54 protein-coding genes and 1 pseudogene (1 of these 55 only partly in view) are annotated in these 56,733 nt (G+C 59.3%); 35 read left to right on the forward strand and 20 right to left on the reverse strand.

What is annotated here, in order from left to right; all coding sequences use genetic code 11:
* The first annotated feature begins 120 nt into the window (after nt 1-120).
* The 4 genes from MHK04_RS09995 (at nt 121) to MHK04_RS10010 (ending at nt 4,686) form a co-directional block, all read left to right on the forward strand.
* Nucleotides 121-804: a hypothetical protein gene (locus tag MHK04_RS09995; protein ID WP_239208647.1), complete on the forward strand. Its 684-nt coding sequence runs from the start codon at nt 121-123 to the stop codon at nt 802-804.
* A gap of 75 nt (nt 805-879) precedes the next feature.
* Nucleotides 880-2,430 (forward strand): alkaline phosphatase D family protein, encoded by a 1,551-nt coding sequence (locus tag MHK04_RS10000; RefSeq protein ID WP_239208645.1) that lies wholly within the window; start codon nt 880-882, stop codon nt 2,428-2,430.
* A gap of 21 nt (nt 2,431-2,451) precedes the next feature.
* Nucleotides 2,452-3,357, forward strand: coding sequence for a polysaccharide lyase family protein (locus tag MHK04_RS10005; RefSeq protein ID WP_023020738.1), 906 nt, complete (start codon nt 2,452-2,454; stop codon nt 3,355-3,357).
* A gap of 135 nt (nt 3,358-3,492) precedes the next feature.
* Nucleotides 3,493-4,686, forward strand: coding sequence for an amidase (locus tag MHK04_RS10010; protein WP_239208643.1), 1,194 nt, complete (start codon nt 3,493-3,495; stop codon nt 4,684-4,686).
* On the opposite strand, the gene MHK04_RS10015 is transcribed toward MHK04_RS10010, so the two are convergent.
* The gene (locus tag MHK04_RS10015; RefSeq protein ID WP_239208641.1) at nt 4,683-5,192 is read right to left on the reverse strand and encodes a 2'-5' RNA ligase family protein; all 510 of its coding nucleotides are present in this window, start codon (nt 5,190-5,192) and stop codon (nt 4,683-4,685) included. The genes MHK04_RS10010 and MHK04_RS10015 overlap by 4 nt on opposite strands.
* Before the next feature lie 103 nt (nt 5,193-5,295).
* Here MHK04_RS10015 and MHK04_RS10020 point away from each other — a divergent pair, with 103 nt between their 5' ends.
* From MHK04_RS10020 to MHK04_RS10045, 6 genes are all read left to right on the forward strand, one after another.
* Nucleotides 5,296-7,194, forward strand: a complete 1,899-nt coding sequence (locus MHK04_RS10020; RefSeq protein WP_239208639.1) for a fructose-specific PTS transporter subunit EIIC — start codon at nt 5,296-5,298, stop codon at nt 7,192-7,194.
* A gap of 560 nt (nt 7,195-7,754) precedes the next feature.
* Nucleotides 7,755-8,318: a CAP domain-containing protein gene (locus MHK04_RS10025; RefSeq protein WP_239208637.1), complete on the forward strand. Its 564-nt coding sequence runs from the start codon at nt 7,755-7,757 to the stop codon at nt 8,316-8,318.
* Between the two features lie 211 nt (nt 8,319-8,529).
* Nucleotides 8,530-9,291 carry a LamB/YcsF family protein gene (locus tag MHK04_RS10030; protein ID WP_239208635.1) on the forward strand — a complete coding sequence of 254 codons (762 nt, stop codon included), beginning with the start codon at nt 8,530-8,532 and terminating at the stop codon, nt 9,289-9,291.
* Nucleotides 9,291-10,865, forward strand: coding sequence for a 5-oxoprolinase subunit B/C family protein (locus MHK04_RS10035; RefSeq protein ID WP_239208633.1), 1,575 nt, complete (start codon nt 9,291-9,293; stop codon nt 10,863-10,865). The genes MHK04_RS10030 and MHK04_RS10035 overlap by 1 nt, the downstream gene beginning before the upstream one ends.
* Nucleotides 10,855-12,636 carry an acetyl/propionyl/methylcrotonyl-CoA carboxylase subunit alpha gene (locus tag MHK04_RS10040; RefSeq protein ID WP_239208631.1) on the forward strand — a complete coding sequence of 594 codons (1,782 nt, stop codon included), beginning with the start codon at nt 10,855-10,857 and terminating at the stop codon, nt 12,634-12,636. The genes MHK04_RS10035 and MHK04_RS10040 overlap by 11 nt, the downstream gene beginning before the upstream one ends.
* A gap of 67 nt (nt 12,637-12,703) precedes the next feature.
* Complete coding sequence (locus MHK04_RS10045; RefSeq protein WP_200288135.1) at nt 12,704-13,324, forward strand: GntR family transcriptional regulator; 621 nt, start codon at nt 12,704-12,706, stop codon at nt 13,322-13,324.
* On the opposite strand, the gene MHK04_RS10050 is transcribed toward MHK04_RS10045, so the two are convergent.
* The 3 genes from MHK04_RS10050 to MHK04_RS10060 all read right to left on the reverse strand — a co-directional run bounded on the left by MHK04_RS10050 (nt 13,321) and on the right by MHK04_RS10060 (nt 16,345).
* Nucleotides 13,321-14,100, reverse strand: a complete 780-nt coding sequence (locus MHK04_RS10050) for a putative hydro-lyase (RefSeq protein WP_198010446.1) — start codon at nt 14,098-14,100, stop codon at nt 13,321-13,323. The genes MHK04_RS10045 and MHK04_RS10050 overlap by 4 nt on opposite strands.
* A complete protein-coding gene (locus MHK04_RS10055) occupies nt 14,091-15,254 on the reverse strand; it encodes an NRAMP family divalent metal transporter (RefSeq protein ID WP_034656254.1) in 1,164 nt (387 codons plus the stop codon). The genes MHK04_RS10050 and MHK04_RS10055 overlap by 10 nt, the downstream gene beginning before the upstream one ends.
* 188 nt (nt 15,255-15,442) lie before the next feature.
* Nucleotides 15,443-16,345, reverse strand: a complete 903-nt coding sequence (locus MHK04_RS10060; protein WP_239208629.1) for an endonuclease domain-containing protein — start codon at nt 16,343-16,345, stop codon at nt 15,443-15,445.
* Nucleotides 16,346-16,597: 252 nt separating this feature from the next.
* Here MHK04_RS10060 and MHK04_RS10065 point away from each other — a divergent pair, with 252 nt between their 5' ends.
* Nucleotides 16,598-17,641, forward strand: coding sequence for an RNase H family protein (locus MHK04_RS10065; RefSeq protein ID WP_239227057.1), 1,044 nt, complete (start codon nt 16,598-16,600; stop codon nt 17,639-17,641).
* A gap of 160 nt (nt 17,642-17,801) precedes the next feature.
* Here the strand turns inward: MHK04_RS10065 and galK are convergent, their stop codons facing one another.
* From galK to MHK04_RS10095, 6 genes are all read right to left on the reverse strand, one after another.
* A complete protein-coding gene (gene galK, locus MHK04_RS10070) occupies nt 17,802-19,001 on the reverse strand; it encodes a galactokinase (RefSeq protein ID WP_239208627.1) in 1,200 nt (399 codons plus the stop codon).
* On the reverse strand, nt 18,994-20,088 hold the full coding sequence (galT, locus tag MHK04_RS10075) for a galactose-1-phosphate uridylyltransferase (RefSeq protein ID WP_200288140.1): 1,095 nt from the start codon (nt 20,086-20,088) through the stop codon (nt 18,994-18,996). Before galT ends, galK begins: the two co-directional genes overlap by 8 nt.
* Nucleotides 20,088-20,330: a hypothetical protein gene (locus MHK04_RS10080; protein ID WP_023020723.1), complete on the reverse strand. Its 243-nt coding sequence runs from the start codon at nt 20,328-20,330 to the stop codon at nt 20,088-20,090. Before MHK04_RS10080 ends, galT begins: the two co-directional genes overlap by 1 nt.
* 10 nt (nt 20,331-20,340) lie before the next feature.
* Nucleotides 20,341-21,990 carry a sodium:solute symporter family protein gene (locus MHK04_RS10085; RefSeq protein WP_200288142.1) on the reverse strand — a complete coding sequence of 550 codons (1,650 nt, stop codon included), beginning with the start codon at nt 21,988-21,990 and terminating at the stop codon, nt 20,341-20,343.
* Between the two features lie 11 nt (nt 21,991-22,001).
* The gene (locus tag MHK04_RS10090; RefSeq protein WP_239208625.1) at nt 22,002-22,901 is read right to left on the reverse strand and encodes an aldose epimerase family protein; all 900 of its coding nucleotides are present in this window, start codon (nt 22,899-22,901) and stop codon (nt 22,002-22,004) included.
* A gap of 201 nt (nt 22,902-23,102) precedes the next feature.
* The gene (locus tag MHK04_RS10095) at nt 23,103-23,546 is read right to left on the reverse strand and encodes a YdcF family protein (RefSeq protein WP_239208623.1); all 444 of its coding nucleotides are present in this window, start codon (nt 23,544-23,546) and stop codon (nt 23,103-23,105) included.
* Between the two features lie 133 nt (nt 23,547-23,679).
* Between MHK04_RS10095 and MHK04_RS10100 the strand changes: the two genes are divergently transcribed.
* From MHK04_RS10100 to rbsD, 6 genes are read left to right on the forward strand one after another with little or no spacing between them, the layout of a single operon-like run.
* A complete protein-coding gene (locus MHK04_RS10100) occupies nt 23,680-24,669 on the forward strand; it encodes a LacI family DNA-binding transcriptional regulator (protein WP_239206253.1) in 990 nt (329 codons plus the stop codon).
* The gene (locus MHK04_RS10105; protein ID WP_239208621.1) at nt 24,666-26,210 is read left to right on the forward strand and encodes a sugar ABC transporter ATP-binding protein; all 1,545 of its coding nucleotides are present in this window, start codon (nt 24,666-24,668) and stop codon (nt 26,208-26,210) included. Before MHK04_RS10100 ends, MHK04_RS10105 begins: the two co-directional genes overlap by 4 nt.
* Nucleotides 26,207-27,148, forward strand: a complete 942-nt coding sequence (locus MHK04_RS10110) for an ABC transporter permease (protein ID WP_023027820.1) — start codon at nt 26,207-26,209, stop codon at nt 27,146-27,148. Before MHK04_RS10105 ends, MHK04_RS10110 begins: the two co-directional genes overlap by 4 nt.
* Nucleotides 27,149-27,160: 12 nt before the next feature.
* Nucleotides 27,161-28,075: a substrate-binding domain-containing protein gene (locus tag MHK04_RS10115; protein ID WP_239208619.1), complete on the forward strand. Its 915-nt coding sequence runs from the start codon at nt 27,161-27,163 to the stop codon at nt 28,073-28,075.
* Entirely contained in the window at nt 28,072-28,980 is a 909-nt protein-coding gene (locus MHK04_RS10120) for a ribokinase (protein ID WP_239208617.1), read from the forward strand. The genes MHK04_RS10115 and MHK04_RS10120 overlap by 4 nt, the downstream gene beginning before the upstream one ends.
* Nucleotides 28,973-29,347 carry a D-ribose pyranase gene (gene rbsD / locus MHK04_RS10125; protein ID WP_239206245.1) on the forward strand — a complete coding sequence of 125 codons (375 nt, stop codon included), beginning with the start codon at nt 28,973-28,975 and terminating at the stop codon, nt 29,345-29,347. Before MHK04_RS10120 ends, rbsD begins: the two co-directional genes overlap by 8 nt.
* Nucleotides 29,348-29,446: 99 nt before the next feature.
* On the opposite strand, the gene purE is transcribed toward rbsD, so the two are convergent.
* Both purE and MHK04_RS10135 read right to left on the reverse strand, forming a co-directional pair.
* Nucleotides 29,447-29,947: a 5-(carboxyamino)imidazole ribonucleotide mutase gene (purE, locus tag MHK04_RS10130; RefSeq protein ID WP_200288152.1), complete on the reverse strand. Its 501-nt coding sequence runs from the start codon at nt 29,945-29,947 to the stop codon at nt 29,447-29,449.
* A gap of 24 nt (nt 29,948-29,971) precedes the next feature.
* Entirely contained in the window at nt 29,972-31,087 is a 1,116-nt protein-coding gene (locus MHK04_RS10135; RefSeq protein WP_239208649.1) for a 5-(carboxyamino)imidazole ribonucleotide synthase, read from the reverse strand.
* Nucleotides 31,088-31,166: 79 nt separating this feature from the next.
* Between MHK04_RS10135 and budA the strand changes: the two genes are divergently transcribed.
* Nucleotides 31,167-31,898 carry an acetolactate decarboxylase gene (gene budA, locus MHK04_RS10140; RefSeq protein WP_239208615.1) on the forward strand — a complete coding sequence of 244 codons (732 nt, stop codon included), beginning with the start codon at nt 31,167-31,169 and terminating at the stop codon, nt 31,896-31,898.
* On the opposite strand, the gene MHK04_RS10145 is transcribed toward budA, so the two are convergent.
* Nucleotides 31,876-32,316 carry a hypothetical protein gene (locus MHK04_RS10145; RefSeq protein WP_023020710.1) on the reverse strand — a complete coding sequence of 147 codons (441 nt, stop codon included), beginning with the start codon at nt 32,314-32,316 and terminating at the stop codon, nt 31,876-31,878. The two genes, budA and MHK04_RS10145, sit on opposite strands and share 23 nt — an antisense overlap.
* Before the next feature lie 36 nt (nt 32,317-32,352).
* Complete coding sequence (locus MHK04_RS10150; RefSeq protein ID WP_023020709.1) at nt 32,353-33,237, reverse strand: biotin--[acetyl-CoA-carboxylase] ligase; 885 nt, start codon at nt 33,235-33,237, stop codon at nt 32,353-32,355.
* Between the two features lie 44 nt (nt 33,238-33,281).
* Here MHK04_RS10150 and MHK04_RS10155 point away from each other — a divergent pair, with 44 nt between their 5' ends.
* The 5 genes from MHK04_RS10155 (at nt 33,282) to MHK04_RS10175 (ending at nt 39,306) form a co-directional block, all read left to right on the forward strand.
* On the forward strand, nt 33,282-34,274 hold the full coding sequence (locus tag MHK04_RS10155; protein ID WP_023020708.1) for an ABC transporter ATP-binding protein: 993 nt from the start codon (nt 33,282-33,284) through the stop codon (nt 34,272-34,274).
* Nucleotides 34,275-34,435: 161 nt separating this feature from the next.
* A complete protein-coding gene (locus MHK04_RS10160; RefSeq protein ID WP_023020707.1) occupies nt 34,436-35,686 on the forward strand; it encodes an ABC transporter substrate-binding protein in 1,251 nt (416 codons plus the stop codon).
* A gap of 122 nt (nt 35,687-35,808) precedes the next feature.
* The gene (locus MHK04_RS10165) at nt 35,809-36,813 is read left to right on the forward strand and encodes a carbohydrate ABC transporter permease (protein WP_375545479.1); all 1,005 of its coding nucleotides are present in this window, start codon (nt 35,809-35,811) and stop codon (nt 36,811-36,813) included.
* On the forward strand, nt 36,813-37,634 hold the full coding sequence (locus MHK04_RS10170) for a carbohydrate ABC transporter permease (RefSeq protein ID WP_023020705.1): 822 nt from the start codon (nt 36,813-36,815) through the stop codon (nt 37,632-37,634). The genes MHK04_RS10165 and MHK04_RS10170 overlap by 1 nt, the downstream gene beginning before the upstream one ends.
* 181 nt (nt 37,635-37,815) lie before the next feature.
* Nucleotides 37,816-39,306: an alpha-amylase family protein gene (locus tag MHK04_RS10175; RefSeq protein ID WP_049383653.1), complete on the forward strand. Its 1,491-nt coding sequence runs from the start codon at nt 37,816-37,818 to the stop codon at nt 39,304-39,306.
* Between the two features lie 98 nt (nt 39,307-39,404).
* Here MHK04_RS10175 and MHK04_RS10180 read toward each other — a convergent pair whose 3' ends face one another.
* Genes MHK04_RS10180 through MHK04_RS10190 form a run of 3 tightly spaced genes read right to left on the reverse strand, consistent with a single transcriptional unit; the run spans nt 39,405 to nt 41,859 of the window.
* A complete protein-coding gene (locus MHK04_RS10180; protein WP_049383652.1) occupies nt 39,405-39,983 on the reverse strand; it encodes a hypothetical protein in 579 nt (192 codons plus the stop codon).
* Between the two features lie 2 nt (nt 39,984-39,985).
* Nucleotides 39,986-40,558, reverse strand: a complete 573-nt coding sequence (locus tag MHK04_RS10185) for a hypothetical protein (protein ID WP_049383651.1) — start codon at nt 40,556-40,558, stop codon at nt 39,986-39,988.
* Nucleotides 40,559-40,590: 32 nt separating this feature from the next.
* Nucleotides 40,591-41,859, reverse strand: coding sequence for a hypothetical protein (locus MHK04_RS10190; protein WP_239206243.1), 1,269 nt, complete (start codon nt 41,857-41,859; stop codon nt 40,591-40,593).
* A gap of 350 nt (nt 41,860-42,209) precedes the next feature.
* On the opposite strand from MHK04_RS10190, the gene MHK04_RS10195 reads away from it, so the two are divergent.
* The 5 genes from MHK04_RS10195 to MHK04_RS10215 are packed head-to-tail and all read left to right on the forward strand — an operon-like array spanning nt 42,210 to nt 45,679.
* Nucleotides 42,210-43,670: an acyl-CoA carboxylase subunit beta gene (locus tag MHK04_RS10195; protein ID WP_023020699.1), complete on the forward strand. Its 1,461-nt coding sequence runs from the start codon at nt 42,210-42,212 to the stop codon at nt 43,668-43,670.
* A gap of 8 nt (nt 43,671-43,678) precedes the next feature.
* Complete coding sequence (locus tag MHK04_RS10200; RefSeq protein ID WP_239208613.1) at nt 43,679-43,888, forward strand: acyl-CoA carboxylase subunit epsilon; 210 nt, start codon at nt 43,679-43,681, stop codon at nt 43,886-43,888.
* Nucleotides 43,888-44,475: a Maf family protein gene (locus MHK04_RS10205; protein ID WP_023020697.1), complete on the forward strand. Its 588-nt coding sequence runs from the start codon at nt 43,888-43,890 to the stop codon at nt 44,473-44,475. Before MHK04_RS10200 ends, MHK04_RS10205 begins: the two co-directional genes overlap by 1 nt.
* 31 nt (nt 44,476-44,506) lie before the next feature.
* A complete protein-coding gene (locus MHK04_RS10210; protein ID WP_034655777.1) occupies nt 44,507-44,923 on the forward strand; it encodes a DUF3151 domain-containing protein in 417 nt (138 codons plus the stop codon).
* Nucleotides 44,924-44,938: 15 nt separating this feature from the next.
* A complete protein-coding gene (locus MHK04_RS10215; protein ID WP_239208611.1) occupies nt 44,939-45,679 on the forward strand; it encodes a hypothetical protein in 741 nt (246 codons plus the stop codon).
* 123 nt (nt 45,680-45,802) lie between these two features.
* On the opposite strand, the gene MHK04_RS10220 is transcribed toward MHK04_RS10215, so the two are convergent.
* Nucleotides 45,803-46,726, reverse strand: a complete 924-nt coding sequence (locus tag MHK04_RS10220; RefSeq protein ID WP_239208609.1) for a DUF4282 domain-containing protein — start codon at nt 46,724-46,726, stop codon at nt 45,803-45,805.
* Nucleotides 46,727-46,810: 84 nt separating this feature from the next.
* On the reverse strand, nt 46,811-47,872 hold the full coding sequence (locus MHK04_RS10225; RefSeq protein ID WP_023020693.1) for a Cj0069 family protein: 1,062 nt from the start codon (nt 47,870-47,872) through the stop codon (nt 46,811-46,813).
* Between the two features lie 248 nt (nt 47,873-48,120).
* Between MHK04_RS10225 and MHK04_RS10230 the strand changes: the two genes are divergently transcribed.
* The 7 genes and pseudogenes from MHK04_RS10230 to MHK04_RS12365 all read left to right on the forward strand — a co-directional run.
* Nucleotides 48,121-48,984: a sulfurtransferase gene (locus MHK04_RS10230; RefSeq protein WP_239208607.1), complete on the forward strand. Its 864-nt coding sequence runs from the start codon at nt 48,121-48,123 to the stop codon at nt 48,982-48,984.
* Between the two features lie 154 nt (nt 48,985-49,138).
* Nucleotides 49,139-50,902 (forward strand): acetyl/propionyl/methylcrotonyl-CoA carboxylase subunit alpha, encoded by a 1,764-nt coding sequence (locus MHK04_RS10235; RefSeq protein WP_239208605.1) that lies wholly within the window; start codon nt 49,139-49,141, stop codon nt 50,900-50,902.
* A gap of 23 nt (nt 50,903-50,925) precedes the next feature.
* On the forward strand, nt 50,926-51,369 hold the full coding sequence (locus MHK04_RS10240) for a hypothetical protein (protein WP_239208603.1): 444 nt from the start codon (nt 50,926-50,928) through the stop codon (nt 51,367-51,369).
* 42 nt (nt 51,370-51,411) lie between these two features.
* Nucleotides 51,412-51,993 (forward strand): ABC transporter ATP-binding protein, encoded by a 582-nt coding sequence (locus tag MHK04_RS10245; RefSeq protein ID WP_239208601.1) that lies wholly within the window; start codon nt 51,412-51,414, stop codon nt 51,991-51,993.
* Nucleotides 51,990-53,012 carry an ABC transporter permease gene (locus tag MHK04_RS10250; RefSeq protein ID WP_239208599.1) on the forward strand — a complete coding sequence of 341 codons (1,023 nt, stop codon included), beginning with the start codon at nt 51,990-51,992 and terminating at the stop codon, nt 53,010-53,012. The genes MHK04_RS10245 and MHK04_RS10250 overlap by 4 nt, the downstream gene beginning before the upstream one ends.
* A 142-nt stretch (nt 53,013-53,154) precedes the next feature.
* Nucleotides 53,155-53,532 carry a GntR family transcriptional regulator gene (locus MHK04_RS10255; protein WP_200288174.1) on the forward strand — a complete coding sequence of 126 codons (378 nt, stop codon included), beginning with the start codon at nt 53,155-53,157 and terminating at the stop codon, nt 53,530-53,532.
* A 422-nt stretch (nt 53,533-53,954) separates the two neighbouring features.
* Nucleotides 53,955-54,575, forward strand: a pseudogene (locus tag MHK04_RS12365) (DUF1648 domain-containing protein); the annotation flags it as partial.
* A 253-nt stretch (nt 54,576-54,828) separates the two neighbouring features.
* On the opposite strand, the gene MHK04_RS10265 reads toward MHK04_RS12365, so the two are convergent.
* Nucleotides 54,829-56,733, reverse strand: partial view of a pyruvate carboxylase gene (locus MHK04_RS10265; RefSeq protein WP_200288178.1) — the 3' portion only. The gene runs 1,527 nt beyond the window's last position; the window shows 1,905 of its 3,432 coding nt (coding positions 1,528-3,432); its start codon lies beyond the right edge, outside the window — the gene reads right to left on this strand; the stop codon is at nt 54,829-54,831.

The raw sequence follows: 56,733 nt of genomic DNA on the forward strand, positions 1-56,733 counted from the left end.
GGCTAACTGCCTCGCCTGCCACCACGCGCTCAACAGCAGCATCCTTAACATCCTTCGGAGTCCAACGCGTCACAACTACCTCCCGGTCGAAGTGGCGCATTCACCCCTTGACAGCACGATGTGACTGCTTACCTGTTTGGCTTTTTGTCTATTTATTTCATTTTGCTGTTCAATTTTATTTTAGCGGCTAAACTCGTTTCCTTCTTGCCCTTGATCATATCCCCCATTTTCGCCGTAGGGTATGCGTACTGGTGGCACCGCTCCACCAGAAAAGTTCTTAATAAAACTAGTAAACCGACTCGAAAAGACCCCTATAAAACCTGCGCCGAAACCCCCTCACTAAGCATTACCGGAATTCAAGAGGTTCTGGATCACCAAGAAGGGGACTATTTTCAAAAGTTCCTTTCTTCATTTTCATTAGCAAGCGAATTCTACGATCGTATATACTTTTCAACGGATACTTGGTACCTTCTTCCTGACTACGCAACTACGCTGCCTGAGACAGCAAAAACGTCAGAAGGCGCATCCTCGCATATGCCCAAGTCGTCAATAGGCAGACAGCTCAGCAAGTACAGTTGTAGAACAATTATCTCTACAGATTTAGCGATAAAGTCTTTTGAATCCGGCGTACGCTTGATTCGACTTATCGAAGGTGGCCTCAAGTTACGCTCCAATCAGAAAGACTATGATGTAGCCACCCAAGGGGAACTTGTAGCTATTGATAAGACAATAGTCCCTTCCATTAACACTAGGTCGTATTCAACATCCAAGACTCTATTCAATTTCAACGACCACTGCAGTTAAGTCTGATTTAACCAGCGATTCACTGCCGCTATTTAGGCTGGAAAAGTTCCTTTTAAACCTTTTGTGGAGCTTTGTATGCCTTATTCAAATAGTCGTTCTTCTTTTAATCGTCGTAACTTCCTGCAGATTGCAGGCGTGTCGGCCGCGGCGGTGGCTGCGGGTATTAGTGCACCGGCAAAGGCGGGTGCGCAGTCGAGTCTGAGCTCATGGGGATCGTCACGAGGTGGGGATCTGCCGCAGGATTCGGAGCTTTTTGGCATGGGAGTAGCGGCGGGTACGCCGCGGCATGATTCCATGATCCTGTGGACCCGCTTGGCCCCGGAACCGCTGGCTGAGGATGGTCACGGCGGCATGACCGGCGGCGATGTCCGCGTGGGTTGGGAAGTTGCGAAGGATGAGGGGTTTGGGGACGTCGTCAAGCAGGGCGAGGCCTTAGCCCAACGCGAGCTGGCACACTCGGTACATCCGCAGGTCACTGGACTGGAGCCGGCAACTGAGTATTTTTATCGCTTCCGCGTGGATGGCAAGGTAAGCCCAGTAGGTCGGTTTAAAACTCTGCCCGCACCCGGCGCGAAGGTGGATGATTTCACCTTCACCGTAGCTTCGTGTCAAGCGTGGTATCACGGCTATTTCACCCCGTGGAAGCATATTGCGCAGGAACCAGACCTGGATATGACCATTTTCGTGGGCGACTATATCTACGAATACGGCATTGTGGAAGGAGATAATTTGTGGCGCCAGGGCGCAAGCGTGCCCGATGTTTTCAAGGCAAAGGTGGAGACTCTGGAGCAATATCGCCTGCGCTACTCGCTCTTCAAATCTGATGAGCACCTGCAGGCCGCGCATGCGCGCGCCGCGATGGCGATTGTGTGGGATGACCATGAAGTAGAAAATAACTACGCCGGCAATTGGTCCGAGATTGGCACCAAGGCCGAGCACTTCCTCTACCAGCGCGCAGCTGCCTACCGTGCCTTTTATGAGAATCTTCCGGTCGCCCCGCCCGCGCTTCCCGAAGGCCCCAATAACCGCATTTATGATTCCTTCGACGTGGGCACGCTAATGCGTTTCAACCTGGTCGATACCCGCCAATACCGCGAGGAATCCGCGGAGGATGCCAGCATCTTGGGCGCGGAACAGGAGCAGTGGCTCAACGATAAGCTCGCCACCTCCCCGGCACAGTGGAACGTGGTGGTCAATAGCGTGGTCGTCGTACCAATCGCCGATAGCACCGACCAATGGGACGGCTTCCCAACAGCGCGCCGCCGCCTTATCGAGTCCCTATCTAAGGTAAGCGATCCCGTTGTCTTTACCGGCGATATTCACCAACACTGCGCTGCCGAGATTCAATCCGAATCGGGCCAGCCCGTCGGCGTGGAATTGGTCGCCACCTCCATTGCTTCCGATGGCGATGGCTTTGCCGGTTCCAAGAGCACCGAGTGGTTGGAAAAGCCATATGTGAAGGCCATGGATAAGCGCCGTGGCTACATCAAAGTGCACGCTACCCGCGAGCACCTCGATTCCGAATTCGTCGTCGTGCCCTGGATTGAGCGCGATGATACCGCCCCGCGCGAGACTGCTTTCTCCTTCCGTACCAATGCCGGCGAGCACACGCTGCGCTCCCTCTAAACCCCGAAAGGACAATTCATCATGGGACTTTTTAGCTCGCTTTCCTCTTCTTCCTCTCGCCACGGTTCTTCCCGCAAACATTCCTCTGACCAAGGGTCCTCTACCCCAGCTCCTACCGCGAGTGCTGCTCCACCGGCCGTAGCTAACATTCAGGCAGAACCGCAGCTCATGGAAAATTACGTCACTTGGGAGCCTGTTTCCTGGGACGTCGTCTTGGATCACTACCGTGTCATCGGCACCGATCCCAATGGTGTAGACGTGCTGTTGGGCAAGACCATCTTCCCCTTTTTCCACCACTCCCGGCGCGACGTCGCCGGTGAAAAGTGGTCCTACTACGTCAAGGTAGTAGATGCTTCCGGTACCGAGTCCGCTCCTTCTGGCAAGGCAACGTCTACCTCCCTGCCTTCGGTCACTGCTGGCCAAGCGCTAGCCACGATTGGTTCCTTTGATCGAAAAGGCACAGAGTTCCAGTACTCGCCAAAGGACTACAAGAAGATCGTCACTGCGCACCCAGACCAGACGATCACCGTTGGACCGGATGCTACGCCTGCCGACGTCCCTTATCTCCTCCCCGGTCCCGGCGATAAATGGGCCGGCAGCAAATCCTACACGCTGAAGTGGACGGTGAAATTGGATAAGCCTGCCTCAAAGGCGGCACTGGCACTATGGCTCATTGATACCACCAAGCTCGGCGGTGTTCTCGATATCACGGTTAATGATTTTCATAAACAAATAGAGCTCCCGCAAGGCGCAACGCAAGGTTCGCGCCAAGGCGATGCCAGCGGGGAACCGACCCCGCTGCGACCGGCAGCAATCGAGTTTGCTCTCGCCGAAGATACCCTGAAGGAAGGAGAGAACCAGCTCGTCTTCACCCTCCGCGAAGGAGGCTGGCTGGCATGGGATGCACTGGGGATTTTTGCTGGGTAACACCATGCAAGCGGTGCTTTGCCTAGAAACGGGAAATTGTTCACCGATTCCTGATGTACGGTAGTAACATCTGCATTCTTCTAATACATAGTAAACAGCAGAGGACGCCGACGTTGAAAGGACTTAGCTTCCGTTATGGCTACACTTTCTGATCGCCTGCACCGAGCCCAGCAGGATTTTAACGCGGTGATTACCATCATCCCGTTTGATGAGCACGCGGTGGATGAATCACCCACGCTCATGGGGCAACCGGTGGCGTTCAAGGACATCGTGGATGTGGCATGCGTAGCTACTACCTGCGGCACCAAGGTCAAAGTTGGGCACGCACCGGTCAAGGATGCACCAGTGGTGCAGCGTTTGACGGCGAAGGGTGCGCTGCCGGTAGCGAAGGCGAACCTGCAGGAGTTTTCCTATGGCATTTTGGGCGATGCCTCGGCCTACGGTCGCGTTATCAACCCACGCGATCCCGAAATCTGCGGCGGTGGATCTAGCTCTGGTTCTGCCGCTTTGGTGGCTTGCGGCGCGCTGCAGCTTACGGTGGGCTCCGATAGCGCCGGCTCGGTGCGTGTGCCTGCTGCTTGCCAGGGCGTGCTGGGTTTCAAACCCACCTTCGGGCTCATTCCGGTAGAAGGTGTCTTCCCCTTCGCCCCGAGCTTTGATTGCATTGGATTCTTTGCCAGCTCAATTGACCTCATTGAGCAGGCCTTTATTGCTACCGCAGATGAGGAACCGGCCGCGGCGCAGGATGTTTCTGCTCTTGATGTCACGGCCCTCAAGGCCAAGGGAGAGCGCTTCGCAGATCTTTTGGCGGTGCTAGAGCACTCGGACTTTAAGCTCACCGAGGGCGTGGACTTGGAAGACACCATCGCCGCCACGGCCGAGCTCTACGAGCCGATGCGCTTGAAAGAGGTCTATGATGTCCACCGGCCATTGCTGGACCAGCGCGAAAGGTACCAGGATGTCATTTTGCAGCGAGTGCTGGGCGGAGAAAATATCAGCCAGGAAGATTATGACGCAGCTGCACAGGGCGTGAAAGAGCTGCGCGAAAAGGCTCTTGCCCTGCTTGGCGATGCCCCCATTATTCTTACCCCTACCCTCGATTCCGGCCCCCTCAAGTGGTCCGATATCACCCCGGAGAATACCGCGGAATCGGCCGCGAGCCTGCGACGCTGGACCGAGCCTTTCAATGTGCTTGGATGGCCGGCGATTACGGTGCCGCTGCGCGGCGAAGAGGAAAAAGGCGTGGGTGATGCGGTGCAGGTCGTCGGCAAGCCGGGCGAGGACCTGACCGTGCTGCGCGTTGCCCGTGCTCTACAAGCCCTGCTCTAGGCCTCGGCCAGTACTGTCTTTTCCTGCGTGCGCGGCCGCCAATAAGCAGCTTCTACGGCGCTAAACTCCTTGAAATGCGATGAGGTGAGCTCATCCATTGCGTGGATATAGCCAGGAACCTCCTCGCGCGGCAGGCGCAATCCCATGGTCAGATGCGGGGTCCACCGCGGCCCGCGGCCGTCCGGATTGGCGGCACTGATTTTTCGCGCGGCAATTTCTAGCTCGTCGGTCGTTTCAAGCAGCCAAGCCACCGTCTGCTTGCGCTTGGTGCCGAAAATGACGTTTCCTACCCGCCGGAAATCTGCCGGTATGACGGGCGGCAGCAGCTGCGCCGCTAAATCCACGACCTCTGGCTGCATGTGCGGTGAAAAGGTCACAGTAATGTGCGGGCGTTGATGTTGGACGGGAAAGCCGCGCTGGGCAAGGCCGGCAAAGATTTCGCGTACTTGGTCTTCCTGCTTTTGCGGCAGGTAGAGCAAGATATTATCCGGCGATGCTTTACTCACGGCGTGGCGTCCCTTTCTGCGGTCGGGTGCTTCCAGCGTACCGGCGCATTAGATGACAATCCCCTATTGTGCCAACGCAAACGTTTGCCGTTTAATAAGACTCATGAGCACTTCAGAGTCATCGCCCCTCATCCTCGCCATCACGGCGTGTCCGACGGGCATCGCGCATACCTATATGGCGGCCGAGAACCTTGAGGCCGCAGCCCAAGAACTGGGCTACCGCATCAAGATTGAAACTCACGGTTCTATCGGCGTCGAAGGAACCTTTAGCAAGCAAGATATCGAAGACGCCGATGCCATTGTCATTGGTGCCGATACTGTAATTTCCAAAGACCGCTTCCATGGCAAACGCCTCGAGGCCACCGGCGTGGACGAGGCCATCAAACACCCAAAGGAACTACTAAGCAGGTCCTTAAGCGCTGCGCGCTGGGAAGGAACTACAGACAGCCAGGAAGAAGAAGCGCCCCGCAAAAATAGTATTGGCCAGACCTTGTACAAAGCGCTGATGAACGGCGTCTCGCACATGATCCCGTTCGTGGTTACCGGCGGTTTGCTCATTGCGGTAGCCCTCTCTATCGGTGGCACCCCCACGCCTGAGGGCATGGCGATTCCAGAAGATAGCTTCTGGAACACTGTCAATGAACTCGGCGCTCTGGCGTTTTCACTGATGGTTCCAGTTCTCTCCGGCTACATCGCTGTGGGCATCGCGGACCGACCGGGCCTTGCGCCTGGCCTTATCACCGGCCTCATCGCCACCACCGGATCACTATATGGGTCTGAAACGGGTGCCGGCTTCTTGGGCGGCATTGTCACCGGTATTTTGTCTGGTTATGTGGCCCTAGCCATTAAGAAGATTCCAGTGCACAAATTCATTGCACCGATCTGGCCCATCATTGTCATCCCGATTTTCACCACACTCATCGTGGGCCTTATCTTTATCTTGCTCATTGGCGCACCTGTCTCGGCCGCTTTCGAAACAATGACTGAGTACCTCGCCGGCATGCAGGGATCCTCCGTAATCGTGTTGGGCCTCATCCTTGGCGCCATGATTGCCTTCGACATGGGTGGCCCCTTCAATAAGACAGCCTTCCTCTTTGGCGGCGGCATGATCGCGGCTGGCAACGCGGCGCCGATGGGCATGGCGGCCTGCGCCATTGCTGTGCCACCTCTTGCCGTGGGCGTAGCGACGCTTCTGCGTCGCCGCTGGTTTAACAAAGCGGAAAATGATGCCGGCATCGCGGCATTGTTCATGGGATTCTTCGGCATTACTGAGGGCGCTATTCCGCTCGCTGCCGCACGTCCATTGCAGGTTATTCCCGCCAATGTTGCTGGTGGTGCCGTAGCCGGTGCACTTGCCGGAGCATTTGGCGCGCAAGACCACGTGATGCACGGCGGGCCAATCGTCGCGGCGCTCGGCGCCGTAGACAATGTCGTAGGTTTCTTTATCGCCATGCTCGCCGGCATCGCGGTCTGTGCCGGCCTTATCCTCCTGCTAGTAGGGTTGACGCAGCGCAAGGATAAACCGCTGGTAGCCGTGGACACGATCAGTCTGGATAAGGACTTGGGCTCTTCCAGCGAAGAGGTCATTCGTTCCCTAGTGAAGCTCACCTCTCCGCGAATGTCCGATGCGGAAGCGGTCACTAGCGCCGCATTGCAGCGCGAATCTACCCGTTCCACCGGTGTGGGACACGGCGTAGCCATTCCTCACGCGCGGTCTGCCGGGGTAAAGGTACCCACCCTTGCCTTCGCCCGCCTACCCCAAGGTGTCACGTGGGCCGAGGGCGAGGACCCAACCACCCTCGCCTTCCTTATCGCCGTTCCCGACGATGCCGGAAAGCAGCATCTCAAGCTATTATCCAAGCTCGCACGCAACATCATGAAGGAAGACTTCCGCGCCCAACTCCACGGAGCACGGAACCGGAAGGAAGCCGCCGACATCATTTCCTCGGCCCTTTCGCCCGCCCCCTCTCCTAACAAGGCGGCCGCGACCAACCAGGCTTAAAGAGCCTTACTTTTGCGAGCGCTCAGCGATTTCTCCGCTGAGCGCTCTTTTTAGGTCTAAACAGCGCGAAGATACCGCGATTCTGCTGCCCCCACGGACGGGGCAATGCGCCTAAAAGGCTCAGGCGAGACTATGTGCCGACATGGTGGAATCTCATAAATCTTATGACAACCAGAAACCACAAGGTTCTTCATAGGCTCTAGCAAGAAACCGGCCAGTTTCGCCGGTGGCTGGCTTAAAACTAGGCCCATATACCTTAAATCAACCTCATTTCTCCGGGAACCTGAGATATGGATTGAAAATTACCCCCGTGGGGCGAGGCGTTCAACGCCGTCACTGAGGGAATTTAGGGGTTTCCTAGCTCAAATCGAAAAATAACTAAGAAGTAATTAGTTTTCCGGCAAATCATCTTTAGGAATCCTAATAATTGCTGGTCAGTTGGCTTTTACCCTGTGGTAATTGATTAAATTTTAAGTGAAGAGGAACGGAAATTCGCCGTGAACACCCCGCGATTCCCTCCCTTGTGATACCCGCTAGGTTCCAGCAGAAAGGCACCGCTTATGTTTACCCCCAAAGTTCACTTCTGCGCCAAGAAGTTCGTCGCTCCTGCACTTGCGGCAGCCGTCGCCCTCGGCGTTGGCGTAGCTCCTGCAGAGGCATCGAGCTCCTTGGGCAGCTTCGGTGGCGTGAACCTTCCGGTACCTTCCGCCAATCTTCCCGTTGCTCCGGCTGCCGCTGCAAAACCGGTCGCTCCAGCCTCCAGCCGGGTCCAGAACATCATCAACTACACCAACGACTACCGCAAGGCACACGGCTTGCGCCCGGTTCGCGCCAACGGTGCGCTCAATGGCCTAGCCCAGGATTGGGCCAATCAGCTGGTTCGCGCCGATAAGCTCAGCCACCGCCCGCAGCACTGGAACTACTACCCAGCCAATATCCCGGCCGGCGGTGAGAACGTGCTGCAGGCATGGAGCGACTACTCCGATGCGCAGCTAGTAAAGCTCTGGTACGAGTCCCCAGGCCACCGCAAGATCATGCTGGACCCACGCGCCAAGACCATCGGCGTTGGCGTTGCCATCAACCCTGAAGGCAAGCTCTACGCCGTCCAGAACTACGGACGCTAAAGATTTATAAAGCTAGGGCCTAGGAACTCTTGGACTCTAGCGAGCTATGCCGCCCCGTCTCGGATCCCTTCTCCGAGACGGGGCGGTTTCCCGTATACGGGTGGGGGTGTACACGCGGGTAACGCAAACGTAATCAGCTTCACAAATGGCAGTGTCGAGGGTTACACTTAAGCCCATTCGAATTGTTCAACAATCTTAAGGACGGTGTTGAATGTCCGCGCTCCATATCGATCTTAATGCGGATTTGGGAGAGACCACTGCAGGCAACCCAGTCGCAGATGACGCGGCGATGCTGGAGATGGTGTCCTCAGCAAACGTGGCCACCGGGTTCCATGCGGGTGACCCACACTCTATTGCCGGCACGCTTAAGGCAGCCGCAGAGGCCGGCGTGACCGTAGGCGCGCACGTGGGTTATAACGACGCCGCAGGCTTCGGTCGCCGCTTTATTGATTACAACCCGAACGAACTCGCTGATGAGGTGACTTACCAAATCGGCGCACTTGATGCTTTGGCTCGCGCCAATGGCACTAAGGTCTCCTACGTAAAGCCGCACGGCGCAATGTATAACGCGATCGTGAAGGATAAGGCACAGGCAGAAGGCGTCATCAAGGGCATCAAGGCCTTTGGTGACTTGCCGGTAATGTTGCTGCCTGGGGGCGTAGCAGTGGACGTCGCCCAGCAAAGCGGGCTCACCGTCATCCGTGAGGCTTTTGCGGACCGCAATTACAACCCCGATGGCACGCTCGTCTCACGCAAGGAAGCCAATGCGGTGCTGGATAGCGCCGATGAGGTGGTACAGCGAGTGCTCGAGGTAGCACAAACCGGTTCGATTACCGCCGTGGATGGCACGAAGCTCGAGGTAGATGCGCAATCCGTATGTACCCACGGTGATTCCCCCGGCGCGGTGAAGCTGCTACGCGGCGTAGTGGAGCGCTTGTGGGCTGAGGGTATCGAGATTCGGAGCTTCATCTAATGCACATTAATTTTGTGGGCACTCGCGCATTGCTCATTGACTTGGAGGGATTAAACCAAGTCATGGACTGGCACGCTGCGCTGTCTGCCAAGCCTTTGAAGAATCAGGTGGACTGCATTGCGGCCGCCACTACCCTGCTGCTGACCTTTGAGGCACCCGATTCGGCGCGCGATGCGGCGGAATTTTTGCAACACTTTTCCCCTGCCACAGCCGCGACCGCAGAGGCGCGCACGGTAGAAATCGATGTGCTCTATGACGGAGAAGATGTCGATGAGGCTGCAGACCTACTTGGCCTCTCGCGCGAGGCACTCATCAACTGGCATACCTCCACCGAGTGGACTGCCGCCTTCGGTGGCTTTGCTCCAGGGTTTACGTACTGCGCGCCTTCGGATCCGTCCTTGGCCCGCGCCGTGCCACGCCGCTCCAACCCCCGTACCGCAGTACCGGCCGGTGCCGTAGGCATTGCAGGCGAGTTTTCCGCAGTTTACCCACGCGTCTCCCCAGGTGGCTGGCAGCTGCTGGGCACCACCAATACGCCGATGTGGGATTCCAATGCCAACCCGCCAGCCTTGGTACAGCCGGGCGACCGCGTGCGCTACCGCAGCGTGGATAAGCTACCGGAGCTAGTCGATCACTCTGCGCGCTCTAAACGCGCTCCTGCCCGCCTGCCGCGCATGGAGGTAATCGATGCCGGCCTACTCACTCTCTACCAAGACTTGGGGCGCCCAGGCGTGGGCGACCTCGGCGTGACCCCATCGGGTGCCGCGGACCGCGCCGCCGCCGCGACCGCCAATGTGGCCGTGGGCAACCCGCGCGGAGCAACCGTGCTGGAAAATATTGGCGGCATCAAGCTCCACGCGCTTACCGATACCGTCATTTGCGTCACCGGCGCGACCGCCCGTGTGCGCCTCGGTGAGATGCCGGTTCACCTCGCCCGCCCCGTGCTGGTCACGGCCGGGCAAACCGTCACGGTGGATCCCGCAACGGTAGGCATGCGCAATTACGTGGCTATCCGCGGCGGCATCATCGCCGAATCCGAGCTTGGCTCCGCAGCCACCGACGTCCTGTCGGGCCTCGGCCCAGACCCAGTGACCACCGGCGATGTCATCGGCGTGCTGCCTCGCTCTACCGGCATGACCGATGCCCAGCTTTCTAACCCATTGCGGGTGCGTGAAAGCTCCGATGGCAAGACCCGCGCTACCTTGCGCTGCGTGCTCGGTCCCCGCGATGACTGGTTTGGCGATAATGTCTCCGCCTTCCTCGCAGCCGAATGGACCGTTACCTCGGATTCCAACCGCGTGGGCCTGCGCCTGGACGGTGAAGAGCCGATTGAACGTGTTAAAGACGGCGAGCTGCCTTCTGAGGGCATGGTCGCCGGCTCCATCCAAATCCCGCCCAATGGCAAACCCGTAGTCTTCCTGCGCGATCACGCTGTGACCGGCGGTTACCCCGTCATCGCCACCGTGTTGGAAGAAGATATCGATATTGCCGCGCAGCTGCCACCCGGCGCACGCGTGAACTTTGAACTCGTAGCACCTCAAGCCTTGAACACTGGAGATAAAAATGCAGATTAAAACCGTCCTCATTGCTAACCGCGGCGAGATTGCCGTGCGTATCGCCCGCGTCGCCCGCGACCTAGGCATTAAGTCCATCGCCATTTACTCCGAAGCAGATGCGGGTGCTTTGCATACCCAGGTAGCAGATGAAGCTTATGCGCTGCCGGGCAATACGGCTGCCGATACCTACATGAACGTACCCGCGCTGCTTGATATCGCGGTGCGTGCCGGCGCTGATGCTATTCACCCAGGCTATGGCTTTTTGTCCGAAAACGCCGACTTTGCCCGCACGGTGACTGAAGCCGGAATGATTTGGATTGGCCCTTCGCCCGAGCATATTGAGTTACTCGGTGACAAGATTGCTGCCCGCCGCGTGGCCGAAGAGGTCGGCGCGCCACTGGCGCCGGGTACTTCTGATCCCATCGATGATTGGCAAGAAGCCCGCACCTTTGCCGAAGAGCACGGTCTGCCCATTGCCATCAAGGCCGCTTATGGTGGCGGCGGACGTGGCTTGAAGGTCGTGGACAACATGGAAGAAATCGAGGGCGCGTTCAACTCCGCTGGCCGCGAGGCCATGGAGGCTTTCGGCCGCGCCGAGTGCTACGTAGAAAAGTTCCTCACCCACCCGCGCCACGTCGAGGCCCAGGTGCTGGCCGATACGCACGGCAATGTCCGCGTGCTCGGCACCCGCGATTGCTCCACCCAGCGCCGCTTCCAAAAGCTCATTGAGGAAGCCCCAGCACCCGCGCTTTCCGACGCCCAACGCAACGGCATCATCGAAGGCGCCCGCTCCATTTGCGCCAAGGTGGGCTATGTCGGTGCCGGCACCGTGGAATACATCGTTTCCGAGGACGGCACCATTTCCTTCCTCGAGGTCAATACCCGAGTCCAGGTCGAGCACCCCGTTACTGAGGTAGTCACCGGCACCGATATCATCGCTGAGCAATTCCGCATCGCGGCCGGCGAGCCGCTGTCCTTCGATGAGGATCCACAATCCCACGGCCATGCTTTTGAGTTCCGCATCAACGCCGAAGACATCCTCAATGGCTTCGCTCCGTGCCCTGGCACCATTGTCTCCTTCGAGCCGCCGACCGGCCCGGGCATCCGCGTTGATTCCGCGGTACGCTCTGGCTCCATCATCCCGCCCTACTATGATTCGCTGATTGCCAAGCTGGTGGTATGGGGCCCGACCCGCGAGATCGCCTTGGCCCGCGCCCGCTTTGCCCTGCGCGAATTCACCGTCACCGGCGTGCGCACCGTGCTGCCGTTCCACCGCGACATGATGGATGAGCCCGCGCTCATCGGTACCGCTGCTCCGGCAGAGGATGCCGCTGCCGCGGGGGCTTCCGAGATTGGTGTCTTTACTGACTGGGTTGACCACAACTACCGCCCATCTGCCGCCAACCAGGTGGAAAAGGTCGAAGCCATCTACACCCAGCGTCGCAATGTTGCCGTGGAGATCGATGGCAAGCTGGTCAACGTTGGCGTTCCAGTAGATTTCCTTGCCGCACCGGGCGCCGCCTCGGCCGGCGGCTCTGCATCCACGGCACCATCTTCGGCTGGTGCGCAGTCCACCGATGACAACGCAGTCACCTCCCCATTCGAGGCCAACCTTGTGGCGTGGAACGTCGCGGACGGCGATACCGTAGCCGAAGGCGATGCCATCGCCACCGTAGAGGCCATGAAGATGGAATCTGCTATTAAGGCGCCGCGCGGCGGCACCATCAAGCTCTTGGCTGCTGAGGGAGACCGTCTGGATTCCTCGAAGGTTATTGCGACCATCGATTAATGCTCGTGTAGGGTTGTACACCTCATATTCAATGTGAGGTGCACAACTTTTTAGTACAGTTGTGAGCATGCTTTCCCAGTCTGTCGCCTCCGCGTTGCGCGAAGCCATTTCCGCAGGCGAATTCCAGCCCGGCGAGCGCCTCAGCGAGGTCAAGGCAGCCGAACGCTTCAACTGCTCGCGCAATACCCTGCGTGAGTCCTTCACGAGGCTCGCCGCGGAGCGCATTGTCGAGCGCATCCCCAACCGGGGTGTCTTCCTCGCAATGCCAGATGCAGACTATATCCGTGATCTCTTCGCCGCCCGCGCAGCCATCGAACCGGCGGCGGTGCGTTGGGGCGCTTTTGCCGACGCCCCCTCACTCGTCACCCTCACTTCCTCTGCCTTCGACTACGCGGCGCGCGGCGAGCACCAGGAAGTCTCCGCCATCAATCAGCGCTTCCACCGCACGCTGGTGGCCGCGCTAGGCTCCCCCACCCTGAATGAGCAGATGGATAATCTACTCGCCCGCATGCGGCTTACCTTCCTCTTGGCCATCCCGCGCTACCCGCAACTACATGCGGACCATATTCAAGGAAATATCACCTTGGCCACGCTCATCGCAGATGGAAAACGGGATGAGGCTGCCACGCTTACGCATGACAGCCTTATGAATACGTGCGGCAAGATCCTCGCCGTGCTCGAGGATTAAGGAATGAGAAAATCTTGATCGCGGGCATTTGTCACTAACATTTGCCCCGGCGCGTGCGTGATAGCCAGGCGCGGCTTGGATTCCATCACGATGGCTTGTGGGGTGACTCCACAGGCCCAAAAGACCGGTAGGCAGCCGTCTGGTACTTCTACCGGCTCGCCAAAGTCTGGACACGAGAGATCCGCAATGCCGATGGCCGCTGGGTCACCTACGTGCACTGGGGCGCCATGAACCGAGGGGTAGCGGGAGGTAATGCGCACGGCATCGGAGACCTGCGCGGCCGGGATAGGCCGCATAGACACCACCATGGGCCCGGAAAAGACCCCGGCCGGGGTGGTAGGAATCGAGGTCTTGAACATCGGAACATTGCGCTGCTGGGCAATGTGCGCGACCTCTATGCCGTTATCCTGCAGGGCAGTTTCAAAGGTAAAGGAGCAGCCGATAAGGAAGCTGACCATGTCTGGGGTGTAGTACGAGGTGGCGTCGCCAAGCGTGGCACTGTGCTCACCGTTTTCAAAGACGCGGTAGGCGGGGATATCGGTGCGGATATCTCCACCTGGAAGTAGCTCGGAGGTGTACTGCCCCGCCTCTAGCACGCCCACAATTGGGCACGGCTTGGGGTTGCGCTGGGCAAAAAGCAAGAAATCGAAGGCGTATTCCTGCGGCACCGCCAGCAGATTAGCCTGCATAAAGCCACGGGCATGGCCAGCGGTGGTGGCCATTTCATGGGTGCGCGCATACTCGCGCACCTGCTCCGGGGTCCGCATTAAGCCCATAGTTCGGTGATGCCGGAAAAGGCCTTGAAACCAATAAAGATGGTCAGTACCCACGCCAAGGCGCCAATGACCAGAAGCCACTTGGGGTACTTATAACCATGCAAAAGGTCGCGGCGGCGCCAGGCCACCCACATCACGAGGGCAAAGCCAATGGGCAGGATAAGGCCGTTGATGGCACCAGCGAAGATGAGCAGCTTCTGCGGAGCGGAGTTAATGGCCACGAAGACCACCGTGCACACCACAATGAAGACTATGGTGAGGATATTACGGGTGCGCGTCGAGGTCTCCTGGGAGGTCACAAAGGACACCGAGGTATAGGCCGCACCGATAACGGAGGACAAACCGGCAGCGAAGAGGACTACGCCGAAGGCACGCAGGCCGAACTCGCCAGCGGCATGGTAGAACGCATCGGCCGCGGTGTTGTCATCGGAAAGCGCCACCCCAGTGGCTACCACGCCGAGCACCGCCAAGAAGAGGAGCATGCGCATGATGCCGGTTACCACGATGCCGCTGACCGAGGTATAGGTAATGTTCTTGACGTTTTCCACGCCGGTGTGGCCAGAATCAATGAGTCGGTGCGCGCCGGCAAAAGTGATATAGCCGCCCACGGTGCCACCGATGATGGTGGTAATGACGAAGAAGTCAATCTCGCCTGGCGCGACGGTATTCTTTAGTGCCTCGCCCACCGGTGGTTGGCTGACCACCGCGACGTAGAGCATGAGCAGGATCATGACCGCACCGAGGACGGCAACAAGGCGGTCAAGTGCCATGCCGGCTTTGCGGGAGAGGAAGATAAAGACGGCGATAGCTGCGGCGATGACGCCGCCGATGCGCGCATCGATGCCCAGCATCGCGTTGATACCGAGGCCCGAACCGGCGATATTGCCAATATTGAAGACCGCGCCGCCGATAAAAACGAATACGGCGAGGACCCAGCCCAGGCCGGGGAGAACGGTATTACCCAAGGTATTTGCGCGCATGCCGCTTACACACAGCACTCGCCACACATTGAGCTGGATGGCAATGTCAACGAGGATGGACAGCATAATCGCAAACGCGAAAGAAGCCCCCATCTGCACGGTAAAGACCGAGGTCTGGGTCAAAAATCCCGGACCGATGGCGGAGGTGGCCATGAGGAACATGGCACCGGCCATGGCGCCGAGGCCCTTTGGCGGGGTCTTGTCCTCCGCCCGCGCCGGAGTGGCGTGTGATGTCTCAGCACTCACTAGATTTTACCTTTCGTGATGCAGGTCGCATTAAATTTGTGATGCGCATCATCTTAAGGGTTGCTATGCCTTTTGTTCAACAACTTTTATGCTTTGTGGGGTGGCGCGGGGGTGATCTAGGCTACTTTCCTGCCGCGTTTTCCCAAGTGGCTAGCAATTATCCGCAATGCCTCGTCCGACGCTTTCACCTCGCTGGAACCAAAGCGCAGCACCACGTATCCGCGGTTTTCTAGCGCTCGCTGCCTTTTTATCTGCTGCTTGACCACGTGGACGGGCTCCTTGCCGTAGGTACCGTCATATTTGGCATCGCCATCGACCTCGACCACCAGCCAGCCATCGAGACAGAGATCCGCCCGATAGTTCCCGAGCAGCGGTTTCTGCGGCTCAATTTTCACCTGCGGGAAACGCTCGATAATGAGGGCTCGCAGATAGGACTCATAGGGCGATTCCGATCCGCCATACGCGTGCTCGATAACCTTACGCATGGCTGCTTGTCCCCTAGTGCGCTGCATTCTTGCCAGTTCTTCGCGCAAGTCATAGGTGGTGACGCCGTGTTGCCTGAGAGCAGAATCGGTAGCTACCAGGCCATCTGGGAAGCCGTGTAGCCGGGCGATTTCGAGGCAGGTGCGGGCGGGATGCGTGGTGCGCACACCTGCTACCGTCACCGTGGATTCCTGGAGGGACTTTACCCGGCGGTACCGATAGCCCTTCGCGGTGAGCCTGCGTGGGGGAACGCTTCCCGAAGGCACCGCTAACTCCACCTCCTCCCCTTTCCTGGAAATTACCCACATTCCCCACAGCCGCGCGGCCGATTTACTGATGAGGACGGCGCGGTGGGTGCTCCACCCGGCAGCGACTACTTTGGCGAATTGTTGTTTATGGCGCACCCATTGCCTCCAGGTGGCCGTGGGAACGGCGACCCAGGGCGCTATCTGGGTGAGCTCACCGCACTGGAGGGCTAAGTGGTGCGGACTTTCGGCTCCGGCGTAACGAAGGTTGATGAAGTGATCTGTAATCATGGTTTCATCTTCACTGCTGGAGGGGCGGAGCACGCGTTATGGGGCTCAGGAAGGTGAACTTCCGAGAACCTTCAGTGAGAGGCGGAACTTTAGGTCCAAGGTAATCGGGCCGAATTGAGAGCGTTGAGGCTGAGTTGAGGGCGGGTTGTGCTCAGATCGGCTCGATCACATTCGACCTAAGGGGAAGTAGTTCAATGCGGTGGTGTGCGGGGATAATTCAGCAGCGCGGTTAACCGTGCTTTACTAGAGATAATGGAACCCATCGAGCTCTCAGAACTTACCGGTACGCAATCGCGCACCTACGGTACCCGCAAGATCACCTCGGACATGGTCTCGGCACCAATCCATGTTGCGGTCGCGCTCTGGGACGAGCGTTGGGATTCCGCCCCCAACGGCACCATCGAAGGCTGGGTCATCGCGGTCAATACTAAGCAGACGCGTTTTGTGCGCCGCGGCCAGACTAAGAAGGGCGATATCGTCGATATCGCCGTACGGGAGGTCAAACGCGCACTCAAGGGACTCGACGGACGGGTGTGGATTGTCACTGGTCGCAGGCAGAATGCGTTGCGAGCGGCACTCACGGCAGACGGTTTCACGGTGACGGGAAGCTTTGCGGAAGAAAATAGGGCTTCGAAGAGCGCGAGCTCCGTGCGCCGAAAACAAGCCGGCCTTACTGCACGGAAGGCGCGCAAGATGGGTGAGGCACCGAAAAAGAAGCAAGCGACACAGGTAGAGACGCCGAAAGCACACTGGTGGCCGAACTCCTCGCGCGCCTCCTCATGGTCCAAGGGCGACGTGGTTCGCATAGCCACCGACGCTTCCTCGGATACCGTATTCAAGGGGTCGATGTGCTTCGTTGCGGGCAACGGCGACTACCGGTTACGAACTCGAGAAACCAAGGCGAGCACGGATGAGCTCGAGCTCGAAGCACTGACGCTCGCGCTGAAATACCTGCTCAAGGTGGGTGCGCGCAAGGCGGTTATTGAGTCCGATTCCGTAGCCGCTTTGGAGGCGGTCGAGCAGATTGTGCATAAGCGCGGCTCTAAAGCATCGCGGCCGGGGCGCACGTGGCGAGGGGTGTCTTCGGGTGCGCGGTCCCGATTCCAGCAAGCTTGGGGCGATATCCAAGGCCAATGCGAGGTCGACATTCGCCGTGTACTTGGGCATGCGGGTGATCCGCTGAATCGGGCGGCCGACCAGATTGCGTACATGGGGTTGCGCGCGATTGCGCATCCGATGAAGCAGTCTCGCGAGACTCTGCGCGAGGGGATCCAGAAAGCTCTCTTGGCGTTGTGACCCGAACGCTTAGGGCTTTGGGGCTGATCTGATCAAGCCGAATTGAGGGAATTAAGGCCGATCTGAGGCGGCCCGGCCTTCAGATCAGCCTGATCAGTATGGACCCAACGACAAGAGGCGCGCTGGGAGGGTCGCGGCTAAGCCGAGCCGGGCCGCGGAGTCAGACCAAGCGCCTGGCGCCTTCACCCGGACGCGCAACCAAGAAGGTAGGTTCCGGAAAGCCGCGCGAAACCGCAGCATCATAAATGGCTTGGGCGGTGGACTCGACGGAGGAGTGCGGGATGAGCGCGATAACCGCGCCGCCGAAACCACCACCGGTCATGCGAGCGCCCAGCTCGCCGGCCGCGGTAAAAGCGGAGTCGAGCTCCGGAGTGGTGACCTCATAAAGGTCGCGCAGAGAGATGTGGCTCTCGCGCATAAGACGCCGGAATGTATCTAGATCGGAAGATGCCAGCGCGGTAGCGGCATCTAGGGTCCGGTTGGTTTCTTCCACCACGTGGTGCACGCGGCGGCGATAGAGTTCCGCCTCGGCGGGATTGACGGTGGCGGCAAAGTCCACGGCATTCGAGATCTCGCGGATGGAGCAACCGGCGGCAGATTGGACGGCGTCGATGATGCCGCGGCGGGAGGCGTATTGGCCGTCGGAAAGCGTGTGCGGGGCATTGGTGTCCGCGATGAGCAGCACCATGTCTTGGGCCTCGATATTGAAAGGCACGCGCTCGACGGCGCCAGTGGAAAAGTCCAAAAAGAGGGCCTTGCCGCGCTGGCCAAAGAGACTGGCGTTTTGGTCCAATCCACCGGTAGAAGCGCCGACCACCTCGTTTTCGGCGCGAATGCAGGCTTGCGCCAGCTGGCTGCGGGCAGCGTCCTCGGGAGAATGCCCGTGCGCGAGCTCATACGCGGCCACGGCCGTGGAGCACTCGAGGGCAGCGGAGCTGGACAGGCCAGAGCCGACGGGGACGTCGGAGACGATGGCGATATCGAGGCCCGTGCATGACAGCGTGCCCGCCGCGGTGGCGGCCCACACGGTGCCGGCAACGTAGCCGGACCAATCGGCGGGGTGGCCCGGACGAACATCGGCGAGCGGAAGCTCTGCATGGGCGATGGAGCCGTCGAACTCGGAAGCTATGCGGATAAGCCCATCGCTGCGAGGCGCGACAGCAACGGCGGTATTTTGCTCCAGCGCGAAAGGAATGGAGGCGCCGCCAGCGTAATCGATATGCTCGCCGATGAGGTTCACGCGGCCGGGAGCGGCCCACACGCCGGCGGGCTCGGGCGAATCCGGGAAGGCAGAGGCGAAGAGGGCGCGCGCAGCGGCAGCGAGCTCCTCATCGGTACGGGTCTCAATCCAGTTAAGCATCCCAGATCTCCTTGAACCGGGCGGCAATGCGCTCCGGGGTGGTGTCATTAATCCACACCGCCTGCGAAGACTCGGAGCCGGCGAGGTACTTCATGCGGCCGGGCGATCGCATAAGCGAAAAGAGCTGCAGGTGCATGCGGATGCCTGGGCGCAGTGCCTTGTCCACCGGTGCCTGGGTCCAGCCGGCGATATAGGGGGTCTTGTCCACGCCATCAAAGAAGCGATCCACCGCGGAGTACAGCTTCTTAAGCAAGGGCGCGAGGTCGGCACGTTGGGCGTCGCTAAGCGCGGCGAAGTCAGGGATGTGTTCATTGGGCAAGACCATAGCTTCCAACGGCCATTTGGCGGCGGCGGGGACGAAGACGGTGAAGTGCTCGGTCTCAGCAATGATGCGGGTGCCGGCGGCGCGCTCACGATCGAGGAGATCCTGAAAAAGGTCACCGTCGTAGGCTCGGGCGGAATCCACGATGGAGCGCAGGCGCGGCGAGAGGAATGGATAGGAATAAATCTGGCCGTGCGGGTGCTGGAGGGTCACGCCGATTTCTTCACCACGGTTTTCGAAGGGGAAAACCTGCTGCACACCGTCAATCTGGGACAACGCGGCGGTGCGGTGAGCCCAAGCCTCAATAACGGTGCGAATGCGGGATTCGGGCAAATCCTTAAAAGAAAGGGCGGGATCCTCGGTAAAACAGACCACCTCACAGCGGGCGCGCGCAGGAAGGCGCGGCACCATGCCAAGCAGGTTATCCTCCTCGGGGTGCTCGATGTCGGCCGCGGTAGCAAAAGACGGGAAGCGGTTTTCAAAGACCACCACGTCATAGCTAGGGCTGGGGATCTCCGTGGGCAGCTGGCCTTCGCGCGTGGGCGCTAGCGGGTTCTCATTGGCCGGTGGCAGGAAGGTTCGGTTCATACGGTGGGCGGCAAAGGCCACCCAGTCTCCTGTCAGGGGATCCCGGCGCATCTCAGAAGCAGGGGCGACGGTAGGGATATCGCGGGAATCAACGAGCACGCGATCAGGGTGGGGTTGGTCGTCGAAGTAGAGGATTTCGCGGCCGTCGGCAAGCGTGGCGGAGGTAATCTCAACCATTAGTCTTCTCCTGGGATGGTGATGGGCTTCAGGCGTGCCCACAGCACAAAGGCGGCGGCCACGGCCAGCAAAGCAAGGCTTGCCCATAGGTTATCGCTGACGTTTTTGGCCTGCCCGGTATCTGGGTTAATGCCTGGGTCAAGGAAGAAATAGCAGCCGAGCAAGATGAGGCCGTAGAGGCCGAGGAGTGCGGCGATGACGTTGCGCAGGTCGAATGCGCCCGCGCGCTTTTTCTCAGACATGTTGGGCTCCTTAGGCAAAGATGACGTTGAGTGCTACGGCCATAACTAGGCAGATAATGCCCAGCGGGACGGTCTGTTGGTACCACGGCAAGGACTTTTCGGTGTAGTCCTCAAAGTGGTCCTTGGGGGTTACGGAGGAAACGAAGCCGACCAGCTCGGCATCCGGCTTGGGCTGGGTAAACAAGGTAACCACGATGGAGACCACGATATCCACGGCGAAGGCCACGCCGGCCGCGACGAAGGCGGTGCCCTGGCCTGGAAGGTTAATCATGTCCGTGAAAGAAGCGACGTACCAGAAAACGATGGCGGAACCAGTACCGGCCACCAGTCCGGACCAACCAGCGTGCGGGGTCATGCGCTTCCAGAACATACCCAAGATGAAGGTGGCAAAGAGCGGCGCATTAAAGAAGCCAAACAGGGTCTGCAGGTAGTCCATGATATTGCCAAAGTTCTGTGCCAAAAGCGCGGTGAAGATGGCAATAGCGGTGGCGATAACCGTAGCGATGCGGCCGAACTTCAAGTAGTAGTCATCCTCGCGGTCCTTGACCACGTAGGTCTGCCAGATGTCATAGGAAATGACGGTATTAAAAGCCGAGATATTTGCCGCCATGCCGGCCATGAACGACGCCAAGAGACCGGCAATTGCCACACCCAATAGGCCATTGGGTAGCAGGTCGCGCATGAGCAGCAGGATGGCGTCATTCGGCTCGGCGCGCTCCTCCATCAAGTCAGCCACGGACACGGAAGCAACCATGCCCGGAATAACCACCAGGAAAGGCACGAACATCTTAGGGAAAGCACCGATGATTGGGGTCTTGCGGGCCGCGGAAATAGAATCCGAGGCCATGGCGCGCTGGACTTCTACGAAGTTAGTGGTCCAGTAGCCGAAGGAGAGCACGAAGCCTAGGCCCAGGACGATGCCGATGACGGACCACACCGGGTTTTCGAAGCCGGAGATGTCCGTGCCCGGCCAGGTGTGGAAGTGAGAGTCATTGGCCACGGCGTCTTTTAACCCGCTCCAGCCGCCCACGCGGTTCAACCCAATGATGGTTAGTGGGGCAAGCGCGGCGATGATAACGAAGAACTGCAGCACCTCGTTATAGATGGCGGCCGAAAGGCCACCCAAGGTGATATAGGACAGCACAATAAACCCGGCGACCAAGAGCGATACCCACATCTGCCAGCCCAATAGGGCTTCTACGATGGTGGCCAGCAGGTACAGGTTCACACCTGCAATGAGCAGCTGGGCTACGGCAAAGGAAATCGCGTTGACCAAGTGCGCGGCATTGCCAAAACGTTTGCGCATAAATTCCGGCACCGAGCGGACCTTGGAGCCGTAGTAGAACGGCATCATCACAATGCCCAAAAAGACCATGGCGGGGATGGCACCGATCCAGAAGTAGTGCATGGTTTGGAAGCCATACTCCACACCATTGGCGGACATACCGATGATTTCTACCGCGCCTAGGTTGGCCGAGACGAAGGCCAGTCCGGTCACCCAGGCGGGCAATCCTCGACCGGAGAGGAAGAAGTCGATGGAACTAGACACCCTGGCCTTGGCGGCCCAGCCGATACCTAGAACGAAGAGGAAGTAGATGGCTACCAATAAGTAATCCACCCAAGAGGCATCGAGCCTCAATACGGATTCAGCAGTCTCCATGGCTGACCTTTCTAGTTATTATTTTCTGCTGCCAGCAGCAGCGTATAAGTCTGTAGATTTTGAGCACTCAAGCGCGCGAGGTCTTCCCTGCTACGCAGCGCATTCGGCGGCGCGCTCATGGGCTCTACCGCAAGCGCCTTGCCTGGGCCTTGTTCCCGCGGGAAATCGGCCGGGGTGAACATTTGCACCCAGTTCAGGCCCTCGCCCATCTCCAGCCGCACGCCTTTTCCACCGGCTGTATATATGGCCGTCAGCGGCCCTTCACCGTGGAAGCAATCGTCCCAATCCACCTCGGCGATAGGTTGGTTGACAATGCGCACCTGCTCCGTCTTGCCCGTAGGCAGGTTGCGCGCGTCTAGCACGTGGCGCTTGGCGACGTCCACGCTCAGCACCGCTTCCTCCGCCCCAGCTCCCTGCGGGGAGAGGTAGAGGTGGAGCCCATAGGCGAAAGGAACCTCGCCGGGGTCCGCGGTGCGGGCGGTGAGCTGGTGGTGCAATCCTTGCTCATCGAGAGCATAGGTAGCCTCCAGCTGAATGGCCCATGGCCAACCGTGCCGCGGCTCAATGTCAAAAGCGAGGATCACTCGGTTTTCTGTGCGTTCTTTTACCCGCCACCAGTCCACCGCGAAGCCGTGGATGGCGTTATTGCGCTCCGGCTCCGTAATTTCTAGCTGGTGGGCGCTCCCCTGCCATTCAAACCAGCCATCTGCGGTGCGATTGGGCCACGGCGCCAGCACCACCCCGGCCATGAGCGGTGGTTTACCCTCGTAGCTTTCTACCAAAGGCGCACCGCGATAGGTCAGCGCCTTGATTGCACCGCCGAACAGAGCAATCTCGGCCGCGTAATCGCCATGAGAAATGGCGACGCTGGGGTATTCAGCGTCAGAGCCAGCCGCTCCTCCACTGGTCATAACAAAGACCTTTCTGGCTATAACTTTCGTTGGATTTAGCCTAGGAGCACGGCAAAGCGCCGGTCAATCGTTTGCATAATAAGGAGCGTATATCTACCGTTTCACCAGCTCACCGCCATGGAGTTAACCTGCAGTTAACCTCTTTCGGGGGTTGAGGACACCTGGAAGGGACTCAACAGCCCCCCCAACTAAGCAGCAGTGCTATCTACACACCCGCCGCCACGCTATTCGCGCTGCGGAGTGCGGGGTAGCTAGAACTTCACGCAGATAGTTACGCGGCATTAACCGCCACGGGGTGCGCGCGGGATGCACGCGCACAGCAATACCTAGGTGCCGGGCCCACAGCGTTGTGCGCAGGACATGAAAATCATTGGTCACCACCTGCAAAACGGCGTGCGGGGCGAAGCGGTGTGCATTTTCCAGGTTCTCATTGGTACTCGTGGCGTCTGGCTCCACCACTACTCGCTCAGCAGGTACGCCGCGCTCAATAAGATAAGTGGCCATCGGACCTGCCTCGCCGCGACCAGAGACAATAATCTGCTGGCCATGATAAAGGGCCAGCGCTTTATCCAGACGCGAACGCAACATAGCGCCGGGATAGCCGTGGGTTACGCGGGAACCCAACACGAGGAGCGGGTCAGACATGGATACCAGCATAGACTCGCCACACCTTGACAGAAAGATAGAAAAGGCCTTAGGTTTAACTCGAGCATGCAATCGATTGCACCCCGTAGGGCCAGACGATGGCTCATACGCCTTAAAACCCAAGGAGGTCAGCATGGCCGGAACCACCCTTAAAGACGTGGCCGCTGCTGCTGGAGTATCCATTTCTACCGCGTCCCGCTCACTCTCGGGCAACCCTGCTATCTCTGAATCCACGCGCCAACGTGTCAAGGACACGGCCGTCAAGCTGAACTATAGGCCCAACGCCCAGGCCCGCGCCTTGCGTAGCTCCCGGTCGAATGCCATCGGTCTAGTCATCCCCAGCCTGGATAATGCCTATTTCGCCGCGATGGCGGCAGCCGTTGAAGAGGCCGCCGATAAACATGGTCTAGCCACAATGATTACCAGTTGCGGCGAGGAACCACAGCGGCTAGTCAAGGCCCTCGATGCCCTCATGGAACGCCAGGTGGACGGAATTATCGCCGTACCGCTCGAAGGTGCCGAAGAAGCGCTCGAGCAGGCGCGCACCTACCGGCCGCTCGTGCTCATTGACCGGACCCTGAGCCAGATTCCCGCAGTGCTATCAGATCCACACAAGGGAATCGAACAGGCCGTGGAACAGCTCAAGGAGAAAGGGCACACGCATATCGGCTACCTGTCCGGCCCGCAGGAAACCTCCACCGGCCGGCAGCGACTCGAAGCATTCAAGGCCGCCACGCGTGGGATGCCTACCCACATCCACCACGGCAGCTACCGCCACCGCGAAGGTTATAAGGGAGCCATCGCGCTCCTGCAGGAGGGCGTCACCGCGCTTATTGCCGGCGATTCCATGATGACTGCCGGTGCACTAGAGGCCTGCCATAATGCGGGTAAGCGCATCGGAGAAGAGATCGCGCTCGTGGGCTTCGATGATTTTATCTACCTGCGCTTCCAGCCCTCCCCCATCTCGGTAGTGGACCAGGATGTTGCACGGATGGGCGAGACCGCCACGGCTAAGCTCATCGCGGCTATTAACGAAAAGCGCCAGCCAGAAGGCGAAGTGCTAGACACCCGCTACATCCCACGCATGTCCACCGCCCACCACCTCAATGAGGCCACGCCATGAGTGACCACGTATTGCGCTTAGAAAGCGTAACCAAATCCTTTGGCCAGGTAGAAGTCATTAAAGGCGTGGATCTCACCGTCCGCCGGGGTCAGGTCCAAGCCTTGCTGGGTGAAAACGGCGCCGGAAAATCCACGCTCATCAAGATGATTGCCGGTGTCCACCAACCAGATTCCGGCCGCATTGTGGTGGATGGCGCAGAGGTTAAAATCCCCGACACCAAGGCCTCCGAGGCGCTGGGCATCGCCACCATCCACCAAGAGCTCAACCTCGTTCCCACCATGTCGGTGGCCGAGAACATCATGCTCGGGCGCACCCCGCGCCGCTTCGGGTTGGTCAACCACAAACACCTCAAGGCACAGGCCCAAGCCGCGCTGCATCTCATCGGCTTGGACGTGGACCTGGATATGCCGGTGGGTGAGCTCGGCGTCGCCAAGCAGCAGCTCGTAGAAATCGCAAAGGCGCTGTCCATGAATGCGCGAATTCTTATCCTGGATGAGCCCACGGCCGCGCTCACCGGTAAGGAGGTCGATGCCCTCTTTGCCGTGCTTGAGGAGCTCAAGGCCAAGGGCGTGGCCATGATTTTTATCAGCCATCACTTGGAGGAACTAGCGCGAATTGCAGAGACCATTAGCGTGCTGCGCGATGGTTCTTTCATTGCCGAAGTCCCTGCCGATACGGACGAGGACGAGCTGGTCCGGCTCATGGTCGGCCGCGAGATTGAAAATCAATACCCGCGCAAGGTTCCCCCTGAACACGGCGAGGCCCTACTAGAAGTCTCCGAGCTGACTTCCGACGGCGCCTTTCACGACGTCACCTTCTCCGTCCATGCCGGCGAAGTCGTCGGCCTAGCCGGACTCGTGGGTGCTGGCCGTACCGAGGTCATTCGCGCCATCGCAGGCGCCGATCCTTACGATTCCGGCTCCATCCGCGTTGGCGGCACGCAGCTGCGCAGAGGCGATATACGTGCGGCCATCCGCGCCGGCGTGGGCCATATCCCGGAAGACCGCAAGTCCCAGGCGCTCGTCCTTGACGCCTCCGTGGGCGATAACCTGGGGTTTGCTACCCTCTACCCCACTGCCAAGGCAGGGCTTGCAGACCGCAGCGGCCAACGCCGCCGCGCCGGTGCGGTAGCGGAAAAACTGCGCATCCGCATGGCCGATCTCTCGCAGCCCATCCGGAACTTATCCGGTGGCAACCAACAAAAGGCCGTCTTCGGCCGCTGGGTGCTCGCCGGCTCCAAAGTCCTCCTGCTCGATGAGCCCACCCGCGGCGTCGACGTCGGCGCCAAGGTGGAGATCTACAACATTATTAATGAGGTCACCGCAGCCGGTGGCGCCGTGCTCATGGCCTCCTCCGATTTACCCGAGGTGCTCGGCATGTCCGATCGCATCCTCGTCATGTCCGGTGGTCAACTCGCCGGCCAACTCCCCAAGGACTCCACCCAAGACGAGGTCATGGCCTTCGCCGTATCCAATGTGACCTCCGCTACTTCCGCCGCTGCTGCCGCACCTGCCGGAACTGACCCCAAGGATGAAGCATGACCAAAAATAGAGTAGTTAACTGGGCCATGAATAATGGCGCTCTCGTTGGCCTCATTGCCCTGTGCATCGCGCTTTTTATCGCTACCCCGTACTTCCTTACCGTGGCGAACCTGCTCAATATCGGCATCCAGGCCGCCACGGTGGCGATCTTGGCCTTCGGAATGACCTTTGTCATCGTCACCGCTGGCATCGACCTTTCGGTGGGTTCGGTCGCCGCGCTCGGTGCCATGGTCTCGGCCTATATGTTCTCCACCGCTGGTCTACCTGGCTGGCTCACGTTGCTCATCGGCCTTATCGTAGGAGCGCTGGCCGGCGCCATCTGCGGCATGGCCACCGCGTGGGGCAAGATTCCGTCCTTCATCGCAACGCTGGCCATGATGTCCATCGCCCGCGGACTTACCCTGGTCATCTCCCAAGGCTCGCCCATTGAAACCGCCCCAGCCGTCAACGCCTTTGGCGGCGATATCGCGGGCTTTCCAGTTCCAATCATCATGATGGTCATCGCCGGGCTCATGTGCTGGTTCATCCTAGAGCGCACGGTACTCGGCCGTTCCATGTACGCCATCGGCGGCAACCTCGAGGCCGCCCGTCTCTCGGGCCTGCCGGTCAAGCGCATCCAGATCGCCGTCTTCGCACTCTCCGGTTTCTTTGCCGCCTGGGCCGGCATGGTCATGGCAGGCCGCCTCGAATCTGCGCAACCTCAGGCCGGCACCGGCTATGAATTGGATGCCATCGCGGCCGTCGTCATCGGCGGCGCCTCGCTCTCCGGCGGCCAGGGCAAGGCCACCGGCACGCTGGTCGGCGCAATCCTTTTGGCCGTTATCCGCAACGGTCTGAATCTGCTCAATGTCTCCTCGTTCTGGCAGCAGATCGTCATTGGTTTGGTCATTGCGCTGGCCGTCGGCTTCGACGTTATCCGTAATAAGACGGCCAGCTAAGGAGCACCCACCATGAAAAAGCTCATCGCCACCCTTCTCGTGCCTGCGCTTGCGCTTGGCCTTGCCTCCTGCAATCGTTCGGAAGAAGACCGCAACCGCATCACGCTAGCGCTGTCGACACAGACCAACCCCTTCTTCGTTGAGCTGCGCCACGGCGCACAAGATAAGGCCAAGGAGCTCGGTGTTCCGCTGGATATCCAGGACGCCTCCGATGACCCCGCCCAGCAGGTCAATCAATTAGGAAACGCCACCTCGATGGGAGCAAAGGTCGTCGTGGTTAACCCCACCGATTCCGATGCCGTCGCCCCGGCCGTGCGCGGCATCAAGGATGACGGCGTGCCGGTTATCGGCGTGGACCGCGACGTCAACGGCGTAGAACTGGATTCCATGGTGGCCTCCGATAACGTCGCCGGCGGCGCACAGGCGGCGGATACCCTCGCCCACTCCATCGGGGAAAATGGAGAAATACTTATCCTGCAGGGAACCGCCGGTACCTCCGCCTCGCGCGAGCGCGGCAAAGGCTTTGCAGAGCAGATTGCGAAGTACGGGGATATTCGGGTCGTCGGCAAGCAATCGGCGAATTTTGACCGTACGGAGGGTCTCAACGTCGCCACCAACCTGCTGCAAGCCAACCCCGATATCAAGGCGATCTTTGCAGAAAACGATGAAATGGCGCTCGGCGCGGTCGAAGCCTTGGGCTCGCGCGCCGGTACTGAGGTCAAGGTGGTGGCTTTTGACGGCACCTTCGATGGCCTCAAGGCAGTCAAAGATGGCAAGCTGGAAGCTACCATCGCCCAGCAGCCCGCAGAGCTCGGTGCCCGCGCCATCGAACAAGCCGCAGCGCTCCTGCACGGTGGCACGGCGGAGAAGAACGTCCCCGTCGAGGTCATCACCGTCACCCGCGACAATGTAGAGGATTTCCAATGAGCAAGCTAACCGTCGTCGGATCCATCAATGCCGATCTCATCGTCCACGCCGAGCGCCACCCGCAGCCCGGCGAGACCCTGCTGGGCTCCGGCGGCGAGATTTTAGCTGGAGGCAAGGGCGCCAATCAGGCAGTTGCGGCGGCGCAGCTGGGCGCCAACGTGGCTTTTGTGGGCGCGGTGGGCTCCGATCCTTATGCTGAGCCCGCCATGTACTATATGCGCACCTCCGGAATCGATCTGGGTGCTGTAGAGCAGGCCGATACCAATACGGGCCTCGCCGTCATTACCGTCTCGGCCGATGGCGAGAACACCATCGTCATCTCCCCCGGCGCCAATGCGCTTGTCGACGCCCCCTTTGTCACCGCCCGCGCCTCCACCATCGCCGATGCCGACGTGGTGCTCCTCCAAGGCGAGATCCCAGCCTCTGGTTTCCAAGCCGCCGTGGAAGCGGCCCAGGGCCGTGTGGTGGTTAACCTTGCTCCGGTAGTAAAGGTCGACCGCGACTCGCTTCTGCAGGCCGATCCCCTACTCGCCAACGAACACGAAGCCGGGCTTATCTTGGACCAGCTCGGCCTGCCAGCTGAAGGCGCCCCACGCGAGCTCGCCCACCGCCTGGTAGAGGCAGGCTTCCGTTCCGTTGTGCTGACCCTTGGCGCCCACGGCGCCTACGTTGCTACCCCGGATGGCGGCGCGGATATCCCCACCCCGCGCGTGACTGCCGTGGATACCACCGGCGCCGGCGATGCCTTTGCTGGTGCTTTCTGCGCCCAGCTCCTCGCTGGAGCCTCGCTTGTCGATGCCGCTACATTCGCCGCCCGCGTCGGCGCCTTCGCCGCCACCGGTAACGGCGCGCAGCCCTCCTACCCCACGACCGCATCCACTTTGCCGGAGGTCACCAATGCGTAAGTCCGGTCTCCTTAATCCCGCGCTCGCCGGTGCCGTTGCGCGCCTTGGCCACACTGATACCTTTGTCATCGCTGATTGCGGCCTGCCCATTCCTCACGATGTTCCAGTCATCGACCTCACGCTTACCTTCGGCATCCCCACCTTTGCCGATACGCTGGCCGCCCTCCTCGACGAAGTCGTAGTCGAAGCCGCCACCATCGCCGATTCCACCCCGACCGAGGTGCGTTCCTTGCTTCCCGCAGTACCCCTCACCGAGGTCTCCCATGACGACCTCAAACGCGAAGTTGCCCGCGCCTCCTTTGTCGTGCGCACCGGTTCCACCACGCCGTTTGCCAATGTCATCTTGCGCTCCGGCGTGCCCTTCTAGCGTTCGTCGACGTCACCGCGCAGAAGACAAGCACGCTTTGCCGAAACCTCCGCGGTTGTGGCTAAACGTGCTTGCTTTATTTACTTCTTTTCCTAAGAGCTACTCTCCCAGCAGCTTGTCGCGCAGGTTCTTATCCTTCTGCTCGACCTCTTCTGCCATGCGCTTTTGGTAATCCATCATCTTGTCCTGGATGGCGGGGTCACCTGCCCCGAGGATGCGCGCAGCAAGCAGGCCGGCGTTTTTTGCACCGCCGATGGAAACGGTGGCGACCGGCACGCCACTAGGCATCTGCACGATGGAAAGAAGGGAATCGAGACCATCGAGATCCTTCAAAGCGCGCGGGATGCCGATGACTGGCAGCGGCGTGGCCGCTGCAACCATGCCGGGCAAGTGCGCGGCGCCACCGGCGCAGGCGATAATCGCTTTCAGGCCGCGGGTATGGGCTTCTTTTGCGTATGCGAGCATCTTTTCTGGGGTGCGGTGAGCGCTGACCACGCCAACTTCGAAGGGGATGCCAAAGTCTGCGAGGACCTGGGCGGCGGGTTCAACGGTGGGCCAATCAGAATCAGAACCCATGATGATGCCTACGTGTGGTTGCATGCTGTCCTTTCTACAAGCAGAGTTTTATGCCCATTCGGCGTGCACGAGAAAGTGCGCTGCCTGACGGGCGATGGTCAGGGTCTCGTCGGTGTCCTCACCGGTAACGTTGACGTGGCCAATCTTGCGGCCGGGACGGTGATCCTTGCCGTAGAGGTGAATCTTGGCCTGCGGGTAACGCTTCATTACTTCACGAACGCGCTCCGGCATGGGCATGGCAGGATCTTCGTCGGCTCCCAAGACATTGGCCATCACGGTAACGGGGGCAAGCGTGTCGACTGCACCCAACGGGAGGTCGAGCACCGCGCGCAAGTGCTGCTCAAACTGGGAGGTAACGCTGCCATCCTGGGTCCAGTGGCCGGTGTTATGCGGGCGCATGGCCAGTTCGTTGACGGAGATATCCTCGCCTTCGGGGCCGTCGAAAGCAAAGAGTTCGACGGCCAGCACGCCGGTCACGCCGAGGGACTCGGCGATGGTGAGACCCAATTCGGAAGCGCGCTGGGCGAGTTCCGGTGCGAGGCCAGGGGCTGGTGCAATTGCCTCGGCACAAATGCCGTTTTCCTGGCGGGACTGGGTAATCGGCCACACCTTGGCCTCACCGGAGGGGCGGCGGGCAACGAGGATGGACAGCTCACGGGTCAGGTCCACCTTTTCCTCAGCCATGAGAGGGGTTCCGGCTTCGAGCAGCTCGGAAACCAGCTCAAAGCAACTATCAGCGGTGGGGAACCACACACCCTTGCCGTCGTAACCACCGCGGCGGGCCTTGAGGCACACGCGGCCATCGACGGCGTCGAAGAAGGCGCGGGCATCGGCCACCGAATCGATTGCAGCAAAGCGCGGCACGGGTGCTCCGAATGCGGCGAGCTTTTCGCGCATCTTTAGCTTGTCCTGCGCATAGATGAGGGCGGTGGGCTGAGGTTGGACGTTAAAACCGGCGTCGATAAGCGCGGCGGAGTGTTCATTGGGCACATGCTCGTGCTCGAAGGTAATGGCATCCGCGCCCTCGGCCACGCCGCGCAGCTCCTCCAAGGAGGTGTAGTCCCCTAGGACCACGTCCGGGGTGACCTGCGCCGCGGAAGAATCCGGCTTGCTGGCTAGAAACCGCAGGTGAATATCGAGCTCCGCGGCGGCCGGCTGCATCATGCGGGCCAGCTGGCCGTCGCCACAAACAGTTACAATAGGCTTTAAGTCACTCACGTCCCCCAATACTAGCCTGGATACTATGTTCACTCGTCATACCATCTTCCAAAATTCACTCATGACCGCTTTGCTTGATGGCATTTATGACGGCGAAATGACCATTTCAGAGCTGCTAGGTAAGGGAAACTTCGGCTTGGGCACCTTCGATGGCCTCGACGGTGAGATGATCATTTTGGACGGCACCTGCTACCAACTGCGGGGCGACGGCTCCGCGCAAATTGCAGACCTAGATCAGCGCACCCCCTATGCGGTAGCCACCAATTTTGTCCCGCGCATTACTGCCGACGCCCCCGCGGGCCTGCGCCGCGATCAGCTCTCCGAGTTCATCGATAGGCTCGAGCCTTCCACCAACTACATGTATGCGGTGCGCATCGTGGGCACTTTTAAGGAGGTCACCACCCGCACGGTGGTCAAGCAGGAAAAGCCCTACCCACCGATGTCAGAGGCCGTCGGCGGAGATAAAGAGCTGCACTTTCAGAACGTCGAAGGAGTCATCGGCGGCTTCCGCACCCCCGTTTATGAAAAAGGAATTTCGGTGCCAGGCTGTCACGTGCACTTTATCGACGCCGCCCGCACCTCCGGTGGGCACGTTTTGGACTACGTAGTAGATAAGGCAACGGTTGAGCTTTGCCCCGCCTCTGATTTAGAGCTGCGCCTGCCGCTGACGCAGGAATTTAGCCGCGCCAACCTGGCCCCCGAGGATTTGGACAGCCAGCTGCACACCACTGAGGTTAAAACCAAGGGCGATCATTAATAATCTCAGCCACGCGCTTGGGCTTAGCAACATTAGGGAAATACATGGCGCGGTCCCAACCATGGATGGCTAGAGACACTCCGCCGCGTCGTTTTCGAGCACCGCGAATATCCTGCAGCGGAATCGAATCGATAGTGCGCCCCTCGCGCGCGATGACGCGCCTATTGGTCACTATGAAGCGCTTGCGACGGGCCTTATAAAGCGGGATGACAAAGCGCCAGATTCCCAACAGCGCCCACACCGCGACCAGTCCATTGCGCAGCATCGGGTCTACTGCTTGGACATCGCACCAACCGATGGCAATCCACAGTAGACCGGTAATGAGGATGAGCTCGAGAAAAGGGAAAATCAATGCGCGAAAAGGCGCGGAGACATCTGCGCGCTTGATCTCGCCTTGGCCCATCTTCATTAATCCCATAGCTATGGATGCTACCTCCCGTGTCTCTTGTGCGGTCTACTGCTGTGGGCGCAGATGCGTGACATCGCCCGCGGAATAGTACTCACCAGCGACCATGATGCGGCCGTCCTCGCCGATTTCATCCACGTGCCCAATAACATCGCCGGATGGAGTTTCTAGGCGCACCTGTTGTCCCAGTGAGGAACACACCGCACGGTAATCGCGCAGGAGCTGCGGATCGTGGTTCTCCCACTGCACAATACGACGGCGCAGGTTCTTCAGCACGTTAATGGCGAGCTCGGTGCGGTCGGTATCGCGGCCTTCGAGCGCGAGCGAGGTGGCCTTTTCAATCGGCAGGTCCTCGCGGGTCAAGGTGACATTGATGCCCATTCCTACGACGACGCGCGCAGAGGGCGCGGCACCGCCTACGGCTTTATTGAGCTCCGCCTTATTGACTTCGGTTTTATTTACTTCCGCCTTGTTGACCTCAGCCTTATTAAGTTCAGCCTTGCCCACTTCCACCTTGGTGAGCTCGGTCTTTGGCGCGGCTTTGAAAGCCTGGCCCACGGGTCCAGCCTCAGCGAGGATGCCGCACAGCTTATTGCCATCGATATGCACATCATTCGGCCACTTGAGCACGGTGCCCTCGATGGAATCGGTGACCGCCAAGCCCGCGGCCAGAGGTAGGGTGCCCAAGTGATCGAGAGATTCCGGCAGCAAAAGCACAGAGAAAATGACTTGCGAACCGGCCGGCGCGGTCCAAGAGCGGCCAAGACGTCCCTTGCCGGAAAGTTGTTCGTCGGCAAGCAGCACGGTGCCATCCGCAACGTTGGTGGCCTGCATCAAGTCGGTATTGGTGGAGCCGGTCTTTTCCACGAAATCGATGGTGGTGAAATCATCGGCCAATGCGGTGCGAATGCGTTCCAAATCAAGTGCAGTCATAAGCCTTAAGGATACCGGCCACCAATGGTGCTAGTGTGTTGCGCATGGCAAAGGTCACTTTTGAAAAGGTCAATATCACCTACCCTGGCGCGAGCGCGCCCACGGTAAAGGACTTGGACCTCGAAATCGCGGACGGCGAGTTTCTGGTGCTCGTTGGTCCTTCGGGCTGCGGTAAATCCACGACGCTGCGCGCACTGGCGGGATTAGAGCCGACATCGAGCGGCCGCATCACCATTGATGGCAAGGACGTGACCAACTTAGAGCCAGGCGATCGCGATATCGCCATGGTCTTCCAGAATTATGCGCTTTACCCACACCTGACAGTAGAACAAAACATGGGCTTTGCTTTGAAGCTGGCAAAGTTGCCCAAGGCCGACATCAAGTCCAAGGTACACGCAGCTGCGGAGACACTCGGTCTGACCGATTACCTCAAGCGCAAGCCCAAGGACCTTTCCGGTGGCCAGCGCCAGCGCGTGGCCATGGGCCGCGCCATTGTGCGCGAGCCGAAGGCCTTCCTCATGGATGAGCCACTATCCAACCTGGATGCCAAGCTGCGCGTTCAGACCCGCGCCGAGTTGGCCAGCCTGCAGCAGCGACTGGGTACGACGACGGTATACGTCACCCACGACCAGGTAGAGGCGATGACCATGGGTGACCGTGTGGCGGTGCTCAAGGACGGCGAGCTGCAGCAAGTTGCCCCGCCGCGCGAGCTTTATGACGCCCCCGCAAACGAATTCGTCGCCGGTTTCATCGGATCGCCAGCCATGAATATCTTTGACTACAACGGCGGCCGCGTAGGTGTACGCCCAGAAAAGATGTTTATCAACAAGGGTCCAGTGGGTTTTCAGGGTGTGGTGGACATTGTGGAAGAGCTGGGCGCCGAGTCCTACGTCTACGTCACCGTGGGCGAAAACCGCTTTGTTGCTCGCGCCGAAGGTACCCCACCACAGCGCGGCGAAGATGTAGTACTGACATTCAACCCGCGCGAAGCACTCCGCTTTGACCCAGAAACGGGGCGCCGTATCTCACAGGATTAGCCCCACGGCGGACACTGGGCCACAGTGCCGCAGGTACGTAGTCCAACCTCCCGCCGCCCCTTTACTACCCCCATTTAGAGTTAAATAGGTCAAAATTATCCACCTTTCGATTTCCGTATTTTAGGTTTAAAGAACCGAAAGTTTTCCGAAAGGTGAATTCCATGAAGAGATTCCTGCTTCGCACCACCGTTGCGACTACTGCAGTTCTGGCCCTGGCCGGCTGCTCTTCGTCCTCCTCCGATTCCGCTGCGGGCGGTTCCTCCGAAGGCGGGGCGGATGCGCACGGCCCCATCACTTTTGCCATGGGCAAAAATGACACGGACAAGGTGACCCCCATCATCGAAAAGTGGAACGAGCAGCACCCAGACGAGAAGGTCACGCTCAAGGAGCTGGCCGGCGAGGCTGACGCCCAGCGCGAGACCCTCGTGCAGTCCCTGCAGGCGGGCAGCGATGACTACGATGTCATGGCGCTGGACGTCGTGTGGACCGCGGAGTTCGCTGCCAACCAGTGGCTCCAGCCGCTCAATGGTGATTTTGAAACCAATACGGATGAGCTACTGCCGGCCACCGTAGAGTCCGCCACCTATAACGACGTCCTCTACGCGCTGCCGCAGAACACCAATGGTCAGCTGCTTTTCCGCAATACCAAGCTCGCGGATAAGGCTCCCGAGAAGTTCGCAGATCTCAAATCTGCATGTAAGGCGCTGGAAGACGGCAAGAACTGTCTGACCACCCAGCTCAAGCAGTATGAAGGCCTTGCGCTCAATACCGCTGACTTCATGGAAGGCTGGGGCGGCTCTGTCTTGGATAAGGACGGCAATGTCACCGTGGATTCCAAGGAAGCCAAAGACGGCCTTCAGGCCATGGTGGATGCGTACAAGGAGGAAACCATCTCCAAGGACTCCACCGCCGCCACCGAGGAAGAAACCAATATGGCCTTCACCGAAGGCAAGACCGCCTTCGCCGTGAACTGGCCATATATGTACTCCAATGCGGTTGATGCCGGCGTCGACGTCGAGGTCCAGGCCCCACTGGGCAAGGACGGCGTAGGCGTTTCCACGCTGGGTGGCTACAACAACGGTATCAATATCAACTCCAAGAATAAGGGCACTGCGCTCGACTTTATGAAGTTCATCATCAACGAGGACAACCAGAAGTCCTTCGCGGAGCAGTCCTTCCCACCGGTCTTGGCCTCCATCTACGATGACCCGCAGCTACAGCAGGAGTTCCCATACCTGCCGGCGCTCAAGGAGTCCTTGGAGAACGCGGCACCGCGCCCGGTTTCCCCGTTCTACTCGGCGATTTCTAAGGCCATCCAGGACAATGCCTACGCTGCATTGACGGATGACAAGTCGGTCGATGATGCCACCGCCGATATGAAGGCGGCCATCGAATCGGCTTCCCAGGGTTAAATTCCCAATCCGGGTGAGGTAGGCGGGCATACCGCCGCCTCACCCTTTGTGGTTTTCACTCCCCTATTGGGGATAGAATCTAGCCAATAGACAGCATTTCTTTAACAGAAAGGCGGACCAGCGTGGCTATAGCTTCGCCGACTGCGTCCAAGGGGACGCCGAAAGGGGCGTCGGCAAGAGCGCCGAAACCCCAGCGCAAAAATTACGGGCGCGTGGCCGGGCTGATTGCTCCGGCGCTCATCGTACTCGCCGTCATCATCGGCTACCCCATCATCCGCGCCATCTTCCTGTCCTTCCAAGGCAATAGGCACCTCAACCCGCAGACGGGACTTTTTGAGGAAGGCGGTTTTGCCGGACTGGAAAATTACCTGTACTGGATCAATAACCGATGCGTTTCCGGTACCGGCCAGATTTCCACCTGCCCACCGGGCGTTATTGCCACGGATTTTTGGCCCGCAGTCAAGATTACGCTCTTTTTCACCGTCGTTACCGTGCTGCTGGAGACCATCCTGGGTATGCTGATGGCGCTCATCATGAACGGTGATTACCGCGGCCGTGGCCTAGTTCGTGCGGCGGTACTTATCCCCTGGGCCATTCCAACGGCCGTCACGGCCAAGCTATGGCAGTTCATGTTTGCCCCGGATGGCGTCGTCAACTCGCTGCTTGGTGCACAGATCGCCTGGACCACGGACCCGTTCTACGCCCGCCTGGCCGTCATCATCGCGGATGTGTGGAAGACCGCCCCGTTTATGGCACTGCTTATCCTGGCGGGCCTGCAGATGATTCCTAAGGACGTCTACGACGCCGCCCGCGTGGACGGCGCCAATCGTATCCAGACGTTCTTCCGGATCACCCTCCCGCTGGTGCGCCCGGCGCTCATGGTGGCCGTACTCTTCCGCACCCTGGACGCACTGCGCATGTATGACCTGCCGGTCATCATGATTTCTAGCTCCTCCAACTCCCCTACCGCGACCATCTCGCAGCTGGTGGTGGAGGATATGCGCCAAGGCAACTTCAATTCCGCCTCCGCGCTCTCCACCCTCATTTTCCTTCTTATCTTCGTCGTCGCCTTTATCCTCATTCGCTTCCTTGGTGCGGATGTCTCCGGCAGGAAGGCAGCTAAATAATGCGTAAATTCGGACACTTCGCCGGCATCATTTTCATCATGTTCTGGGGCCTCGCTCCCTTCTACTGGATGCTGGTAACCGCGCTGCGGGATCAGCGATTCACCTTTGATACCACGCCATGGCCTACCCATGTCACGCTGGATAATTTCCGCGATGCCTTGGCTACCGATAAGGGAAATGACTTCCTTGCCGCGCTCGGTAACTCGCTTCTCATCTCACTGATTACCACCGCGGTGGCCGTGCTCATCGGTGTCTTTACCGCCTATGCGCTCTCCCGTTATGACTTTCCTGGCAAGGGAATCGTGACCGGCATTATTCTGGCCGCCTCCATGTTCCCGGCGATTGCCTTGGTCACCCCGCTCTTCCAGCTCTTTGGCAACCTGGAGTGGATTGGTACCTACCGCGCAATGATCATCCCCAATATTTCCTTTGCGCTTCCTCTCACGGTCTATACGCTGCTGAGCTTCTTCCGCCAACTTCCCTGGGAACTGGAAGAAGCAGCCCGGGTAGATGGAGCCTCGCGTTCTCAAGCTTTCCGTTTGGTGCTATTGCCACTGGCGGCGCCAGCGCTGTTTACCACCGCGATCATCGCCTTTATCACCACGTGGAATGAGTTCATGCTGGCCAAGCAGCTCTCCACCACCGATACTGAGCCGGTGACCGTGGCCATTGCACGCTTCTCCGGCCCCTCGGCCTTTGAGTACCCCTATGCCGCGACCATGGCCGCTGGCGCGCTGGTTACCATCCCACTGGTCATCATGGTGCTCATCTTCCAGCACCGCATCGTCGCTGGCCTGACCGCAGGTGGTGTCAAGGCCTAATGCGCAGGGCCATGCTGTGGGATACCGCGCTGGGCTTCCTTGGTTTCTTCAGCATCCTCGCGGTTATTCAGGCCATCATCAACATCTTTCACGACTCCCCCGCCATCTGGCCCGGTCTCGTGGCCGGAGTACTGTGCCTTCTTACCTACCTAACCTGGCGGGCCAAAAGAAAGGACCTTTCATGAGCTGGTACCACAATGCAGTCTTCTACCAGGCCCTCGTCGGCTCGTTTAAGGCCGATGGTGATAAGGAGGTAGGAACGCTGCGCGGGGTCATCGATAAGCTGGACTACCTTCAATGGCTCGGCGTGGACTGCCTGTGGCTGTCGCCGTTTTATGCCAGCCCCTTGCGCGATGATGGCTACGATATTGCGGACTACTACTCCATCCACCCAGATTATGGCACGATGGAGGATTTTGAAGAGCTCATTGCGGAGCTGCACCGCCGTGACATGCGCATCATGACGGACTTGGCGCTCAACCACACCAGCTCCGATCACCCATGGTTCCAGGCCTCCCGCACGGATCCCACAGGCCCCTATGGCGATTTCTACGTCTGGGGCGATGACCCCGAGCGCTACCCCGAAATCCGCGTCATTTTCACTGACGTGGAAACCTCCAATTGGACCTGGGATGAAAAGCGCGGCCAGTACTACTTCCACCGCTTTTACTCCCACCAGCCGGATTTGAACTACGATAACCCGGCCGTGCAGGAGGAAGTATTCAAAATCTTGTCCTTCTGGATGGATAAGGGCCTAGACGGCCTGCGCCTCGATGCTATTGCTTATCTCTTTGAGCGCGATGGTGTAGGCGGAGAATCCCTGCCGGAGACCATCGAGTTTGTGGAAAAGATTCGCTCCTTCATGGACGCGCACTACCCGGAAGCCGTGCTCATAGCGGAGGCCAACCAGCCGCCGGCCGAAACCATGCAATTCTACGGCCAGGGCGAGCGCTTCCACATGGTCTTCAACTTCCCGGTCATGCCGCGGTTGTATCAGGCTTTGGCGCTTGGCGACGCCACCCCGGTCTACTCCATCCTCGACGAACTGCCTTCCCTACCGGAAGGCTGCCAGTGGGGCACCTTCTTGCGCAACCACGATGAGCTCACCTTGGAAATGGTGGACGATACCGTGCGAGATCTGATGTACCAGGCGTACCTGCCAGAAGACAGTATGCGCGCGCACGTGGGTATTGCCCGCAGGCTTATGCCGCTGATGAACGGCGACCGCCGCAAGGTGGAGCTGATGTTCTCCCTATTGATGACCCTGCCGGGCGCACCGTTTATCTACTACGGCGATGAGATTGGCATGCTCGATGACACCTCGCTGCCGGACCGCTATGCGGTGCGCACCCCAATGCAGTGGGACGATTCCGAACACTCCGGTTTCAGCATCAACGCACCATCCCGGCTGCCGGTTGTAGGCGGAACGTCTGTGGCCGCCCAAGTTGAGGACGCCGCCTCGTTGCTCAACACCGTCCGCTCCATGATCGCCGAGCGCCATGCCCACTCTGATCTCGGTACCGCGCCGTGTGAGCCGGTTGAGACCGGCGAAGAGGCCGTCCTTGGTTACCAACGCGGCGATCTGCTGTGCCTGCACAATTTCAGCGATCGCTCCATCGATCTCGGCCCAGTGGAGCTCGGCCCTTATGGCTACGCTTGGCTACCTGCCTAACCCCTGTCCTCTCGACTCAAGCTTCCGAAAGCGCCTAGCCGAAAGAAAAGCGCCTCGCCAGTCCTTTCAGATTGGCGAGGCGCTTCCTTAATGGGGTATTAGTTCCACTCAGGGGCGTCTTCCAAGCGCAGCTCAGAGTAGCGCGCTTCTGGCACGGAGGCCGAGTACGGCTTGCCCTGGGCTTCCCACTGCTGGTCAGAGTTGCAACGAACGTCCTGACCGTCAGTATCGAGCATGGTAAAGCCCCACACCAGCTTGCCCTGCGAATTCGCTGGCAGGGTGTACGGACCAACCACCTGGTTTAGCTTCCAGTGCTGCTCACTGACGTAGTTGAAGCCGTAGGTCTTGGTCAACACCTTGGCCAGATCACCGGTACCCTCAACGGAGCCGGAGACCTCGATGGTCTGGGTGCGGGCCTTGGTGACGGTGTGCTTGACCGGCACTTCCTCGGCATTGCGATTAGCCACGCTCGTGGCGTCGGTCTGCTTGAACCAGCGGCGCTTTGCCGTGACGTAGGTGCCGTTTTCACCCGGCGTCGAGCAATGTGTGCCCGGCTTATAATCTTCGTTCCAGCGCTGGGGCAGCTCGAAGTCCCCACCGAAATCAGCGGCGTGGGCAACAGGAGCGGCCACCAGGCTCAGCGCCGCGAGGACGCTAGCGATGGACGTCTTGCTCACGATTAGCCCCAATCGTTGTTGTCACGAGTGGAAACCTCGACGTGGCGTTCCTTCGGCAGAGAAGCCGTGAAGGTGCCGCCATTAGCCTGCCACTTGTGGTCGGAGCCACACACGGTCTTCTGACCTTCGAAATCAGAAACAACCCAACCGGCGCGCAGCACGGCAGTCTTGCCCGGAGCAATGTTGTACGGACCAACCTGCTCGCCTACCTCGTAGGACTGGCTATCGGTGTAGCTGGAAGAGAAGGTGAAATTAATGAGATCCAACAGCTTGAAATCGACGCCAGCAGACACGTTCCAAGTCTTTGTCTTGGTCTCCTTGATAGAACGGGTAACTGGCAAAGGCTCATCGTTGTAGTTGGACACGGTCCAAGAGCCAGCGGAGCCGTCGAAGTAGGTGCGCTTGATCTTTACGGTCTGGCCGGTGTCACCTGGGTTGGAGCAGCGCTCGCCGATGGTGGTCGGGTTAGCTGGGCCTAGGTCGCGCTGTGGTAGGGCGTTAGCGGCCGGAGCGAAGATCAGGCCGGAGGCAACGGCGAGAGCCGCGGTGGTAGAAGCAATCTTGGACTTGAACATGGAACTTTCTCCTTGTGTAGGTGTGGTGGGGTTTAGTAGATGGTCTGGGTCGGAACCGGCAGGTCGCGGAATTCGTCCGGAGTGACGTCCTCAGTACGGGTATTGCCGGCCTTATCGGTGATCTTGGCCTCTGCCCAGAACCCACTCGGGGCGGAGGTCTGCTTGTAGTTAGAGGTGAGGTCGTAGTTTCCGCTCTTGCCGCAGTGAATCTCGCGGTAGTTGATGCGGGTCATGGTGGTGCCATACTCCACGCGCACGCGCTCGCCTGGCTTGAGGTCAACGTGCTTGAGCTCGGTGCCGACCGGCATGTAGGCGCGCTTTACGGCACCGACGGACTCCAGCCAGCCCTTCGGAATATCGCCGCGGTTGCCCTGCCAGTTGGTGTACGGGGCGTGCTCGGCGCCAACGACGAAGTCAGTCACTGGGGCGAATTCATAATCGCCCTTGGACCAGTTGAGGAAGTCGGTGGAGTAGCCGGCCTTGCGGTAGGTCGGCTTTACAGCGGTGATGTCCAGCGGGTACCAGGAGGTATCGCCAGCTTCACACTTATCGCCTTCCTTTGGCCAGGATGGATCGCGCTGCAGTTCCGCGGCCGGCTGCATGATCTCATCCTTTTTAGGATCGGCAATCTTTTCTAGGCTCGGGCCGGATACGGAGGTGTAGTTACCCTCGATCGGCTTGGAGTTTGCCCCCGGAGAGCGGGAAGGAATTTCCATGGCCAGATCGGACACGGAGCCATCTGCCTTAATGATGTAGGCAAAGGCGTAACGCTCGGCCGGGCCCTTACCGCGGATGACGTTGGCACCCGGAATGTTTTCCAGGCGGTCATCATTGCAGCCCACGAACATGGAGATGAAGTCCTTTTCGATGACCCCGTACTCGACGCGGAAGGACTCACCCGGCTTCAGCTTCACTGGGCCGAAAGTTTCTTTATCGCGCCAACCATTGGTCATCTTCAGACCAATATCGGACTTGGCGGTGGTGTCCCAACCAGAAGGCAGCTTGGCCTTAGAATTGGCATCAATCTCGTGATTGGTACCGGTTTCTACCTCGGCGGTGTAGGGCACTTCTTGATTGGTGGTGTTTTTGAACTGCAGGGTGCCATCGCTCATGTAGCGGCGGCCGGTTTCTGCAAAGCGCCATTCGCGCTCGACATTGTCGCCAGCGGCACTGCAGCTCTTATAGAGGTTGGAAATGGGATATGCCTGCGGCATCGGGGGAATATCTCCCGCGTGCGCCACTGGCGTGAAGAGAGCCGCTACGGCGAGCGGTGCGAGCAAGCGCAGTCCCTTTTTAATCACCAGAAGACCGTCCTTAATAGATCGTTAAAAAACAGGGGAAACATTCATGAAGACTCAGATAATAATAAGGGATTACAAGACTCACATCAATAGTTGAATGAAAACTTTTCTAATCTTTTTACCTCCCTTGAGGTGCAACAATTAGCGCTCACCTGCCCAGCGCCCTAAAATGTTTACACTGGTCACCACCCCCACAATAGGGTAAGCGAGCGGGGTGCCATTCAAGGAATTCCCAGGCTTAATGCTTAGTCCACGGTGCGGTGGCAAGTACCATATAAACGATTTTCACTCCTCGCTCTTGCTGCCTTTCATTCCGCATTGACCGGGGTGCGCTAGTAGTGTGGGGGCCTATGACTGACCTGAAAACCACCGCCGGCAAGATCGAGGACCTGGACGCCAAGCTTGCCGAGTCCCGCGCACCGCTGGGAGAAGGCGAGCCGGCCGCCCGCACCCGCGTGACGCAGCTGCTCGATGAGGGCTCCTTTGTGGAAACGGACGCACTGGCCCGCCACCGTTCCACCGACTTCGGCCGCGAGCATGACCGCCCCTATACAGATGGCGTGGTTACCGGCTACGGCACCATCGATGGCCGCCGAGTATGCGTCTTTAGCCAGGACGGAGAAATCTTCGATGGAACGATGGGTGAGGTTTATGCCGAAAAGCTCACCAAGATTTATGACCTCGCCATCAAGACCGGTGTTCCCGTTATCGGCATTTATGAATCCACCGGCCCGCGTGTACAAGAAGGCATCGTCACCATGGCTGGATACGCCCGCCTCATGGCGCGTGTCTCCCAAGCCTCGGGCCTCATTCCGCAGATCTCCGTTATCGCGGGCAATACCAGCGGCATTGCGGCGTTCGCGCCGACGTTTGCTGATGTCCTCATAGTCACCCAAGGCACCGCCCTCCACCAGGCTGCCAGCCACGTGGCCGGCGCGGAGCCAGAGACCTTTGGCGGCGCCGCAGCCCACGCAGAGTCCGGCACCGCTCACCTGGTGGCCAGCGACGACAAGCAGGCTTTGTCCCTCGTGCGCGACGTTTTGGCTTACTTCCCCGCCAATAACCGCGCAGAGGCGCCGCGTGTGGATGCCGGTAGCGTCGCGGACTTTGATCTCAATAGCGTCATCCCGGATACCGCCGCGCAGGCCTATGACATAAACGATGTCATTAAGGCTGTAGTCGACGAGGGGTCATTCTTCGAACTCTCTGCAGAAGCGGCCCAAAATATCGTCACTGGCTTTGCCTACATCGATGGCCGCACCGTCGGCATCGTTGCCAACCAGCCGCTAGCATTGGCCGGTGCACTGGATTCCGCCGCCGCAGAAAAAGCCGCGCGCTTCGTGCGCACGTGCGATGCCTTCAATACTCCCATCGTGGAATTCGTGGACTCCCCAGGCTTTGTGCCTACCCCGGAAGAGGAAAAGGCAGGCCTGCTTCGTAGGGCGTCGAAGTTTGCCTATGCGCAGGCCGAAGCGAGCGTCGGCAAGCTCACTGTAATTACCCGCAAGGCTATTGGCCCGGCCTACGTATTTATGGGTGCAAAAGACCTGGGGGCGGACCTGGTCTACGCGTGGCCCACCGCAGAAATTGCCGTCACCCAAGCCTCCCAGGCTTCCCTGGCCATCTATGGCTCTGAGGAAAAGGAAGAAGAGATGGACGAGCTCTTCTTGCACCCGTATGCCGCTGCGGAGCGCGGGCTGGCCGATAATGTCATCGAGCCTTCCGCCACCCGCCACTACCTGGTGGAAGGCCTGCGTCTGCTAGAGCGCAAGGCCGTGGCGCAGGTACCCAAGAAGCACGGAACTGTTTAGGAGGCGAGATGTCTGCGCCTGAAATCAAGGTAGTAAAGGGCAATCCCACTGAAGACGAGCTCGCGGCCCTGCGCACGGTGTTGGCGCAGATGAGTGCAAAGCACTCGGGTGCTACCGGCGAGCGCAATGAATGGGGCAACCCGGCTGAGCGCTTCGAGCGCTTTGGGTCGCAGCGCATTTATAATCCCTCCGCTTTCCATACAGTGCGGTACTTCTAATGCGGCTCATCCTCGCCTCCCAATCGCCCTCGCGTGCGTCCATCTTGCGCGGCGCGGGCGTAGAACCTGTCTTGGAACCGGCCGACATTGATGAACGCTCCCTTGAAGCCTCGCTCGCCGGCCGCCCACCGGCCGATATCGTGGCGGCCCTAGCGACAGCCAAGGCCGAAAAGGTGGCCGAGCGCTACCCCACCGAGCCCGTCATCGGCGGCGATTCTATGCTGTTGCTCGGCGGCGAGTTACAAGGCAAACCGCACACCGAGGAAGCCACCATCGAACGCTGGCACCAGCAAGCCGGCCGCACGGCCGAGCTGCTTACCGGCCACTGCCTCCTCTTTGGCGATAGGCGCCATGTGGAAACATCTACCACCACGGTTCACTTTGCCCACGCCAGCGAAGCCGATATCGCAGCGTATGCCCGATCCGGTGAGCCACTCCAGTGCGCCGGTGCTTTTACTTTGGAGGCAATGGGCGGCTGGTTCATTGACCGCATCGAAGGCGATCCTTCCTCCGTTATTGGGCTTTCCCTGCCGGTGGTGCGCCGCGCGCTGTATTCATTTGACCTTAACGTCTCCGATTTCTGGTAGCTGCGCGCCGGCGTCGCTACAGTGGGGTGGCATGGAAATGAAAGACATGCTTGCCCCGAAACCCATTGAGCTGCCAGCCGATCCCGGTGCGGACTCCACCTCGGATCTCGCCGCCGGCATCGTTGCCCATCCGGATTCTCCGCTGCTGTGGGCCTTGCTTGCTGAGCAAGAGCTTAAGCAGCAGGAGGGCGCTGAGCCAGCCGCTTTCATCACCGCCTACGCCTACGCGCGCACGGGCTACCACCGTAGCCTGGACCGCCTGCGCGGGAATGGGTGGAAGGGCTGGGGCCCGGTCCCCTTCTCCCACGAACCGAACCAGGGCGTGCTGCGCGCCATCGCCGCCCTCGGCCATGCCGCTAAGGCCATCGGCGAGGACGATGAGTACGACCGCATTCGCCAAATGCTTTCCGACGCCGACCCAGACAGCGTCGCCACCCTCCTCGACTAGACTTGGAGAGCCGCCATGCCTGCCGTGCCTCCTCGCCGCTTACGGCGATTCTCTGCCGCCCTACTACTTGCCACCTCCCTGCCACTAGCGCTTAGCGCCTGCAGTTCCCAAGAAGATTCTTCTTCCTCCGAACAGCCAGTCTTTTCCAGCCAAGCACCGGCCGAGACTGAAGCATCCGCAGGAGACGAGGCCGCTGCTACTAAGGCGTCATCCCCGTCAGACTCAACCGACAAAGGTGAAAAGGCCACCACGCAGCAACAGGAAAAAGGCAAAGACCGCACATGCACAGAACTGCCCAACGACCCGCGCACGGTCTATGCCTCTGGCACCGCACCTGGGCGCATGCCCGCTGACGATGGCAGCGATTTCAACTACTGGATCGCCGATATCGACAACTCCTACGACCCCTGCGCCACGATTAGCTGGATCATTTTCCGCGGCTCATTGGGCGATGTGGAAGGTCCGGCAGGCACCGGCGCCTCAATGGTTGATGGGCTCGCCCTCTATGTCAACGGCGCTCCGGCCAGGGACATGTCCGTCTTCGAAAAGGTAGAAACCGTCACCCCAGTCTCCGACGACCAAGTCGACTTCATCTGGGGAGAGCGCAGCCGCTCTACCGCGGAGGGCATTACCGCGCACCACACCGTGCGCTTGCAGGCACAAGGCGACACCATTGCACCAATTTCTGGTGAAGTCGAGGAATTCAACAAGATGTGGGTTGATCTTCCCAGTTACCAGCTCGGAACCTACGATTAGCCTTTAGCCAGCCCGCAAAAGGCCTAGGGCTGTACGACACACGCCCCAGCTCAATCTGCTGGGGCGTGTGTCGTTTCTTGCTGTGCTACTCGCCTTGTTCAGCGAGCCACTCATCGCAAAAGATTAGTCCATTTTGTCGAGAATATCACCAGTGTTTTGGGCAATCCGCACGTTTGCCACCATGGCTTCCAGGAACAGCCTGATAGCCACCATAAAGGCGTAGTAGATAATGGTGCACAGGACTGCTAGGAAGATGAAAGCAAAAATGCTTCCGAAGATGGCGGAGGCGGAATCCTCCTGGATGCCATAAATGCCCATGCCGGTAGCGAATAAGAAGGCCCCGAGAAGGTGCAGAATCCACATGATCCCGCCAAGAATCAAGGCGACCTTATAGATTTCCTTCACGTGGGTGATGGTCAAGAAGTGCTTGAACTCGAATTCAAAAAGTCCACCCAAGAGCCCATCCTTTTTGCCCAAGCTCTTGAGAGCACCGCTCATGCGACTGTTCTTATTACCCAGATCTTGGCCAGAATCGGCAGGAGCAGCGCTAACCGAAGGGAACTCTCCAAATCCTTGGCCCGTGCTCTGCTGTTGAGCGTAACCGCCAAAGGCCGGTTGCTCGTTCGTGGACTGGACGGAACCGAATTGGTTGCCGTTCGCAGCAGCGTCCGTTGATGCCGAATCCGTGAATGGGTTATGTGCACGGGAGGCAGCGCCCTGACCTGCGGCGGAGGACTGCATGGCCCAGAAATCGGAGTTGCCGGTACTTGGAGATGCCGCAGAAGCAGTCGAACTGTCCTCCTCGGCTGGCTTCTGAGAGGAAAGATCCCGCGAGTTTCCAGAATCACCAAACTTATCAGTGTGACCAAATGACTTCGTTTCATTTACATCGAAAGAGCCAAACTCCTTGGTCTCATTCACCTCGGCAGCGCTGGCTCCCTCAGCGTTTTTCGCAACATCCCCAGCGCGGTGGTGCGGAGTTTCGGAAAAATCGCGCGGGGAAAAATCCTTCGGGAAACCGTCGGAATTGAAGTCATTATCAGCCATTATGCGGTCCTCAAAATGTTTTAGGGATGGTAGGAAAATGCCCCACGGTCTCCCGTGGGGCTACTTGGCAGGATACAGCGTGCGCTAGGCGTTCGCGTCCTGCACGCGACGAATCGCCTCGGCGGCAACCTTTTCTTGGATTCCCATGTCCAGCTCGGAAGTGAAGCCAACGCAGGAGCAGTTGATCTCGCCGAGGACGTAGGTGTCGGTGCCATCGGGGGCGTCATCAAGCATGAAGTCCGCAGTCCAAATCAGCGGAACATCCTTGGTATCGCCGAGCTTCTCTGCGATAACGGGGCGCGCCTTATCAAACATCTCCAGCAGTTCCGGCCACGATTCCGGCTTATCGTAGGTGTACTTGGCACCGGAGAAGAGCGTAGCGGAGAAGTTATCGCCGCCCTCCGCCGGCTTCTTGTGCACGATAAATACCGGCTCATTGCCCACGAGCAGGATGCGGATTTCGCCCTCTACAATGCGCGGCATAAAGCGCATATCCACCAGCATACCGTTATCGCCCACAATGTACTGGTCACAGAAGTCCATGAAAGCGCCCAGCTTGTAGTCATGGGTCTGGTTATCCACTGCCTCAGTGCACTTCAAAGCGGTATCGAGCGGAAGTGCGGTCCCCGGTTCAACGGACTGGGCAAGATCCTGGTCCGCGAGGCGCACGCGCCAGATGCCTTCACCCGTGGAACCGCGGTTTTGCTTGAGCACGCGCTCGCCATAGGACAAGGAGGTGGGGAAGGTATTATGCAGCTCTTCCACCTCGTAGTACGCCGCAGTATCGTCCGGCACTAGCGGGGTGTCATTGAGCTTGACCAGTGCGTCCTTGGCGCCATAGGCCATCATGTCCGCCGGAGTGGACATACCTACCAGGCCGGCATCTGCCAGCTTGCTCAGCAATTCGAAGTAGCCCTTCTCACCGCCGGGGATATTGCCGGGGTTGACGCGGGAGATATAGGCATCAAAGTTTTCAGAAACCTGAGTGTAGATCTCTTCAGACTTGTCCGGATGGAAGTAGATTACCTCTGCCTCCCAGCCTTGTTCCTTGATCGCATTGACGATTGGCATGGTGTCCTTGCGGTGGCCATCTGCGCCTTTATCCGAGCCGCCTTCTACCTCAAATACAACAATTGCCTTGTGCACTTGCAGTTCCCTTCATAGGTGGTGTTCATAGCACGTTGTCGCACCATATCCCGAGTTTATCCCAGCTCTTCTTCCTCCGCGCGCCCAACTGCCCCCCTCCCTTTAACCCCGCCGGCCGGCAGCCCCAATCACCGGTTAAAACCTGTATCTCAGGCCACAGGAATAATGCCCGAGTGATCATCACGGGAAAAATCGGGTTAAAGTGGTGGGAGCGAATTATTAACCCTTATAGGAAAGGCAGGCGGACAGTGGCTGACGTTGATCCCTATCCCCCATTCCAGGAATACGCACATCCCGAACGCCTCGTGTCTGCACCGTGGCTGTCCGCACGCCTAGGCATCAAAGGCCTGCGCGTTATTGAGGTGGATGAAGACTCGCTCCTCTATGACATTGGCCATATCCCCACTGCCACCCGCATTAACTTCCGCACGGAACTACTTAGCCCACTTACCCGTGATTTCATCGACGGAGAAGAATTCACTTCCCTAATGCGAGAGAAGGGCATTAACGCCGACGATACGATTGTTCTTTACGGCGACAAGTCCAATTGGTGGGCTGCCTACGCCCTGTGGGTATTTACCCTCTTCGGGCACAAGGACGTTCGCCTGCTCGATGGCGGCCGCAATGCGTGGATGGCCGAGGAACGCGATACCTCTTTCATGGTTCCAGACTTCCCAGCATCCGAATATCCCGAGGTAAGCCGCGATGACTCCATGCTGCGCGCCTTCGTAGATCAGGTGCGCGAGACCGAAGGCACGCTCGTAGACACCCGCAGCCCAGAAGAGTTTGCGGGCGAGGCCACCGAACACGATCCCAATGGCGATTCCGCCTACGGCACCACCATGCGCCACGGCCATATCCCCGGCGCCATTAACCTCGAGTGGGATCGTTCCACCTACCCCAACTCCTGCTTCCGCTCGGCCGAAGAGCTTCAGGTCAATTACGGAATGTTGGAGCCTGAATCTGCCACAATTCTCTATTCCCACGTGGGCGCCCAAGCCGCGCATACGTGGTTTGTGCTCACGCATCTTTTGGGATTCACAAAGGCGCAGGTCTACGATGGTTCGTGGTCTGAGTGGGGCAATATGGTGAAAATGCCGATTGAGCGTTAGTTTTTCGGTTTAGCCGTATAAGCCCATGTCCACACTGGATGTGGGTTTATTTTTGTTCAAAAATGTCCCCCTTGCGTGCGTGAAAATTAACTCATGCTTTTGTGTGCAAGAATAGATTGCGTATTCAACCTAATGTGTTCAGGAGGTTGCTGCCGTGGCAGTAGAAACCAAAAAGATCTCAAAGGTTCTCGTAGCGAACCGCGGTGAGATCGCCGTTCGCGTGATCCGCGCGGCCCGCGACGCTGGCATTGCTTCCGTCGCCGTCTACGCCGAGCCAGACGCCCAGGCACCTTTCGCCTCGCTTGCCGACGAAGCCTTTGCACTCGGGGGCACCACTTCTGCCGAGTCCTACCTCGTCTTTGACAAGATTCTGGAGGCCGCAGAAAAATCCGGCGCAGATGCCATTCACCCCGGCTACGGTTTCCTATCCGAAAACGCCGACTTTGCCCAAGCCGTCATTGACGCCGGTTTGACCTGGATTGGCCCCTCTCCTGAGTCCATCCGCAACTTGGGCGATAAGGTCACCGCGCGACACATCGCCGAGCGCGCCGAGGCCCCTATGGCCCCGGGTACTAAGGATCCGGTAGCCGGTGCCGATGAGGTGCAGTCTTTCGCCATGGAATACGGCCTTCCCGTTGCCATCAAGGCGGCCTTTGGCGGCGGCGGTCGCGGCATGAAGGTGGCCTACTCTGCAGAGGAAATCCCCGAGCTCTTTGAATCTGCTACCCGCGAGGCTACCTCCGCCTTCGGTCGCGGCGAGTGCTTCGTGGAGCGCTATCTGGACCGCGCCCGCCACGTCGAGGCTCAGGTGCTGGCGGATAAGCACGGCAATGTGGTCGTCGTCGGCACGCGCGATTGCTCCCTGCAGCGCCGCTTCCAAAAATTAGTCGAGGAAGCCCCCGCGCCTTTCCTTACCGATGAGCAACGCACCTCCATCCACGAGTCTGCCAAGCGCATCTGCCGCGAGGCCGGCTACTACGGCGCCGGCACCGTTGAGTACCTGGTGGGCGCCGATGGCCTCATTTCCTTCCTCGAGGTCAATACTCGCCTGCAGGTGGAGCACCCCGTATCCGAGGAAACCACCGGCCTCGACCTCGTACGCGAGCAGTTCCGCATCGCCGAGGGCCACGAGCTTTCCCTGCAGGAAGACCCCGCCCCGCGCGGCCATGCTTTCGAGTTCCGCATCAATGGTGAGGATGCCGCGGCAAACTTCATGCCGGCTCCTGGCACCATCGTGAAATACTCCGAGCCGGCCGGTCCGGGTGTGCGTGTGGATTCCGGCGTCGTCCAGGGCTCCGTCATTGGCGGCCAGTTCGATTCCATGCTGGCCAAGCTCATCGTCTGGGGGCCAGACCGCGAGACCGCACTGCGTCGCTCCGCCCGCGCCCTATCCGAGTACACGGTTGAGGGCCTGCCCACCGTTATCCCGTTTGACCAGGCTATCGTTGCTGACCCAGCTTTCACCGCAGAAGACGGCAACTTCGGTGTCTACACCAAGTGGATCGAGGAGGAATGGGATAACCAGCTTCCCGCCCACGATGATTCCACTGATGCCGAGGCTGCCGAGGCAGAGCCTTCCCAGGTACACACCGTAGAAATCGACGGCCGCCGTATCGAGGTAGCCCTCCCCGCGTCCTTCGGTATCAACGGCGCCCCACGGAAAAAGAAAAAGCGCAAGGGTTCCGGCGCCAAGGCTGCCGTTTCCGGCGATGCGGTTACCTCCCCAATGCAGGGCACGGTCATCAAGGTCAACGTGGAAGAAGGCCAAGAGATCGCCGAGGGCGAGGTCCTCCTCGTTCTCGAGGCCATGAAGATGGAAAATCCCGTCAAGGCGCATAAGGCCGGCACCGTTACCGGTCTGGCAGTAGAAGCAGGCGCTTCTACCACCAAGGGCAGCGTGCTGCTGGAAATCAAGTAGCCTACCCCGCTAGCCTTGGAAGAATGACTGCTTCTTCCCTCGGCGTGCGCTTGGCCAAAGAAGAGGACCGCGACTATCTCGCGGGCCTCTTCCCTTCTTATATCTCTGAGTGGTCCCCCATCGTGGACGGCGGTGTCCTCGCCTTGCCCATGTCCGCGAACGAGGATCCCACCATTGCTCCCCGCGGCGCCGCGCTTTTGCGCTACTACCCCGCCGCTGACAAAGGCCCAGCTTTCTTGGGCGATCCTTCGGCCCACCCGCTTGACGATGCCGCCTGGCTCACCCCCTTCGATCCCGAAGAAATCCCCGAGCTCGTCGTCGCCACCGACGATCCAGCCGCCCGCACCCTGCTCATTAACAACGCCATCGACCTCGCGGCCGAGCAGACCGCCCCCGGTATCTCTTCGGCCACGCCCCTGCCTGGTTTCGAGGAGCTTGCCCCAGGTAAATTCTTCCGCCGCTTTTAGCCCCCCCCAGGGTCCAGCCGCCTGTCTGCTAACCTGGCAACAATGTTGACAATAGATGCAGACTACGGACATTCCGCCGCCTTGGGGCACCTAAATCGCAGCTTTGATGTCGGTCGCGTATACGGCCTAAAAGGCCCGAATGGTGCGGGTAAATCTACGCTGCTGCAGACGTTGAGCGGCGAGATTGCCCCACTAAATGGCACCGTTTTCATCGACGGTGCCGCACCCGGTAGCGCGGAGGCGGCCGGTTCCATTATCTCCGTCGGGGACCCAGTATTCCTCCCCGATCTCACCGTGGGTGAGCACTTTAGTTTGCTATCCCGCCGGACCGGCGTGGACTTTACCGAGATCCATGAGCTCTGGGCCCTCGACCAAGCCATCCTGAGTTCTGCGGTCAGCGATCTTTCTTCGGGCCAGCGCCAGCGCGTCTACCTCGCGGCCCAGCTCTATCAGCCGGCCAAAGCCCTGCTTATCGACGAGCCCGAACGCCACCTCGACCGCACCTGGACCGCCTTCTTGGCCGAGGAGCTACGCCACCTGGCAGCCAATGGCCGCTGTGTGGTGCTCGCTTCCCATTCTCCGGCCATCTTCGATGCCTGCGACGAGGTGGTGGAGATCTCATGAAACTTCTTTCCACAGCCTCCTCAGCCATCTATTACGCCTTCATCGCGGCACTTATCGCGAGCGTCAGTGTCTACGCTTGGCACAATGCCGCAGAACTTCTGCCTTCGCTAGCACAGCGCACGGCTGCCACCCTTCCTGCAACCGCGACCATTGGCGCCGGAATCGGCTCGCTCGCTCTCATGGTTCTCCTCGAGGCGCTCTACCCGCTGCGCAGCCTTTCGCTCGGACGTTGGGTCTATACGGATAGACCGCGGGGGCGCATGCGGGGCGTCGATAAGCTGTCCATTGCCCAACTCGCCGGCGTCAGCCTCCTCGGCCTTGCTCTGTGTGCATCACTGCACCTTTCACTCTATGCGGCGATAGCCCTCCCTCTGCTGCGGTCTGTCATTGGCTGGCGATCCTTCGATCTCGCCTCGCTCCTCCGCGCGGGCCGTACCCGTGCCGTCGGCTCGTCCTCCTTTGGGCTACTGGATTCTGAGGTTTCTGCCGATGCCATCGCCTCCCAATCCGCGCGCCTGCGCCCGCGCTCGCGTGCCACGACTTCGCTCAGTCTCCTCTTTGCCCGGCGCCTGTATCGCCGGTGGTATATCCCTCTCGGTGCGGTCGCCGTCATGGGGCTGACCCTAGCGCTTGCCCCACAGCTCGGCAGCCTTGCTCTTATTGGATTCGCTGCCGCTTGGACCATTGTCAGCGCCGCTACCAGCCGCGCCGCCTCCTTCGGCCGCATCGTCGATGGTGCGTGGCCCGACTGGGGACTGCCGCTGGCTGCCACCGCAGGTGCTGCCGTTCTTGGCACCGCCTTCATCGCCACCGTGTGGAAGCTGTCCCTCTTCACGCTCGCAGCATGTTGTTTGGGGCTTAGCTACGCCGCCTTTAAGCGCTCCCGTCCCGCACGCGTGACCACCATGAATATCATCGATACCGGCGGCTTCGGCGCCTCCTTCTCTCCCGAGGTCTTCGGTTACTTCATGCGCGGGAGCTACGGTATTGCTGCCATCGCAGTAGCCCTTTTCCTCTAGTCTCCCTGCCCCAACACCCCAGGTATGTCACTGCTTTAAGTCACACATACCTGGGGTTTCTTTGGGATCTCATTTTGTATTACAACTAGCAATACAGATTGTGTTACTATAAGTAATACAGAAAAGAGATTGGAGGTGACAGATGTTCATTACCCTTAACCCCGAATCTGACGTCCCCGTATTTCAACAAATTCACGATGAAATCGTTTTGGCTATCGCTCGCGAACAGCTTTCCGATGGCGACAAGCTAGATCCCGTCCGCCGCGTTGCCAAAGATATAGGCATTAACCCCGCCACCGTAAAGAAGGCTTACGACCTCTTGGTTTCCGAGGGCCTTGTAGAAACCGCCGGCCGGTCCGGATCCATCGTCAGGCCTGGTGCTCGCACTGCCGCGCAAGAAAAACAACTAGAAGAGCAATTAAGCCGCGTAGTCGCACTCGCCCGCGCCCAAGGCTTTAGCCCAGATGAGCTCCACGCTCGACTCAGCTCCACCCTTAATGACCTGGAAGTATCACCATGATTTTCACACTTTTAATGGCCGCCACCACCCTCGTTATCACCTGGATCATGGCCACAGCCCCCTCCCTGGCCTCGCCTGGCACACCGCTCGGAGTGCGCGTACCGAAGGCTTACCTTTCCGATTCTGCAGTTACCTCTGCCCTCGCCGGATTCAAGATACGCACGTGGAGCTGCGGCATCGTGGCAACGGCCATGTCCCTCTTTGCCTGGAAACTGCCGTTATTAGCCGCACTACCTTCCCTCGTGGTGGCGCTCGGTGGCATGTGGGCTTATGCGTCCCAACGCCGCCGTATCATCGCCGCTAAAAAGGCGGGCGGCTGGTTCAACGAGGTGGAAACCAGCATCGCTGCCCGTGTTTTCACCAAAGCATGTGATTCACCCGAATTCCGCGGCATCCCTACCCCGACCTTTCCGTGGGTAACCATGCTCTCTTCCCTGCTGTGCATCGCGGTCGGTGCCATCATCGTCGCTTCCCACTGGTCCGCCATTCCGGACCCCGTTCCCGTGCACTGGAATGAATCCATGGAGGCCGACAATTGGAGCGACAAATCAATTGGGAGCGTGTTTTTCTCCTCTTTCGCCGCTCTAGGCATGCTCTGCCTATTCACCATCATCTGCTCTTTTATCGCGCATAGTGAGGTATCCCCACGCTCTGAGCGCAACGTTAAAGCTCGGGTGCGCAACGAAGCAAACCTCGCTGTGACGAATACCGGAATGGGAGTCCTCACCCTGCTCATCAGCGCCGGGATCGCACTGATGCAGGTAACCGGCCCTATCCCGCATTATCAACGCTTCAACGGCGCCGCGATCACCACAATGCTGATTCTCACCATTGGCGGCAGCATCGGTTTAGTTGTATTTCTTCTCTATAAGCAATCCCGGTTATCCGAGCAATTGCGCGGCATCCACTTTCCCGATGACGACAAAGAATCACCGGACAATGACCACCTCTATAAATGGGGTGTAATGTACTACAACCCTGATGACCCAGCGGTCCTAGTAGATAAACGCTTCGGTACGGGAATGTCCTTTAATTACGCTCGGTGGCAGGCCAAAGCTTTCCTCGTCGTTACGTTTGTCATCTTGGTCGGCTCGTTAGCATTGCCCGTCATCCTTGGTTAAGGCGAGCCTCCGCCATCCTCGCGAATCAACGATTTCGTCCATCTAGAGCAAGGATTTCGTCGACGGTTGCGGTCATTTGGATGGACGAAATCGTTGATCTTTACCACAACTAGACACCACAGCGCCCCGCTCCCTAGAGATTACTCAAAGGAAGCGGGGCGCTTGAGTGTGCTGATTAGTTGATTACAGCAATGAGGTCGCCGCCTTCAACCTTGGTGGCCTGGCCGATGGCCACGCGTTCGACCACGCCATCCTTGGTGGCGGAGATGGAAGCTTCCATCTTCATTGCCTCAATGACGGCGATTTGGTCGCCGGCCTTTACCTCGTCGCCAGGCTTGGCGGTCGGATTAACCACGCCAGCGAATGGTGCAGCGACGTGGCCCTCGTTGGAAGGGTCAGCCTTTTCTACGGTGGCGACGGTGGACTCGGCGTTTTCGTCGCGAACCTTCATCGGGCGAATCTGACCGTTGACATTGAGCACGACGTTACGCATGCCCTTTTCATCCGGCTCACCCACGGCGTCGAGACGCACCACGACCTGCTTGAGATCGGCGCGATCGGTGGAGCCTTCTGGGAAGTAGTGGACTACCTTTTCTTCGCCTTCAGTCAGACCGTAGAAGAAGGTGGTATCCGTCAGCGCCTCGGTATTGCCGTACTTGCGGCGGAACTCGTTGAACTCCTCGAACTGCTTCGGGAAAAGCAGGCGGTTCAGGCTAGCGCGGCGTTCATCCGAATTATCGGACTCGAGGTGTGGCTGCTCCTCAGCAGGAACTTCGCTGATTTGGGCGCCGGTCGCCTCGCGACCGGCGAGCACCTTATCGCGCAGTTCCGGCCAGCCGCCCGGAGGGGTGCCGAGCTGGCCGCGCAGGAACTGGTTAACCGAGTCCGGAATATCAAACTTCGTCGGATTAGCGGCGAAGTCTGCAGGATCTACGCCCGCGCCAACAAGGTGCAGGGCAAGATCGCCTACAACCTTGGAGGACGGGGTGACCTTGGTCGGACGGCCCAGCATCTCGTTAACTGCTGCATAGGTGTCCTCGATGACCTCGAAGCGATCCGCCAAGCCAAGAGCAACGGCTTGGGCACGCAGGTTGGAGAGCTGACCGCCTGGAATCTCGTGTTTGTACACGCGACCGGTCGGGCCAGGGATGCCGTTCTCGAACGGGGCGTAGAGCTGGCGCACGGCCTCCCAGTACGGCTCGAGATCGGAAACTGCCTGCAGGTCGATGCCGGTGTCGCGCTTGGATTGGGAGAAGGCCGCAATAAGCGCCGACAGCGATGGCTGCGAGGTGGTTCCTGCCAGCGGCGCGGAGGCGCCATCGACGATGTCGGCACCGGAGAGCGCAGCCGCATAGTAAGTGGCCATCTGTCCACCGGCGGTATCGTGCGTGTGCACGTGCACTGGCAGATCGAATTCCTTGCGCAACGCCATGACTAGCTTGGAAGCCGCCTCAGGGCGAAGCAGACCCGCCATATCCTTGATGGCGAGGATATGGGCGCCGGACTCCACAATCTGCTCGGCCAGCTTGAGGTAGTAATCCAGCGTGTACAGGTTCTCCTTCGGTGAGGAAAGGTCGCCGGAGTACGCCATGGCCACCTCAGCAACGGTGGTATTGGTCTCGAGGACAGCATCGATGGCGGGGCGCATCTGGGAGACGTCGTTAAGAGCATCAAAGATACGGAAGACGTCTACGCCGGACTTGGCTGCTTCTTGAACGAAGCCGCGGCAGACCGAATCCGGGTATGGGGTGTAACCCACGGTATTGCGGCCGCGCAGGAGCATCTGGATATTTTGGTTCGGCATAGCCTCGCGCAGCATGTCTAGGCGCACCCAGGGGTCCTCGTGGAGGAAGCGCATGGCGACGTCATAGGTAGCACCACCCCATGCCTCCACGGAGAAGAGATTCGGAGTCATGCGCGCAACGGCCTCGGCCGCAGAAACCAAGGCGGTACTACGCACGCGGGTGGCCAGCAGGGACTGGTGGGCGTCACGGAAGGTGGTGTCCGTAACCATGAGTGCGTGCTGCTTACGGATCTTTTCTGTCCACTTCTGCGGACCAAACTCCAGCAGATCATCGCG

The organism is Corynebacterium nasorum, from assembly GCF_022345765.1.
In the GTDB taxonomy this organism is placed as follows: Bacteria; Actinomycetota; Actinomycetes; order Mycobacteriales; family Mycobacteriaceae; genus Corynebacterium; species Corynebacterium kefirresidentii.

Bases quoted from the DNA above. Each gene is read 5' to 3' on its own strand.
- MHK04_RS10050 (WP_198010446.1), bottom strand. From the start codon at position 14,100: ATGGGCTTAATGCGGACCCCGGAGCAGGTGCGCGAGTATGCGCGCACC.
- MHK04_RS10150 (WP_023020709.1), bottom strand. From the start codon at position 33,237: ATGACTGCACTTGATTTGGAACGCATTCGCACCGCATTGGCCGATGAT.
- MHK04_RS10135 (WP_239208649.1), bottom strand. From the start codon at position 31,087: ATGATGCAGCCGGCCGCCGCGGAGCTCGATATTCACCTGCGGTTTCTA.
- MHK04_RS10220 (WP_239208609.1), bottom strand. From the start codon at position 46,726: ATGGCTGATAATGACTTCAATTCCGACGGTTTCCCGAAGGATTTTTCC.
- MHK04_RS10205 (WP_023020697.1), top strand. From the start codon at position 43,888: ATGCGGCTCATCCTCGCCTCCCAATCGCCCTCGCGTGCGTCCATCTTG.
- purE (WP_200288152.1), bottom strand. From the start codon at position 29,947: ATGCAACCACACGTAGGCATCATCATGGGTTCTGATTCTGATTGGCCC.
- MHK04_RS10155 (WP_023020708.1), top strand. From the start codon at position 33,282: ATGGCAAAGGTCACTTTTGAAAAGGTCAATATCACCTACCCTGGCGCG.
- rbsD (WP_239206245.1), top strand. From the start codon at position 28,973: ATGCGTAAGTCCGGTCTCCTTAATCCCGCGCTCGCCGGTGCCGTTGCG.
- MHK04_RS10175 (WP_049383653.1), top strand. From the start codon at position 37,816: ATGAGCTGGTACCACAATGCAGTCTTCTACCAGGCCCTCGTCGGCTCG.
- MHK04_RS10215 (WP_239208611.1), top strand. From the start codon at position 44,939: ATGCCTGCCGTGCCTCCTCGCCGCTTACGGCGATTCTCTGCCGCCCTA.
- MHK04_RS10090 (WP_239208625.1), bottom strand. From the start codon at position 22,901: ATGACCAGTGGAGGAGCGGCTGGCTCTGACGCTGAATACCCCAGCGTC.
- MHK04_RS10120 (WP_239208617.1), top strand. From the start codon at position 28,072: ATGAGCAAGCTAACCGTCGTCGGATCCATCAATGCCGATCTCATCGTC.
- budA (WP_239208615.1), top strand. From the start codon at position 31,167: ATGTTCACTCGTCATACCATCTTCCAAAATTCACTCATGACCGCTTTG.
- MHK04_RS10045 (WP_200288135.1), top strand. From the start codon at position 12,704: ATGCTTTCCCAGTCTGTCGCCTCCGCGTTGCGCGAAGCCATTTCCGCA.
- MHK04_RS10055 (WP_034656254.1), bottom strand. From the start codon at position 15,254: ATGGCCGGTGCCATGTTCCTCATGGCCACCTCCGCCATCGGTCCGGGA.
- MHK04_RS10035 (WP_239208633.1), top strand. From the start codon at position 9,291: ATGCACATTAATTTTGTGGGCACTCGCGCATTGCTCATTGACTTGGAG.
- MHK04_RS10240 (WP_239208603.1), top strand. From the start codon at position 50,926: ATGACTGCTTCTTCCCTCGGCGTGCGCTTGGCCAAAGAAGAGGACCGC.
- MHK04_RS10010 (WP_239208643.1), top strand. From the start codon at position 3,493: ATGGCTACACTTTCTGATCGCCTGCACCGAGCCCAGCAGGATTTTAAC.
- MHK04_RS10170 (WP_023020705.1), top strand. From the start codon at position 36,813: ATGCGTAAATTCGGACACTTCGCCGGCATCATTTTCATCATGTTCTGG.
- MHK04_RS10110 (WP_023027820.1), top strand. From the start codon at position 26,207: ATGACCAAAAATAGAGTAGTTAACTGGGCCATGAATAATGGCGCTCTC.
- galT (WP_200288140.1), bottom strand. From the start codon at position 20,088: ATGGTTGAGATTACCTCCGCCACGCTTGCCGACGGCCGCGAAATCCTC.
- MHK04_RS10145 (WP_023020710.1), bottom strand. From the start codon at position 32,316: ATGGGATTAATGAAGATGGGCCAAGGCGAGATCAAGCGCGCAGATGTC.
- MHK04_RS10160 (WP_023020707.1), top strand. From the start codon at position 34,436: ATGAAGAGATTCCTGCTTCGCACCACCGTTGCGACTACTGCAGTTCTG.
- MHK04_RS10020 (WP_239208639.1), top strand. From the start codon at position 5,296: ATGAGCACTTCAGAGTCATCGCCCCTCATCCTCGCCATCACGGCGTGT.
- MHK04_RS10080 (WP_023020723.1), bottom strand. From the start codon at position 20,330: ATGTCTGAGAAAAAGCGCGCGGGCGCATTCGACCTGCGCAACGTCATC.
- MHK04_RS10060 (WP_239208629.1), bottom strand. From the start codon at position 16,345: ATGATTACAGATCACTTCATCAACCTTCGTTACGCCGGAGCCGAAAGT.
- MHK04_RS10210 (WP_034655777.1), top strand. From the start codon at position 44,507: ATGGAAATGAAAGACATGCTTGCCCCGAAACCCATTGAGCTGCCAGCC.
- MHK04_RS10095 (WP_239208623.1), bottom strand. From the start codon at position 23,546: ATGTCTGACCCGCTCCTCGTGTTGGGTTCCCGCGTAACCCACGGCTAT.
- MHK04_RS10105 (WP_239208621.1), top strand. From the start codon at position 24,666: ATGAGTGACCACGTATTGCGCTTAGAAAGCGTAACCAAATCCTTTGGC.
- MHK04_RS10100 (WP_239206253.1), top strand. From the start codon at position 23,680: ATGGCCGGAACCACCCTTAAAGACGTGGCCGCTGCTGCTGGAGTATCC.
- MHK04_RS10065 (WP_239227057.1), top strand. From the start codon at position 16,598: ATGGAACCCATCGAGCTCTCAGAACTTACCGGTACGCAATCGCGCACC.
- MHK04_RS10025 (WP_239208637.1), top strand. From the start codon at position 7,755: ATGTTTACCCCCAAAGTTCACTTCTGCGCCAAGAAGTTCGTCGCTCCT.
- MHK04_RS10245 (WP_239208601.1), top strand. From the start codon at position 51,412: ATGTTGACAATAGATGCAGACTACGGACATTCCGCCGCCTTGGGGCAC.
- MHK04_RS10185 (WP_049383651.1), bottom strand. From the start codon at position 40,558: ATGTTCAAGTCCAAGATTGCTTCTACCACCGCGGCTCTCGCCGTTGCC.
- MHK04_RS10000 (WP_239208645.1), top strand. From the start codon at position 880: ATGCCTTATTCAAATAGTCGTTCTTCTTTTAATCGTCGTAACTTCCTG.
- galK (WP_239208627.1), bottom strand. From the start codon at position 19,001: ATGCTTAACTGGATTGAGACCCGTACCGATGAGGAGCTCGCTGCCGCT.
- MHK04_RS10195 (WP_023020699.1), top strand. From the start codon at position 42,210: ATGACTGACCTGAAAACCACCGCCGGCAAGATCGAGGACCTGGACGCC.
- MHK04_RS10250 (WP_239208599.1), top strand. From the start codon at position 51,990: ATGAAACTTCTTTCCACAGCCTCCTCAGCCATCTATTACGCCTTCATC.
- MHK04_RS10255 (WP_200288174.1), top strand. From the start codon at position 53,155: ATGTTCATTACCCTTAACCCCGAATCTGACGTCCCCGTATTTCAACAA.
- MHK04_RS10085 (WP_200288142.1), bottom strand. From the start codon at position 21,990: ATGGAGACTGCTGAATCCGTATTGAGGCTCGATGCCTCTTGGGTGGAT.
- MHK04_RS10115 (WP_239208619.1), top strand. From the start codon at position 27,161: ATGAAAAAGCTCATCGCCACCCTTCTCGTGCCTGCGCTTGCGCTTGGC.
- MHK04_RS10005 (WP_023020738.1), top strand. From the start codon at position 2,452: ATGGGACTTTTTAGCTCGCTTTCCTCTTCTTCCTCTCGCCACGGTTCT.
- MHK04_RS10030 (WP_239208635.1), top strand. From the start codon at position 8,530: ATGTCCGCGCTCCATATCGATCTTAATGCGGATTTGGGAGAGACCACT.
- MHK04_RS10040 (WP_239208631.1), top strand. From the start codon at position 10,855: ATGCAGATTAAAACCGTCCTCATTGCTAACCGCGGCGAGATTGCCGTG.
- MHK04_RS10200 (WP_239208613.1), top strand. From the start codon at position 43,679: ATGTCTGCGCCTGAAATCAAGGTAGTAAAGGGCAATCCCACTGAAGAC.